The 56,838-nt window shown below is 49.5% G+C and carries 60 protein-coding genes and 2 pseudogenes (1 of these 62 only partly in view); 17 read left to right on the top strand and 45 right to left on the bottom strand.

The window, feature by feature from the left end:
• From AB4Z33_RS15830 to AB4Z33_RS15770, 13 genes are all read right to left on the bottom strand, one after another.
• Positions 1-405 carry the 5' portion of a hypothetical protein gene (locus AB4Z33_RS15830; RefSeq protein WP_442050819.1) on the bottom strand. 21 nt of this gene lie to the left of the window's left edge, so the window shows 405 of its 426 coding nt (coding positions 1-405); its start codon is at positions 403-405; its stop codon lies beyond the left edge, outside the window.
• Positions 402-548: a hypothetical protein gene (locus AB4Z33_RS15825; protein WP_442050818.1), complete on the bottom strand. Its 147-nt coding sequence runs from the start codon at positions 546-548 to the stop codon at positions 402-404. Before AB4Z33_RS15825 ends, AB4Z33_RS15830 begins: the two co-directional genes overlap by 4 nt.
• 49 nt (positions 549-597) lie before the next feature.
• Complete coding sequence (locus AB4Z33_RS15820; protein WP_307207455.1) at positions 598-747, bottom strand: hypothetical protein; 150 nt, start codon at positions 745-747, stop codon at positions 598-600.
• 48 nt (positions 748-795) lie between these two features.
• A complete protein-coding gene (locus tag AB4Z33_RS15815; protein WP_442050817.1) occupies positions 796-1,689 on the bottom strand; it encodes a hypothetical protein in 894 nt (297 codons plus the stop codon).
• A gap of 19 nt (positions 1,690-1,708) precedes the next feature.
• Positions 1,709-2,644: a hypothetical protein gene (locus tag AB4Z33_RS15810; protein WP_442050816.1), complete on the bottom strand. Its 936-nt coding sequence runs from the start codon at positions 2,642-2,644 to the stop codon at positions 1,709-1,711.
• Positions 2,637-4,052, bottom strand: a complete 1,416-nt coding sequence (locus tag AB4Z33_RS15805) for an ATPase, T2SS/T4P/T4SS family (RefSeq protein ID WP_442050815.1) — start codon at positions 4,050-4,052, stop codon at positions 2,637-2,639. Before AB4Z33_RS15805 ends, AB4Z33_RS15810 begins: the two co-directional genes overlap by 8 nt.
• Positions 4,007-4,855, bottom strand: coding sequence for a hypothetical protein (locus tag AB4Z33_RS15800; RefSeq protein ID WP_442050814.1), 849 nt, complete (start codon positions 4,853-4,855; stop codon positions 4,007-4,009). Before AB4Z33_RS15800 ends, AB4Z33_RS15805 begins: the two co-directional genes overlap by 46 nt.
• Positions 4,852-5,580 carry an SAF domain-containing protein gene (locus tag AB4Z33_RS15795; RefSeq protein WP_442050813.1) on the bottom strand — a complete coding sequence of 243 codons (729 nt, stop codon included), beginning with the start codon at positions 5,578-5,580 and terminating at the stop codon, positions 4,852-4,854. The genes AB4Z33_RS15800 and AB4Z33_RS15795 overlap by 4 nt, the downstream gene beginning before the upstream one ends.
• Before the next feature lie 258 nt (positions 5,581-5,838).
• Positions 5,839-6,189, bottom strand: coding sequence for a type II toxin-antitoxin system PemK/MazF family toxin (locus tag AB4Z33_RS15790; protein WP_337100886.1), 351 nt, complete (start codon positions 6,187-6,189; stop codon positions 5,839-5,841).
• Positions 6,190-6,192: 3 nt separating this feature from the next.
• A complete protein-coding gene (locus AB4Z33_RS15785; RefSeq protein WP_028609437.1) occupies positions 6,193-6,474 on the bottom strand; it encodes a CopG family ribbon-helix-helix protein in 282 nt (93 codons plus the stop codon).
• Between the two features lie 220 nt (positions 6,475-6,694).
• Positions 6,695-7,882, bottom strand: a complete 1,188-nt coding sequence (alr, locus tag AB4Z33_RS15780) for an alanine racemase (RefSeq protein ID WP_442050812.1) — start codon at positions 7,880-7,882, stop codon at positions 6,695-6,697.
• 148 nt (positions 7,883-8,030) lie between these two features.
• A complete protein-coding gene (locus AB4Z33_RS15775) occupies positions 8,031-9,275 on the bottom strand; it encodes a DUF4367 domain-containing protein (protein WP_442050811.1) in 1,245 nt (414 codons plus the stop codon).
• 151 nt (positions 9,276-9,426) lie between these two features.
• Positions 9,427-10,233, bottom strand: a complete 807-nt coding sequence (locus tag AB4Z33_RS15770; RefSeq protein WP_442050810.1) for a helix-turn-helix domain-containing protein — start codon at positions 10,231-10,233, stop codon at positions 9,427-9,429.
• Positions 10,234-10,357: 124 nt separating this feature from the next.
• Between AB4Z33_RS15770 and AB4Z33_RS15765 the strand changes: the two genes are divergently transcribed.
• The 4 genes from AB4Z33_RS15765 (at position 10,358) to AB4Z33_RS15750 (ending at position 13,264) form a co-directional block, all read left to right on the top strand.
• Positions 10,358-11,569 carry an MFS transporter gene (locus AB4Z33_RS15765; RefSeq protein WP_442050809.1) on the top strand — a complete coding sequence of 404 codons (1,212 nt, stop codon included), beginning with the start codon at positions 10,358-10,360 and terminating at the stop codon, positions 11,567-11,569.
• 138 nt (positions 11,570-11,707) lie between these two features.
• A complete protein-coding gene (locus AB4Z33_RS15760; protein WP_442050808.1) occupies positions 11,708-11,920 on the top strand; it encodes a PspC domain-containing protein in 213 nt (70 codons plus the stop codon).
• Positions 11,921-11,953: 33 nt separating this feature from the next.
• Entirely contained in the window at positions 11,954-12,634 is a 681-nt protein-coding gene (locus tag AB4Z33_RS15755) for a PspA/IM30 family protein (protein WP_442050807.1), read from the top strand.
• 114 nt (positions 12,635-12,748) lie between these two features.
• Entirely contained in the window at positions 12,749-13,264 is a 516-nt protein-coding gene (locus AB4Z33_RS15750) for a DinB family protein (RefSeq protein ID WP_442050806.1), read from the top strand.
• 74 nt (positions 13,265-13,338) lie between these two features.
• Here AB4Z33_RS15750 and AB4Z33_RS15745 read toward each other — a convergent pair whose 3' ends face one another.
• The 3 genes from AB4Z33_RS15745 to AB4Z33_RS15735 form a co-directional block, all read right to left on the bottom strand.
• Positions 13,339-15,351, bottom strand: a complete 2,013-nt coding sequence (locus AB4Z33_RS15745; protein ID WP_442050805.1) for an S-layer homology domain-containing protein — start codon at positions 15,349-15,351, stop codon at positions 13,339-13,341.
• A 136-nt stretch (positions 15,352-15,487) separates the two neighbouring features.
• A complete protein-coding gene (locus tag AB4Z33_RS15740; protein ID WP_442050804.1) occupies positions 15,488-17,317 on the bottom strand; it encodes an S-layer homology domain-containing protein in 1,830 nt (609 codons plus the stop codon).
• A 145-nt stretch (positions 17,318-17,462) separates the two neighbouring features.
• The gene (locus AB4Z33_RS15735; protein WP_442050803.1) at positions 17,463-18,056 is read right to left on the bottom strand and encodes a YitT family protein; all 594 of its coding nucleotides are present in this window, start codon (positions 18,054-18,056) and stop codon (positions 17,463-17,465) included.
• Between the two features lie 193 nt (positions 18,057-18,249).
• On the opposite strand from AB4Z33_RS15735, the gene AB4Z33_RS15730 reads away from it, so the two are divergent.
• The 6 genes from AB4Z33_RS15730 to AB4Z33_RS15705 all read left to right on the top strand — a co-directional run bounded on the left by AB4Z33_RS15730 (position 18,250) and on the right by AB4Z33_RS15705 (position 22,556).
• Positions 18,250-19,572 carry an SPFH domain-containing protein gene (locus AB4Z33_RS15730; protein ID WP_442050802.1) on the top strand — a complete coding sequence of 441 codons (1,323 nt, stop codon included), beginning with the start codon at positions 18,250-18,252 and terminating at the stop codon, positions 19,570-19,572.
• Between the two features lie 15 nt (positions 19,573-19,587).
• Positions 19,588-20,025: a hypothetical protein gene (locus AB4Z33_RS15725; protein ID WP_442050801.1), complete on the top strand. Its 438-nt coding sequence runs from the start codon at positions 19,588-19,590 to the stop codon at positions 20,023-20,025.
• 19 nt (positions 20,026-20,044) lie between these two features.
• Positions 20,045-20,467 (top strand): hypothetical protein, encoded by a 423-nt coding sequence (locus tag AB4Z33_RS15720; protein ID WP_442050800.1) that lies wholly within the window; start codon positions 20,045-20,047, stop codon positions 20,465-20,467.
• Positions 20,468-20,498: 31 nt separating this feature from the next.
• Positions 20,499-20,912 carry a hypothetical protein gene (locus AB4Z33_RS15715; protein WP_442050799.1) on the top strand — a complete coding sequence of 138 codons (414 nt, stop codon included), beginning with the start codon at positions 20,499-20,501 and terminating at the stop codon, positions 20,910-20,912.
• 80 nt (positions 20,913-20,992) lie between these two features.
• The gene (locus AB4Z33_RS15710; RefSeq protein ID WP_337100900.1) at positions 20,993-21,670 is read left to right on the top strand and encodes a TIGR00266 family protein; all 678 of its coding nucleotides are present in this window, start codon (positions 20,993-20,995) and stop codon (positions 21,668-21,670) included.
• A gap of 154 nt (positions 21,671-21,824) precedes the next feature.
• A complete protein-coding gene (locus AB4Z33_RS15705; RefSeq protein WP_442050798.1) occupies positions 21,825-22,556 on the top strand; it encodes an MOSC domain-containing protein in 732 nt (243 codons plus the stop codon).
• 45 nt (positions 22,557-22,601) lie between these two features.
• Here the strand turns inward: AB4Z33_RS15705 and AB4Z33_RS15700 are convergent, their stop codons facing one another.
• Positions 22,602-24,380, bottom strand: a complete 1,779-nt coding sequence (locus AB4Z33_RS15700) for an ABC transporter ATP-binding protein (RefSeq protein ID WP_442050797.1) — start codon at positions 24,378-24,380, stop codon at positions 22,602-22,604.
• A 7-nt stretch (positions 24,381-24,387) separates the two neighbouring features.
• A complete protein-coding gene (locus tag AB4Z33_RS15695; RefSeq protein WP_442050796.1) occupies positions 24,388-25,209 on the bottom strand; it encodes a MerR family transcriptional regulator in 822 nt (273 codons plus the stop codon).
• A gap of 270 nt (positions 25,210-25,479) precedes the next feature.
• Here AB4Z33_RS15695 and AB4Z33_RS15690 point away from each other — a divergent pair, with 270 nt between their 5' ends.
• Both AB4Z33_RS15690 and AB4Z33_RS15685 read left to right on the top strand, forming a co-directional pair.
• A complete protein-coding gene (locus AB4Z33_RS15690; RefSeq protein WP_442050795.1) occupies positions 25,480-25,767 on the top strand; it encodes a hypothetical protein in 288 nt (95 codons plus the stop codon).
• 130 nt (positions 25,768-25,897) lie between these two features.
• Positions 25,898-26,419 carry an SRPBCC family protein gene (locus AB4Z33_RS15685; protein WP_442050794.1) on the top strand — a complete coding sequence of 174 codons (522 nt, stop codon included), beginning with the start codon at positions 25,898-25,900 and terminating at the stop codon, positions 26,417-26,419.
• 337 nt (positions 26,420-26,756) lie between these two features.
• Here the strand turns inward: AB4Z33_RS15685 and AB4Z33_RS15680 are convergent, their stop codons facing one another.
• Positions 26,757-28,946: an alpha-galactosidase gene (locus AB4Z33_RS15680; protein ID WP_442050793.1), complete on the bottom strand. Its 2,190-nt coding sequence runs from the start codon at positions 28,944-28,946 to the stop codon at positions 26,757-26,759.
• 19 nt (positions 28,947-28,965) lie between these two features.
• Positions 28,966-30,012 carry a LacI family DNA-binding transcriptional regulator gene (locus tag AB4Z33_RS15675; protein ID WP_442050792.1) on the bottom strand — a complete coding sequence of 349 codons (1,047 nt, stop codon included), beginning with the start codon at positions 30,010-30,012 and terminating at the stop codon, positions 28,966-28,968.
• Between the two features lie 157 nt (positions 30,013-30,169).
• On the opposite strand from AB4Z33_RS15675, the gene AB4Z33_RS15670 reads away from it, so the two are divergent.
• A complete protein-coding gene (locus AB4Z33_RS15670) occupies positions 30,170-30,823 on the top strand; it encodes a hypothetical protein (protein WP_442050791.1) in 654 nt (217 codons plus the stop codon).
• Positions 30,824-30,883: 60 nt separating this feature from the next.
• Here AB4Z33_RS15670 and AB4Z33_RS15665 read toward each other — a convergent pair whose 3' ends face one another.
• Positions 30,884-31,567 (bottom strand): hypothetical protein, encoded by a 684-nt coding sequence (locus tag AB4Z33_RS15665; RefSeq protein ID WP_442050790.1) that lies wholly within the window; start codon positions 31,565-31,567, stop codon positions 30,884-30,886.
• Positions 31,568-31,621: 54 nt separating this feature from the next.
• Positions 31,622-32,434 carry an alpha/beta fold hydrolase gene (locus AB4Z33_RS15660; protein WP_442050789.1) on the bottom strand — a complete coding sequence of 271 codons (813 nt, stop codon included), beginning with the start codon at positions 32,432-32,434 and terminating at the stop codon, positions 31,622-31,624.
• Positions 32,435-32,591: 157 nt separating this feature from the next.
• Between AB4Z33_RS15660 and AB4Z33_RS15655 the strand changes: the two genes are divergently transcribed.
• Positions 32,592-33,263 carry an AlkZ-related protein gene (locus AB4Z33_RS15655; protein WP_442050788.1) on the top strand — a complete coding sequence of 224 codons (672 nt, stop codon included), beginning with the start codon at positions 32,592-32,594 and terminating at the stop codon, positions 33,261-33,263.
• Here the strand turns inward: AB4Z33_RS15655 and AB4Z33_RS15650 are convergent.
• From AB4Z33_RS15650 to AB4Z33_RS15625, 6 genes are all read right to left on the bottom strand, one after another.
• Positions 33,260-33,649 carry a DUF2809 domain-containing protein gene (locus AB4Z33_RS15650; RefSeq protein ID WP_442050787.1) on the bottom strand — a complete coding sequence of 130 codons (390 nt, stop codon included), beginning with the start codon at positions 33,647-33,649 and terminating at the stop codon, positions 33,260-33,262. The genes AB4Z33_RS15655 and AB4Z33_RS15650 overlap by 4 nt on opposite strands.
• Positions 33,639-34,202, bottom strand: coding sequence for a TlpA family protein disulfide reductase (locus AB4Z33_RS15645; RefSeq protein ID WP_442050786.1), 564 nt, complete (start codon positions 34,200-34,202; stop codon positions 33,639-33,641). The genes AB4Z33_RS15650 and AB4Z33_RS15645 overlap by 11 nt, the downstream gene beginning before the upstream one ends.
• Before the next feature lie 18 nt (positions 34,203-34,220).
• The gene (locus AB4Z33_RS15640) at positions 34,221-34,925 is read right to left on the bottom strand and encodes an IMP cyclohydrolase (RefSeq protein ID WP_442050785.1); all 705 of its coding nucleotides are present in this window, start codon (positions 34,923-34,925) and stop codon (positions 34,221-34,223) included.
• Positions 34,926-35,025: 100 nt separating this feature from the next.
• Complete coding sequence (locus AB4Z33_RS15635) at positions 35,026-37,509, bottom strand: EAL domain-containing protein (RefSeq protein ID WP_442050784.1); 2,484 nt, start codon at positions 37,507-37,509, stop codon at positions 35,026-35,028.
• A 255-nt stretch (positions 37,510-37,764) separates the two neighbouring features.
• Complete coding sequence (locus AB4Z33_RS15630; RefSeq protein WP_442050783.1) at positions 37,765-38,298, bottom strand: hypothetical protein; 534 nt, start codon at positions 38,296-38,298, stop codon at positions 37,765-37,767.
• Positions 38,299-38,437: 139 nt separating this feature from the next.
• Positions 38,438-39,478, bottom strand: coding sequence for a CobW family GTP-binding protein (locus AB4Z33_RS15625; protein ID WP_442050782.1), 1,041 nt, complete (start codon positions 39,476-39,478; stop codon positions 38,438-38,440).
• A gap of 198 nt (positions 39,479-39,676) precedes the next feature.
• Here AB4Z33_RS15625 and AB4Z33_RS15620 point away from each other — a divergent pair, with 198 nt between their 5' ends.
• Genes AB4Z33_RS15620 through AB4Z33_RS15610 form a run of 3 tightly spaced genes read left to right on the top strand, consistent with a single transcriptional unit; the run spans position 39,677 to position 41,989 of the window.
• Positions 39,677-40,333, top strand: coding sequence for a helix-turn-helix transcriptional regulator (locus AB4Z33_RS15620; protein ID WP_442050781.1), 657 nt, complete (start codon positions 39,677-39,679; stop codon positions 40,331-40,333).
• Complete coding sequence (locus tag AB4Z33_RS15615) at positions 40,334-41,473, top strand: alanine racemase (RefSeq protein ID WP_442050780.1); 1,140 nt, start codon at positions 40,334-40,336, stop codon at positions 41,471-41,473. It abuts the gene before it with no gap.
• A 51-nt stretch (positions 41,474-41,524) separates the two neighbouring features.
• Positions 41,525-41,989 carry a RidA family protein gene (locus AB4Z33_RS15610; RefSeq protein ID WP_442050779.1) on the top strand — a complete coding sequence of 155 codons (465 nt, stop codon included), beginning with the start codon at positions 41,525-41,527 and terminating at the stop codon, positions 41,987-41,989.
• A gap of 474 nt (positions 41,990-42,463) precedes the next feature.
• Here AB4Z33_RS15610 and AB4Z33_RS15605 read toward each other — a convergent pair whose 3' ends face one another.
• The 17 genes and pseudogenes from AB4Z33_RS15605 to AB4Z33_RS15525 all read right to left on the bottom strand — a co-directional run.
• Positions 42,464-43,591: a GerAB/ArcD/ProY family transporter gene (locus AB4Z33_RS15605; RefSeq protein WP_442050778.1), complete on the bottom strand. Its 1,128-nt coding sequence runs from the start codon at positions 43,589-43,591 to the stop codon at positions 42,464-42,466.
• A 45-nt stretch (positions 43,592-43,636) separates the two neighbouring features.
• Positions 43,637-43,846, bottom strand: coding sequence for a hypothetical protein (locus AB4Z33_RS15600; protein ID WP_442050777.1), 210 nt, complete (start codon positions 43,844-43,846; stop codon positions 43,637-43,639).
• A 35-nt stretch (positions 43,847-43,881) separates the two neighbouring features.
• Complete coding sequence (locus tag AB4Z33_RS15595) at positions 43,882-45,081, bottom strand: Ger(x)C family spore germination protein (protein ID WP_442050776.1); 1,200 nt, start codon at positions 45,079-45,081, stop codon at positions 43,882-43,884.
• Positions 45,082-45,095: 14 nt separating this feature from the next.
• Complete coding sequence (locus tag AB4Z33_RS15590; protein WP_442050775.1) at positions 45,096-46,697, bottom strand: spore germination protein; 1,602 nt, start codon at positions 46,695-46,697, stop codon at positions 45,096-45,098.
• Between the two features lie 424 nt (positions 46,698-47,121).
• Entirely contained in the window at positions 47,122-47,874 is a 753-nt protein-coding gene (locus tag AB4Z33_RS15585; RefSeq protein WP_442050774.1) for a peptidoglycan recognition protein family protein, read from the bottom strand.
• Positions 47,861-48,331 carry a phage holin family protein gene (locus AB4Z33_RS15580; RefSeq protein ID WP_442050837.1) on the bottom strand — a complete coding sequence of 157 codons (471 nt, stop codon included), beginning with the start codon at positions 48,329-48,331 and terminating at the stop codon, positions 47,861-47,863. The genes AB4Z33_RS15585 and AB4Z33_RS15580 overlap by 14 nt, the downstream gene beginning before the upstream one ends.
• 75 nt (positions 48,332-48,406) lie before the next feature.
• Positions 48,407-48,565: pseudogene (locus tag AB4Z33_RS15575) on the bottom strand (group II intron maturase-specific domain-containing protein); the annotation flags it as partial.
• 1,258 nt (positions 48,566-49,823) lie between these two features.
• The gene (locus tag AB4Z33_RS15570; RefSeq protein WP_442050773.1) at positions 49,824-50,225 is read right to left on the bottom strand and encodes a hypothetical protein; all 402 of its coding nucleotides are present in this window, start codon (positions 50,223-50,225) and stop codon (positions 49,824-49,826) included.
• Positions 50,226-50,243: 18 nt separating this feature from the next.
• Positions 50,244-51,203, bottom strand: coding sequence for a hypothetical protein (locus AB4Z33_RS15565; protein WP_442050772.1), 960 nt, complete (start codon positions 51,201-51,203; stop codon positions 50,244-50,246).
• A gap of 9 nt (positions 51,204-51,212) precedes the next feature.
• Positions 51,213-51,875 carry a hypothetical protein gene (locus AB4Z33_RS15560; protein ID WP_442050771.1) on the bottom strand — a complete coding sequence of 221 codons (663 nt, stop codon included), beginning with the start codon at positions 51,873-51,875 and terminating at the stop codon, positions 51,213-51,215.
• Position 51,876: 1 nt separating this feature from the next.
• Positions 51,877-52,446, bottom strand: a complete 570-nt coding sequence (locus AB4Z33_RS15555) for a putative phage tail protein (RefSeq protein ID WP_442050770.1) — start codon at positions 52,444-52,446, stop codon at positions 51,877-51,879.
• Positions 52,439-53,500, bottom strand: a complete 1,062-nt coding sequence (locus AB4Z33_RS15550) for a baseplate J/gp47 family protein (protein ID WP_442050769.1) — start codon at positions 53,498-53,500, stop codon at positions 52,439-52,441. The genes AB4Z33_RS15555 and AB4Z33_RS15550 overlap by 8 nt, the downstream gene beginning before the upstream one ends.
• Positions 53,493-53,879 (bottom strand): DUF2634 domain-containing protein, encoded by a 387-nt coding sequence (locus tag AB4Z33_RS15545; protein WP_442050768.1) that lies wholly within the window; start codon positions 53,877-53,879, stop codon positions 53,493-53,495. Before AB4Z33_RS15545 ends, AB4Z33_RS15550 begins: the two co-directional genes overlap by 8 nt.
• An 11-nt stretch (positions 53,880-53,890) precedes the next feature.
• Entirely contained in the window at positions 53,891-54,202 is a 312-nt protein-coding gene (locus AB4Z33_RS15540; RefSeq protein WP_442050767.1) for a DUF2577 domain-containing protein, read from the bottom strand.
• The gene (locus AB4Z33_RS15535; protein ID WP_442050766.1) at positions 54,202-55,170 is read right to left on the bottom strand and encodes an XkdQ/YqbQ family protein; all 969 of its coding nucleotides are present in this window, start codon (positions 55,168-55,170) and stop codon (positions 54,202-54,204) included. The genes AB4Z33_RS15540 and AB4Z33_RS15535 overlap by 1 nt, the downstream gene beginning before the upstream one ends.
• Before the next feature lie 4 nt (positions 55,171-55,174).
• The gene (locus AB4Z33_RS15530; RefSeq protein ID WP_442050765.1) at positions 55,175-55,846 is read right to left on the bottom strand and encodes a LysM peptidoglycan-binding domain-containing protein; all 672 of its coding nucleotides are present in this window, start codon (positions 55,844-55,846) and stop codon (positions 55,175-55,177) included.
• Positions 55,846-56,838 (bottom strand): annotated as a pseudogene (locus AB4Z33_RS15525) (phage tail tape measure protein); the annotation flags it as partial. The gene AB4Z33_RS15530 and the pseudogene AB4Z33_RS15525, both read right to left, overlap by 1 nt.

Genomic DNA, 56,838 nt, shown 5'->3' with positions numbered 1-56,838 from the left:
CTTCATGCCGAACGCCTTCATTCTCCCGTTCGCGGGCGGCGGCGATATACCGATCAGTCTGTCGATTTGAAATAAATTTTCATACGGATAGCTGGCAGTCAGCGACAGCCCCGTTCCTCTCGGCAAGGGAGCGCTGGGATTCGTTGCATTAACCCCGCTCTCCGACTTCACTTCGAATAGGATCGACTCCCGCTTCAGGCCGAATGCCTCCATCCGGGACTTCGCCTGCTCAAGCATCACAGGGCCAATATAACCGTAGCTTCCACTTGCTCCTACCTCCAGCAAATAGTCGACTTCCTGTTGCAGCACTGCTTGCCTTACGATAAGCACATGCTTGTAGATTGGAGAGAACATCATCCAACATATAAGCCCCGCGAACAGAACGAACAATAAGATTTGCTTCATGGGCTCATCTGCCTTATATGATCGCTAATCGCTTCTCCCGCCCCGTTCACTTGGCTCTTCATTCCGCTGTCTCCTTCGGCAATTGCAGTGTATAAGAGCACAGCCGTAATGAGCAGCAAAGTTGATATCAGAATAGCCCTCATACTCCGTCACCTCCGACATGTTCCAACTCCTGAACGACGACAACATTCATTAAGGAACAAGCGCGCCAATCTTCGTATTTGCGGCATTGCCTTGGGATTCGATCTGGCTGCTCGTTCCTGTTGTATCCTTAGCGATGATCGTGTTAAACAATACGATAACAACGACAAGCAGCATGACAGTCATTAGAATATTACGCATGTGCATACACCTCCCTTCTATGAACACACGGTACAGTTTACTTCTTCATTAGCTCAGCGATTGAAATAGTTTCTGCCCTTCACGCACCCACGGATAAATAAATACCTGGAACGTATATAAGATGGGAATGCCCGCTATGACGAACAGTACATACGACGTCGATTCCTTCTTACTCTCCTTGGCAAGCTCCAGCTTCTCCTTATAATCCTCAATCCTCGCTCGCAAAATATCGTAATACTGGCTGCTCTCATGCTGGCGCAGCGCGTCGATTGTCTCGACAAAACTTAATCCTTCATCCGTGCCTAGCCGCCGCTTAAATCGCTGAAGCGCCTCGCCAGCATCGTGATACCATTCAGCGAGCAACCGCTCCAGTTCTGGACGCAAAGCTCTTGTAAAAGGAATGCATCGCAGCAGCTTGGCGTGGATATGAAGCGCCGAGTCTGACAAATACAACAGTTGATTGCTTACTGCATAGATCTCCTTGGTCATTCGAAGCACCCGCACTTTGCGTATCGATGAGAGCCATGTCTTGTCAACCATAAGCAGCATCCCTGCAACTAACAGAGCACCGACGAAATAACTGGTCGAGGCAGTCACTATATGCAAAGTAGCGACGATCAGGAGGATGATAGCCGCAGCAATTACCGTTGCAGCAATCCCGATTCTACGAGCTAATACGTACCAAGCAACATCGAGCGTATAGCCGCAGCCGCCAAGCAGCAGCTCGCGTTCCGTGAATGCCGCGCTTTTCCTAACTACTCCGAACAACCGCAGCCAGCTTGCCGGTGCCTCCTTCGTCCGCCAGCTCAGCAGCGATAGATGCTTCCAACGCATCTGTCGTCTCGGCAGCAGCTGCAGCAATACTCCTAGAGCGATTGCTGCGAATAGAAACTGTCCGACCGTTGCCGCAATCGAAATGAACGATGCCGTAAAGTGGTGCATAGAACATTCCCCTCCTCCTTCACATCTTCTTGCGCGATAACCAAAGCCCCATTAGGAACGATGCAAAGATAAGCACCATTGCGTTCAGCAGCATGTCTCTTCCGCCGGGATCGATCATGTAATAATAGTAGGAATTATCTCGGTTATACCGAATATTGATGCCGATGAAGAGGGCAAGGAAGAGCAGCGGAGAGAAGTTTGCAATCCGAATTTCCAGCAGACGATTCCGCTCCTGCTCGTTCGCCCGCCTTGCTTTGCGCATATCGGTAATGAGCTCCTTCAAGCTTTCCGTAATGGTGACACCCTCCGTTATCGCAACTCGCAGGATGTTCGCGAAATAATCAGCCCATATGTGGCCTAGCGACGCCGACAATAATCGTAAGCTCGCTTCATCGTCGCCTCGCACCGACAGGTTGCGATACAATTGTTCGAATACCGCTTGCATTGGACCGAGCAACCGCCGCTCTTCAATAGCCCGCTGCAATGCGATTCTGACTTGCCGCTCGCCCGTGACGAGATAACATTGATAGAACAGCTCAACCGCTGGCAAGAAATCGATCTGCGTCTTCATTCGCAGATTTGCGAGCATCGCTCGCAGCACCGTATAAGGCAACAAGCCAAGGAGCAGTCCGAACAGAACAGTTCCCTTCGCGCTTTGAAAAAACAAGCCGCCTACAGCTAATCCGACTAACAGCATTAATACCGAGCTAAAGGCGAGCGCTACTGGCTTCATCCCCAGCTGAAGTGCTTCAAGCAATTCGGAGAGATGACGGTACAACCGTTCATTGCCCTTGAAGGCTTCGGTTAGTCGATAGCGAATGCCCGAGTGATTCTTATAGTGGAGCCGATGTTGCAAATGACGATTATTCATCCATAACTGAAGCAGGCTGTATAGTGCTGCGTATAGGATAGCTCCCAGCAGCAGAAGCATCGCTAGTGAAGACCAACTAGCCATAAGCAGCACCTGATCTCGCAAGCCTCGCTGCAGCTCTTAACGATGGGAGACTAGGGAATCGCCAGTCATCCGCCTCCTCGTCGAACAGAGCCCACTCCCTTACGATCGTCCTTCCGTCCTCCCAATACAACTCTCCAATTCGGCTTACAATCCGCCGCCCTCGCCACAGCCTCATCTCAATACCAATCTCCGTCACATATTCCGTGATCCGCTTCGTAAGCCGATCGGGATTCATCCCGCGTCCATCCAGCATGCACATATCTGTAATCGCCTCCGGGACATCCTCAAGACAACCTGCGTGGACCGTCGTCATACTGCCGGAGTGTCCCCTCGTACATGCGCGCACATAAATGTTCGCATCCAAATCACGAATTTCCGCATGGATGATTCGCCTTGGCGACTGCCTAAGCGCTAGCTTGAACGCTTGATCCGACCGATGCTGCGGGTCGTCCTCTTCCGTCTCGTACTCGACGATATTTTTGTCCGGGAAATCTCGGCCAAGCATCATTTCATGCCTGCCCTCGATTGTAATAATCCGTTCATCGGCTGGAAGCTCGGCAATGAGCGCCTTCATCAGATTCGTCTTCCCCGAGTTCGTCGCACCGATGATGACGACATTGAAGCTCGCAGACAGTACGGAGAGCAGCATGTTCCGTATTCTCCCGTTGATCGTTCGCAGCGCGGGGGCGCATAGCGCTTCCAGACTGAAGCTTCGCACCGTGTAGAAACGAATCGTCAGCGTTGGCGATGAGGTGAAGCCGAAGCCTGTCATCGTCACCCTAGAACCGTCCCGCAGCATGACCTCCGCCCATCGCTTGCGCGGATTAATTCGGTCGTTGTTATACAGCACTAAGTTTTGCTGAATTCGCTCGACGTCTCTTACGCTCTCAAAGGAATAAGCGGAAGCCGCCGTCAGGCCGCCCCTCACCTCGAAGATCCGCTTGCCCACGACTTGAATTTCTTCCAGCCCCTCCTTATCGGCAAGCACCAGCTCAAGCACATTAAGTCCGATTACTTCAGCGAACAGCGCTTCTGCCAATGTCTGATACGGCTGCTGCACATCCTCTAGCGTATGAATGCGAAGCCGAATGAGACGATCCGTTATAACCGCGAGCACCTGCTCCCGCTCTTTAACGAAGCCAAGTACCGCCCGATTAAGCGTCTCCGTGTATTGCTTGCGCTCGAACTCGGTCAATCCTTGCGGGGCGCTCAAGTACGACCGTATATCTTCCGCCAGCCGCTGAAACTCGGTTGGCTCATTGTCCGCATGATGACTAATCCCCTCTGGTTTGTCCGCCATCATACGGGCGGGTCTGACCTGCGCAGCGAATTCGGTTGGCGAGAACTTCCCTTGCCCGGCCGTCATGAACTGCTTCCTCTGCGATGCGTCATTAATTTGCGATGCCATGGCTGCGTCCTGCCCGGCTTGAAAACGGGGTGTATTCCATGCCGATGCATCAACTGTTTGGCAGGCTCGTCCATCGCTTGCTTGCCTTGTGCGTCACTGCGCAGCCATTCCTCATAGCGCCCGCTATCGAGTTGACTGAACAATGACTCGCCAAGCTTGAACTGACCGAGCGATGTTGTACCGAGCTCTTTGCAGATTTCTTTCATTCGATAACCTCCGCTTCCATGCGAATTGTGTATAATAACTGTTTCATATTGATCGGGTGTAACGCCGAACAACGGCGATACTTGATTAATCCAGCGCTTGCCGTCCTCTTGGAAATGCGAAAGCGCTGGCGTCGTCACAAGAATCCGCACATCTGCCATCCGCAGCGCACAGACCGTAGCAGCATTGTCCCAATAAGCGCTGACATCCAAAATCACGTACGCGAATGTCTCGCGCGCAACGTCCAACAAGTGATTCACTTCCTCCGGCGAGAAAAACTCCGCTTGATCCCTAACCATGTTGCCGAATAAGACATGTAGATTGGGCAGCTTCGTAATCGGACTGGCCGCTCTTCGCAGCTTGTCCGGAGTCAGCGTTTGCGCGATGAGCTCCGGCCTGAGCTTGTCGAGCGACACATCGGGTTCATCCTCCCCTAGGAAACGATGAAGCTTTGCGCTCTTCAGGTTCAAGCAGAAATAGGCAATCGAATCACTGCTTGCACCCGCCATGCGATAGGCGGTCGCGAAGGAGGCTGCAGTCGTACCGATATTCGGCGTTGTCCCGACGAAAGCGGCCAGCGAGCCATCTTGCCGGCTCACGATCCAGCCCCCTCGCCGCCGACCGCATCGACATTCAACGACTCCGGACTATACGCAACAACAACCTTCAGCTTCCCGTCCTTGCACAGCCCGTCGAGCTCCAGCCACTGTTCCTCAGTCATGTTGAGATTCAAATACTCGATCATCCCGTTCGCTTCCCGCCGGGAAGCGTACATCTTCTCCTTATCGCCATCCGCCATCGACATAAGATTCGGGTTGTCCATATTGTCGATTTCGACATTGCCAGACGACTTCACGGAGGCCACGACTATACTCTCGCCGAACAGCCTTCGTGATGGTGTTCCTTCACCGGATGCATAGAGCAGCACCTTATCTCCCGCGCGTATGCCGTTCGAGATTGAACGGACATATTCCTTCGGAATTTGGAAGGTCGATTCCGTTGGCTTCGGCAGCAAGTAATAGCTGCCGACCTTCCAATCGAGAATCGGCTCTCCCGCCCCTAGCGGTATGACCGTCTCCTTGCCTTGCGCCGCTTCCGCGTCAACCATCATATTCGGCTCCCATGCTGATTCCGGAATATGCTTATAGGTCAGCATATCAGTCGTCAGTCTCTCGCCTGCGCTTATGAAGCGACTCGGCACAACGACCGCAATCGTTCCTTCCCTCTCCATTTGGATTCGCTGCAGTTGATACAGCCCCGCTACGAGCGATGCCGATAAAAGCGCCGCAATCAAGCTAATCCATATATTCCTTCGTCTGTTCATCGCCTCTCCTCCCCCGAGCGCATAAAAAAAGAACGCAGCGGCAGCCCTTCGGCTATACCACATGCGTTCTTCGCAAAACTTGCTCTCATATATGAATTCAACAACCAACTACGCTCATAATAGCAAATGACTGAATATTTTGTCTATCATTATTTTTCCATTTGTTTCTATAAAGATTTGCGACATAACAAAAACAAGCCATAAACCATGGGGAATGTCGCCATTCCGTACCATATTTATGACTTGCTCCTATACTTTTCAAAAATCGATTAAGCCTACACTAATCAACAGTGCATCGTCTACTTTACGCATCGTTTCGTCGTCCAAATGCGTTATTTTGTCAGTCAGACGCTGCTTATCGATCGTTCGAATCTGCTCAAGCAGAACAACGGAATCACGATCAAAGCCATGCGTTGCCGCCTCCATCTCGACGTGAGTGGGCAGCTTCGCCTTTTGGATTTGAGCCGTAATAGCCGCGACGATAACGGTCGGGCTGAATCGGTTGCCGATGTCATTCTGAATAACGAGCACCGGTCGTACACCGCCTTGCTCCGATCCGACTACGGGTGATAAATCCGCAAAAAAAACATCTCCGCGTTTTACGATCAAGCTCTACACCCCGCTTACGAGACGGCCAAGCGTATGATCGGCTTCTTCCTCCGCTTGAAAAGCTTCCGAGGCCATGTTCAGGTTAATTTTCGCCATCTCCATGTATCCGCGCTGCATCGACTCACGGATTTGACGTTTTTTGCGCTCCACGAGATACAGCTTCATGGCCTGCCGAATAAATTCGCTGCGGTTAGAATTTTCTTTGGCGACAATTCCGTCAACCTCCTCCAGCAAATGATCGGGCAGGCTAATCATGATTCTTTTCGTATTTTGCACATTGGCCACCGAACTCGCACCCCCAAAACTTTTCCAAAACCTTAATACTCATTATTGCAATATATTGCCGACACTATACTCAAACATATCTATGTCGGCCGTATATCAAATATGCTGTATGTCTTCATGCATCATCCCGGTAGATCAACTGTCATACTACATTCGCTTTAAAGTGCGAAAATCCTTTTGCACAACCACAAATAACCACATGTAATTTTTGGAAAATGATTTAAGCGAGCGCGTTCGTAATAGCCGTGACCTGTCCGTCCTTAACATAAATTCGTGGAACTCGTGCCGCAATCATGCAGATCAGCTCGTAATTAATGGTCCCTAACTGGTCTGCAACTTCTCCGACCGTGATAACCGACGTGCCTTGACGACCGATCAGTACAACCTCTTCGCCAGCTTGAACGGGCGCAGGTTGACCTTCCGTTTGTGCCCCGTCAAGCGCTATCATGCATTGATCCATGCAGATCGTACCGCGAATCGGCAGACGCACCCCGCGTACGAGACCGTGCGCCTTGCCTGTCAGCATGCGGCTGAAGCCGTCGGCATAACCGATCGGCAGCGTGCCGATAAGCTCCTCGCCCGAGGTGAAATATCGGGTGCCATAGCTAATGCCCCAGCCTTCAGGCGCCTTCTTCACCATCGAAACTCCGGTCTTCAGCGACAGGACTGGCTCAAGTGCAATTCGCTGGTTATTCACCTCTGCAGAAGGATATAAGCCATACATGCTAATGCCGAGCCTTAGCATCCCGCCCGCCCATTCAGGCGTGTCGATGCCAGCAGCGCTATTCGCTGCATGAATAATAGAGATAGGCAGCTTCTCGCGGCGGACGAACTCCGCAACCTCACTGAAACGATCATGCTGCAGCTTCGTGTAGCTTTTGTCAGCTTCGTCAGCGCGGGCAAAGTGAGTGAACATCCCTTCCACCTCTAGCTGCTCCACGTTAAGCGCCTTCCTGATAAAAGCTTCCGCAGCCTGAGCGCCTACGATGCCGAGTCTTCCCATGCCTGAGTCGATTTTAATATGAACCTTCAGCTTGCGGCCTTCGCGATCTCCTGGAAGCTTGGCTGCCGCTTCAATGATATCGTCTCTGAACAAGCTAATCGTCACATCATTATCTCTAGCTGCCTGCAGCCCATCCGCAGGAACAAAGCCGAGCACCAGAATTGGCGTTCGAATACCGGCATTACGCAATTGTAGCGCTTCGTCAAGGAAGGCGACGCCCAAGTAATCAACCCCGGCGCGCTCCGCTTCCCTTGCAATTTCAACGGCACCATGTCCATATGCATTGGCTTTCACCGATGCCATAAGCCGGCAATCCGCCGGCATCGCTTGCCTGAACGCCTGCAAATTATGATTCAACGCATCTAAATTTATTTCTACCCTCGTCGGGCGATAAAACGATTCCAAGTCGTCACCTTCTCCTCATCTGACAGCCACAACAGTCCGAGCAGCAAACATCAATAGAAATAATGTTAAACGTTGCTGCTAAGACTGTCAATGAAATGGCATCCAGATTCCACTAGAACGTCTTGGAAATTAAGGTAAGCTGCTTCTATTACTTATCGATCTCGCCTTGCACGGATTGAGCAATCTTAATCATCTCGGTTTGCGGCAGATTCGCGCTTGTAAGACGGAATTGACTGCCCTCGTACGTCCACGTAAGTGTCTTCTGATCATTATCCGCGGCGTTTGTCAATTCACCGATCGTGAAGCCTAGATCAACCATATCGCCGGCGACAAGCGAGGTTGCCATATCCTTCGGCTGCGTCTGAATTAGCGTGTAGCTGTATTCGCCAGAGTAACGGTTCATGACGCCAGGGTTGCCGCCGAACACGATATCAATCATGTCTTGCCAGGTCGCGCCTTCAGGCGTGTAAGACGGTCCCATTGCAACGAATGGCGCGTTCGCATCAACTTCCGTTCCAGCCGATGTTTCTTCATCGTCCTCATTCACCGCACCCGGATCGCTGTTATTGCCCGATCCTTCTTGCTCGCCGCCAACGGCGCTATTGTCCGGCGACTTGTCGCCTTCCGTTGCTTGGTCGCCTTCAGCGGATGCATCATCCTCTTGAACCGCCGCATCATCGCCGCTATTCTCAGCCGATGCGTTATCGTCATCCTGCTCAGGGATCGCGACTGTCGGTTCATCGCTGCTTTGGCTCGATGGTGCTGCGTTCATGTTGGCTTCCGTCTCGAACACGCTCTTATCGAACTTCTGTCCGAACTCGAAGGAATCGAACTTCACTTCGACCATGACAGCTGCATTCGTGTCGCTGACTTCTACTTTCGATGGACGATAGTTCGTTTTGTTCAGCCAAATTTTTTGGCGGGCAAGTGAGCCGTTATTATAGTTGGCCATCACATCGAACACATAATCATTTTCTTCGACCGCGAATTCACGCTGGCCGTCCACGAGAATGCTTTGAACGAGCGTTTGATATAAGTACACTTGGCCTTGATTTTGCGGCCAATCGCTTTGGAAGCGGAATACTTTATTGAGCTTAGGCGTTAATACGAATACGCCGTCATCGTTTCGAAGCACAATCTGGGTAATATCCTTTTCCTCATTCGTCAGCTTAATCCGGTAATAGCTTGGCTTCTGATAAGATACCTCCACCTTGTACGTGAGCGGCTGTTGACTCGTATTCAGCGTCATCGTCCCGCTTCCTTGATAGCTCTCCATACTGTTGACTACTTTGTCGAGATCCTTAATCACGGACTCGGCGTCCTTCGTACCGCAAGCGGCTGCTATTAATGAGAAACATAACAAGATTGCCGCGGTCCATGCAATGCGACGCATGAAATCATCCCCTCTGCACAATGTTTTATAACTGATACCAATCATATGAGGGGACTTGACCAATTATGCGGACTGGCATGTGCTTGACCCATAGAAATTAAATCACATGCAAATAAGAGAAAGGCGCCGAAACCGATTCGGCGCCTTTCTCTTATTTTCCGTTGCGATATTGCTCCGGCGTTGCAAGGACAGACTTCTCAAATACGCGGTAGAACTGGCTTGGCGTTGAGAAGCCGAGTATGAAGCTTATTTCCGTGACCGTATGCGACGTACGCAGAAGGAGCCGCTTCGCTTCCTCTACCCGAAGATGAAGCACGTATTGATAGGGCGAATAACCGGTAGCCGCTTTAAAGGATCGTATAAAATGAAATCTGCTCTGAAGCGCTATGGCTGCTGCGTCGTCGATCTTAATAGACTCTGTGTAATGTGCTCGAAGATACTCCATTGCCTCCATCAAGTGTCTGTCTGAGGGGCTGAACCGGCGTTTCTGCTCTGTATCCAACTGCCGCCTTCCTTCGCCCCCCCACATAAGCTGCTGCAAATCGTCCAAAATACGCGTTTCCGATTCTTGCGCCGCTAACAGCTCTACGTTTGGATGCTCAAAGGCTAAATCCATCCATCTTCGAAAATAAGCTTTGACGATACCGGGTTCGATCCACTTGCGCAGTGCGGCCTCGTCCCGCTCACCAGGGGGAGCGACATGAAATCGATCGCCTCGCGCAATTGCGATAATGACACCCGCGTCATCTCCCATGTGAAAGCAGTGGCGATCACTAGGATTTAGCAGCAGCGCTTCCCCTGGCGTTAGCGCTATCTGCTTGTTCTCATGCGTAAAATAGCAGGTTCCGTGCGTCGGAATCGTCATTTGAAAATGTCCTTCATGAGAATGAAGAATATTTTCGAACCGGTTCACGATTTGAACGATCTCAACCTGCGGCAGCGTTAATTGGATCTGCATCGTCTATCACCTATTTCTATCGATATAGCAAATCGTGCTCAAAGTCCAGCAACTATCGCAACGACGCGAAAGCACGCTTGGCTGTAGTATTAGAGAATCATTTGTTTAGAGAGGATGTTCTTAAATGTCACAACGAGTTGCTGTAGCCGCAAGCACAAACACAGCATTCACGATTCTACTCGGCGTAAGCGCTGCGCATCTGTTAAACGATGTGATGCAATCTGTTGTTCCTGCCGTATTCCCATTGTTTCAGCAAAAGCTTCATCTCAGCTTCGCCGAGATTGGCTGGGTCGCGTTCGCGCTGAATATTTCGGCCTCGGTGCTGCAGCCTCTAATCGGATATTACACCGATCGGAGACCCATGCCAAGTCTATTGCCGCTGGGCATGGTATTTACGCTGCTGGGCATGATCGGATTCGCTCTCGCCCCTTCGCTTGCTTACCTGCTGCTTGCATCCGTATTTATCGGAATCGGCTCCTCTGTTCTCCATCCCGAATCGTCGCGCGTTGCTCATCTTGCTGCGGGCAAAGGCAAGGGCATTGCACAATCGATCTTCCAGGTGGGAGGAAATACAGGGCAAGCGCTAGCGCCTCTTATGGTAGCTTATATCATTAGCCCTCAAGGGCAATACGGATTTTTATGGTTTACCTTGCTTGCCGTCATTGGAATCGTACTGCAAGCGCGAATCAGCAAATGGTATCGGTTGCAGATCCGTTCCACCGCTCCGAAAGCCAAAGCGAAGGCTGCAGCCAAATCTACATTCAGCAAGCCGTTCATCCTGTATGTCATGTCGATTCTCGTTCTAATGTTGTTTTCCAAATTCGTCTATCTTGCAAGCATGAGCGGATACTATTCCTTTTATTATATGGAGAAATACGACCTAAGCTTAAAAAGCGCCCAAATGTGCTTGTTCGCCCTTCAATTCGCGGGCATGGCTGGCACCTTCCTAGGCGGTCCTTTGGCTGATCGGTTCGGCCGTCAGAAGGTGATTTGGTTCTCCATTCTTGGCACCGCGCCGTTCTCGCTTCTACTGCCCTATGCCAGTCCAACGGGCGCGGTCCTGCTGTGCCTCGCAATCGGGCTCATTCTCATGTCGGGCTTCTCCGTCATTATCGTGTATGCGCAAGAAATGCTGCCTGGGCATGTCGGGACGATTGCTGGCTTATTCTTCGGCGTATCGTTCGGACTAGGAGGACTAGGCTCCGTCGTTATGGGCTCCATGATCGACGCCTACGGCGTAGAGCAGATCATCAAAGCATGCGCCTTCCTCCCTCTGCTTGGGCTGCTGGCGCTGCTCCTGCCTAAGGATTCTGTCCTTATGCAGAGAAGCTCGTAAACAAGCTTCCCCCGTCAGACGTCGCATCTCCTCCCCGCCTTAAGCCCAGTTCCCAAAACCGACCGTGGACTGTTACGAAAGCTTCCTCGGCTCTTTACAATAAAGGTATAGCTGAGAGGCAGAAAGGAATGGTTAACCATGAAAAAACTGTTTCGTTCAACAACGGACAGCAAACTATCGGGACTTTGCGGAGGAATTGGCGAGTGGATGGGCATTGACCCTACAATTGTACGACTATTAGTCGTGATCGCATCGTTCTTCAGCTTTGGAGCAGTGGCTGTCATCTACTTAATCGCCACGCTGGTTGTTCCAAAAGCAAACCAAGATTTCAGATTCGTAGATCACTACTAAAATTAACGGATAATAAAAGGAGAGCTGATGAAGATGGGAATTTTGCAACGCGTAGTTAGCATGACGAAGGCTGCGGCCAATGAGATGTTGGACAAGATGGAAAATCCGGTTATGATGCTGAATCATTATTTGCGGGATTTGGACGAGGAGATTATGGGAGCTGAGCGCGCTTTGCCGCAGCAGCAAGCACAAGCCCGCATGCTTCAAGCGAAGCTGACAGAGCTGAATGAGCAGGTTGCTTATTACGAGAGCAAAGCGATACAAGCGGCTTCGGAACAACGCGAAGCGGATGCAAGACTTGCTCTCGAAGCGAAGCTGCTGTACATGGAGCAAGTGGAAGAGAAACTGCGCTTGCTGGAGATTGCAACGAATGCCGCTGCCGAGCTCGCACAACGCATCGAGACTTTGAAAGAAGAGAAAACACGCCTGCAAAGCAAGCGTACCGAGCTGATAGCCCGCGTTAGACAAAGCGGCGGAGTTGCCGGTCAAGTGTCACCGCAGTCGCTCCAAGGCAGCGAAGCTTCGAGAGGGTTCGATCGAATCGAGCAAAAGGTAATGGAGTGGGAAGCTCAGCGAGATCTGTCCAAAAGCAATTACCCATCGTCGTCAATAACGCAAAACCATGCATTTGAACAACAGAACGAGCTGCGCAACGCGAAGGTCGATGAAGAACTGAAGCGTCTGCTAGAGAAGAAATCCGTTACTGCCGGCTAAGTTCGTTCCGCATAACCGTTACGGCTTTACCTCCAAGAAACCGTCTTGCTTTCGGCAAGGCGGTTTATCTATTATACTAGCTTATAATCCCAAACCCGAAAGGATGGTTTCATCATGTTCACGCGTCCCGCAAGCGACGAATATATTCCTTACCAGAATCAATACATAAGTCTTGTACCCGAGGGTAACATTATTGAGCTGCTAGAACGTCAACAGACCGATACGGTCAACTACTTTTCTTCACTGAACGAGCAGCAAGCCTTATACCGCTATGCTGCGGACAAGTGGAGCTTGAAGGAAGTGCTCGGGCATATCGCCGACACGGAAGCCATTATGAGCTATCGACTGCTTCGCATTGCCAGAGGCGACCGGACGGCACTGCCCGGTTTCGAACAGGATGATTATATAGAGCCCGCGTCCTTCGACACCCTATCGAACGAAGAACTCCTCGAGCGTTATACAAGCATTCGCCGTTCAACCTTGTCTCTGCTTCGCACATTGCCGATTACCGCACCTGCAAGACGCGGTATCGTCAATAACCATGAGATGTCTGTCAATGCGCTTGCGTATGTTATTGCCGGCCATGAGCTGCATCATATGAATATTATCCGCGACAGATACAACGCCTAGCTCCTCCACTATAACAAAGCAAGCCCCAGTCGCGATCAAGCGACTGGGGCTTGCTTTGTTAAGTTAAGCTCAATTTATTCGATTAATTGGAGCATCTTCACGATCGAGGAGACAGCCTCTGCTCTCGTCGTCAACGCCTTCGGCATAAATACTTGGCTATCCTCACCGCCTACGACGAGGATCCCATGCGCTTTGCCGGCAGCAACCGCCTTTTTGGCCCACTGAGGTATTGCGGCATCATCCGTATAACCTGTCGTTGCGACTTCTGGCGTTGCAAGGCCGGATGCCCTTACGATCATCGCCGCCATTTMCGTATGCGATATATTTTTGGCCGGTTGGAATGTGCCGTCGGTATAACCGCTTATAATTCCGAGCTGTACAGCCTGCGATACCGCCTTGACTGCCCATGATCCGATGGCGGCCTTATCCTTGAAGCCAAGAGCAGACCCTTGGACATCCGGCTTTAGTCCGTTCATCAGCATGACCGCAAATTCAGCCCTCGTAATATTACCGTTTGGCCTGAACGTTCCATTCGGGTATCCCTTCGTGATGCCTTTCTTTACAGCCTCTTCAATATACGAGCTGGCCCAATGTCCACTCGTATCCGTGAAGGCTTCAGGTGCTGCTCCAGCCGCAACGACGACCGCCGCCGTATCCGAGCGGCCGCGTTCAACGGTGCGAACAGTGATGATTGCCGTTCCTTCCGCTATTCCCGTTACTTTGCCCTGCGCGTTAACAGTGGCGATCGCAGGATTGCTCGACTCCCATACAACGTTCTTGTTCACGGCATTGTCCGGAGCAACTGTAGCGAGCAAAACATCGCTGCTGCCCGCTTCAAGCGTCAGAGAAGCTTTGTTCAAAAGGACATTATCGACGCCAACCTTGCCTAATGCATACAACTTATTCGAACTAAGCACGTAAACCGTTCCATCTTTGCCGAACACAGGGGAATAATCGAACCCATATCCATCAGGTATATCGTATTTCCAAATCGCACTGCCATTCTTATCGTAAGCTCTTACTTGCCTACTCCCTGTCGTCAGCCATAGATTTCCGTCCGGTCCGATCCGAATCGGATTGACATAGCTCAGCTTCAAATCCTTCATCCACAACTGCAAGCCATTCGGTTTTAGTGCAATCAGCTTGCCTGAATTGGACAGCGCATAGATGATTCCATCCTTATCAACGGCCGCGGATACTTGCTCCGCACCGCTAATGGTAAGAATCCATTTGAGAACTCCATCTGCAGTGAAGCCATACAAATTGCCATCTGAAGCAGGAACCAGGATTAATCCGTCTTTGTTAATAACGAGCGTGTTGGATTTACCTTTAATGGATGCATTGGCCGTAAGCGCCTTGCTCCACTGCAATACGCCCTTGGACGATAGCTTATAGAGGTTGCCTAAGGAGGAAACGAAATAGATCGACCCCTCCGATGCAACAGCCGGAGCAAACGACGCTGCTTCGCCTGCCGGTAGGAGGAACTTCCATTTGATCGCGCCGCTATTCTTATTCAGTGCTAGAAGTGCTCCTCCTGAACCCATATAAATCGTTCCGTCTGCCGCAAACGCAGGCTTCGAACTCATTGGCGCATCAATAGCCCACTTGACTGACTTGTTTGGCAGAAACGCCATCGTAAGATCCATGTAGCCTGCATATACCGTTCCATCCGGCCCTACGCCTGCCGTTTTCGTGAGCGGATTATAATTGGCAGAGTCGTCTGCATCCCAGAACCACTTTCTCTCCCCAGCCGGAGAGATCGCAGCCAATCCGTCTTCGAACGTGTACTTATCGCTCTGCTCGATATAGAGGGTACCGTCTGGCGAAACGATCGGATCACCCGTCATCTCGAACCMGTCCAGATGCCACCTCAATGGAAGAACTGCAGGTTCTTTCGTTACTAGAATTGGCGGTAAATCAATAGGCAGCTCAATAATCGGCACATCGATATCAATATCTATAACCGGCAGAGCATATGGCTCCAGCTTCGGCTTGACCGAGGCAGCGTTCGCCCCCATAGCGGGCACTACCATCATACAGGCCAATAAAACAGCCAATACTCTCGTTATTGAATTGAACTTTATCATTCCATCCCGACCTCCCAGCACATGGCTGAAACATGATAATGACCCTTAATTTTCATCACGTATCGTACCATATGCTGATTGCGAAATATCGCGAATAAACACGAAATCCAAAATAGTGCTTGCTCTCACCGCCTAGTTAATAGATCCGCGTGAGAACAATCGCCGCCTCGGCACGGCTTAACGAATTTTGCGGTTCGAATCTGCCGTTACTGTAGCCCGATATAAGTCTGCCCGCGACGGCTGCGCCTACCAATCCCCTATTCTCTGCCTTAATCATGTCCTTGTCCTTTATCCAGTCTAAACCACTCTCGTTGTCCTCCAGCTTTAACGCCCTGGCCGTCCAAACGGCCATCTCTTCTCTCGTCACTAGCTGTTGCGGCACGAAGCTGCCGCCGAACTCCTCTGCCAGTATCCATCGGTGAAATAAGGCTGCATCAATAGCAGGCTTAGACCAGCGAGTCGTTGCAACATCGTTGAATACGACGGAACTGTCCTTAGCGCCTTCCGAAATATGAAGTTTCTTAGCCAACATCGCAACGAATTGTTCCCTCGTCACTTTCGTATCCGGTCTGTAGGTACCGTCAAGGAATCCTTCCACGATTCCGGCTTGGGCGAGCTTCATAATGGCGTCTTTGGCCCAATGATTGTCTAAGTCAGTGAAGTCAGGGACTCTTGTCTTTGTCACATTTAGATCATAATAGCTAAGTACACCGAATCCGTCTTTCTTAAGCACAGCTACTTTATTATCGTTCGACACAGTGCTAACAAGCATTCCTTGGCCTACGACAGGCGTCTGCCAAAGTTCATTGCCAGCATGGTCGAAGGAAACAAAGTGAATGTCATTGTTAGCGTTTTCGCCGCCGACCGATTTCGTACTCTTAACCGAATACAACATATCTTCAGGTCGAATCATTACATTCGAAGAAACCGTATTCGATTCTATATAGCGGATAAGTCCGCCTTGACTTTCGAGCGGTTCGACGTTCTGGAAAACGACCAGTTGAATTTGTCCATTCCGCATATACGGCGCAGCGTTAATTATCGTTCTAGTATCTATGCTCCAGATCAGCTTGCCATTCGAGTCAAGCGCTTCGACCATTCCATCCCAGCTAGCCGCGATTATTGTTCCGTCATCCAGCACTAACGGTTTGTAGTAAGCCGTTTTTTCACCTGCCAGCTTGTAGTTCCAGCGCACCTTTCCATTTGTAGCATCAATCGCAAATATAGTGCCTGTCGAACTGAAGCTCTCCGTTCTTGGAAGGCCTACCACGGAGCTTTCTACTCCTAATAGGATAGACTGGGTAGAAACGACATACAACGTATCCTCGCTTTTATTGAACACGGCATCGGGATGAGCAACTTTACCCTCAATCGTAATTGACCACAACGGCCCGGAGGCCGAATTTACGGCTTCAATTCGCGAGCTTTGAGATAGAGAACCTCTGATATAATGGCGGGAGGCCGAGTATCTGACACCCTTGCTGTCCATATCCAACATATAAAGGCTCTCTAGGGTCGAAGTCGTCGTGGTTTCCAAGCGCCTGCCGTCGATGGGATCGTAAGCAACCGTACGCCCCATAATGCCGCTTATATAGATACGACCGTCTGCTCCGGCAATAGGATCGTATAAAATGCGCTGATTCAAATTGTCTCGCCATCTGAGGGTTCCGTCGGTATTATAGACGAGCACATCCCCGATCCCCCGTGTTACATAAATCGAACCGTCAGGAGCTTGCCAGAGCCTGGTGTAAAATGCGTCCTCCCCTTCTGCAGTGTCGGATAGCCTTGTTTCCCACTCTTTCACAGGATCGGCATGATACGCATAAACAGCGTTCTCAACGCCTGGCTCCCCCGTTTCGGTACCGGCAGCCCCGTCTACTGCATTAGGAATCGAAATCCCGGATAGAGCTACTATTAAAGCGAGCCAAGCTCCTGCTATTTTGAATCGATAACGGCCACTCTTCATGCCTATTTGCTCCTCTTTTATATGATTTTTAGTCTATTTTTCATATCTACCACATTAATGGATAAGCTCGCTTTTGTAAATGTATGGAAGATTAAAGATTGGAATAGAAAAAGCCTCCGATTTAGAAGGCCTTTGGATGTTTGGTTTAACTAATTTCGGAGCGCCTCAACGTGCATATGCTTGTCGCAAGTCCCCCCGCGGTAATCGTCATGAGCGAGAGAAAGAAGCTGTCGCCAGGGAGTATCCATTCACCGATGCTGATGATGAGCAAGTCGATAATTAACACGATGATGCCAACATTAATCTTGATATACTCGGATAAGTATTCCGCGATCAAATCCATTCCGCCCGTCGATACATGCTGCCTGAGCATAACGCCGATGCCCGTTCCGATCGCCAAGCCTCCAACTACGGCTCTCGTGAACGGCGTCCATTCGATATAGTAGCTGAAATAATATTGATACGGCTCCATGAAATCGATCACATAACTAGAAAGCAATAATCCGCTTACGCTAATATAGAGAAGCTCGCGATTGTAGAACCATGCAAGTACGAAGATCGGTATGCTGCATATCAGCATAATCAACCCAATCTTGATATCGAAGACGTAATTGATGATGAGCGCAACGCCAATGATGCCGCCATCCAGTATACCGAGCGGCACAACGAAAAAATTGATCCCGATAGCGATGAGTATGCTGCCGATAACGATGGCCCCGATCTTTTTCAAAGAAAACATATTCACCAGTCCCCTATAATAGCCTGTCTGATATATATGTTCCTCTGGGGCTTGTCATGATTGATTAATTGGAATGGATTGGATATTCACTTCCAACGAAACGAATTTAGTGCTGCAGTCGTACATAAGGAGTGCCAAACTATATGCAATATTATACAATTGGCATAGGTGTTTATTTATCAGCATATAAGAGGTGAATCATTTGGCAGTAGTAGAGGTTGTCAAATATGATGGAAGTCCCGACGTGTTCGCGTGGAAATATCCGAATGAAGAGATGGGTACATGGACTCAGCTTATCGTCAATCAATCGCAGGAGGCTCTCCTGTTCAAGGGAGGCCGGGCGCTCGATTTATTCGGACCTGGGCGGCATACGCTTAGCACGTACAACATTCCTTTCCTGAAAGATCTCATTAATATTCCGTTTGGCGGCAAGTCGCCGTTCACTGCGGAGGTATGGTACGTGAACCGTGCAACCGTGCTTGATGTGAAATGGGGCACAGCCTCCCCCGTCAAGCTTCAGGATCCGAAATACAATGTCATCGTTCCCGTGAGAGCGTTCGGCCAGTTCGGCATTACGATCGAAGACTCGCGCAAGTTTCTCGTCAAGCTCGTCGGTACAGTCAGCGAGTTCACGCAAAGCAGCCTGTCCAAATATATTCGCGGCGTGCTTATGATGAATATTAATGAAATTTTATCCTCCTATCTCGTTCTAAAAAAAATAAGCATATTGGAGATTAACGCCTACATTAGCGAGATTTCCGCTCATGTCGAGGCTAAAGTGAAGACGATGCTGGAGCCGTTCGGCATTCTGCTGCACAACTTCTACATTGACTCAATCAGCTCGCCGGAGGATGACCCGTCCATCGTCAAGCTTCGCGACGCGCTGGCGCGCAAAGCCGAAATGGATATTATCGGATACAACTATCAGCAAGAGAGAACGTTCGATACGCTTGAAGGAGCAGCCAAAAACGAAGGAAGCGCTCAGGCCTCCCTGCTTGGCGCGGGCCTTGGTTTCGGAATGGGCACTAATCTAGGCGGAGCCTTCGGTAACCAGATGGGCCAGCTTGGCGGCATATTGAATACGGGGCCCAGCGTATCTAATAGAACCTGTCTTTCCTGCAACAGCGTAAATGATATCAACTCCCGCTTCTGCAACGGCTGCGGCAAGCCTTTCACGGGCACTGTCGGTTCAGGCGGCGGTCCCGCTCCAAAGCTACACTCCTGCAACAAATGCGGCGAGCCTATGGCTAACCATTCAAAGTTCTGCTCCAATTGCGGAGATCCGTACAATCCGTGCCCGAAGTGCGGAGCTGATTGTGAACAAGGAAGCACGCATTGCGACAAATGCGGAGCTGATTTTCCAAAGCCATGCAAGGGCTGCGGGGAGAAAATCGACTCGGACGTCAAGTTCTGCCCGCATTGCGGCACCAATAACTTGCTGCAATGCTCGAATTGCGGGAGCAACGTAGAGCCTAATCAACGTTTCTGCAGGGATTGCGGCCATAATCTCACTTAAAGGAGCGTGCGTTGAATGCTAATCCTTATTGGAATTGTCTTACTTATTCTCGTTCTCATACCGGCAAGTCCCTTTATCTATCGATATGCGCGGTCATTCGTCGAGCGGGAGCGGCAAACTGCAGCCTCCGCTAAAACTTGGAGTTACCTGCAAGTCGTTATGCAGGAAGCGCTCCTTGCAGTTAAGCAGTTGGAGAAAGAGCAGCAACAAGAATTCGAGAGCCGTCTGCTTTCACTAAAAGAGCTCATTCAATACAGCGATCCCGTCATTCACCCGTCTCTCGTATCCGAGGAGCAGCATCTCATTGCGGATATCAATCAACTGCCTTCCCAGATTGGCGCAGTTAACGGACATGAAGATCGCGAATCCGCACTACATATGCTTCGAGATAAAATTGTAACGATAAGCGAACAGATTAAGCTTCGGAACAAACAGCTGCTGACAGTCAAATAAGGGAGAAGAGGATTTACAAATGAAACCGGGAAAAGCGAAGCAAGTGATTGGCATTATTTTATTGCTCATAGGAGTGGGCGCAAGCGTTAATTACTCCTTTTTTATGGGAAATGAATTAAATGATATTCTATCAGGCGTTGCCGTATACATTGCTATTATGATCATTCCGGGTATCTGTCTAATTATTGTTGGTAGAAAAAATTATAAGAGCTACATCCAATCGATACAAGAGGCTGAACGTCATGCACGGGAAAACCCGATTATTGTCACGCCTCCTCCACCGCATCCGCCACCGTCGAATGCTAACGGCAGCAGTCGTCCCAACATCAATTCCGGTTCTCCGAAAATGATTGACTGTCCAAGCTGCGGAGCGAAGAAGGAGCTGCAGCCGAACCAAACCGGCAATTGCGATTATTGCGGCTCGACACTTGCCTACCGTTAGTTGTCATGATACAAGATAGGAGGCTTCAACCATGTTTTGGGGAATACTTATGATAATTATAGGAGTCCCTGTACTGCTGTTTGGCATGATGTTCATGCTTGCTTTAATTGGGCTTCCTTCTGGAGAAGATGCTGCACTTATCATTTCCACTGGTTTATTGCTCTTTATTGCTCCAGGTACTTTACTAACCGTATTTGGCGTAAAGTTCATTGCTCGCAGCGACAAAAAGAAACGAGCGCAGCGGCAGGCTGCGTACGATGCCATCAACGCCGCTTCGCCTCTTCCCGTTCCTCCTGAGCCATTGAATCCAGTCCCATCGCCGCCACAAAGCGTCAATCCGACGTTTAAATGGATTGATTGCCCGGGCTGCGGGGCGAAGAAGCAACTGCAATCAAACCAAACAGGCAATTGCGATTATTGCGATACGCTTCTTGTAAATGGTTAACCTAACGCTCCAAGGTAGAAATGGATTATACTTAACCTATGTGAACGACGACAACATTTCAACTGATGGGAGGAATACATATGAAATACGAGGTGCTGTACCAAGGAGCGTTCGCGCTTCTGAGGGTAGGACTTAATCGGGGCGAGAAAGTGAAAGCCGAGTCCGGCGCAATGGTATCGATGTCGCCAACGATCGATCTGACTGGCACGGTCGACGGCGGACTAATGAGAGGTTTCGGAAGAATGCTTAGCGGGGAAAAGTTCTTCTTCCAAGAAATGACCGCTGCAAGGGGAAATGGAGAGGTGCTGCTCGCCCCTACCGCAATGGGCGATATTCAATCCATCGAGCTTGACGGAAGCTACACGCTCAATGTGCAGAAGGACGGCTTCCTAGCCGGCTCGGACAGTATTCAGGTCAATACGAAAATGCAAAATCTCGCGAAAGGCTTGTTTTCCGGCGAAGGCTTCTTCATCGTCGAGATCAGCGGCAGAGGCACTGTATTCCTCTCCTCGTACGGCGCCATACATGCAATTAATCTTGCTCCAGGCGAAGAGGTCATTGTCGATAACGGGCATTTGGTCGCATGGCCGAGCTATATGCAGTACACGATTGAGAAGGCATCGAAGGGCTGGTTCTCCAGCATAACGAGCGGCGAAGCACTCGTATGCAGATTCCGCGGCGAAGGCGTAATCCTTGTCCAAAGCCGTAATCCGGCAGGCTTCGGCAACTGGGTGAAACAATTCATACCGGCAAGGTAGAACGGTTATCGCCGTCCTTGCAGCGGTGTAGCGCGTTTCATTCGCGGCATTTTCGATTATACTAATGCTGAATACGGCAGAGGAGCTTGGGCGAACCGGCTTCTCTGCCCTTTTTTTATCGAAATAGGCTGTAGGGAAAGGGTGCTTACTTACGATGTCGATCAAACCTATCGGAACCATCGTTCAATTGAACAGATATCCTGTCAAATCTCTCGCAGGCGAGAGCTTGTCTTCGAGTCAAGTCGATACTCACGGCCTGTATGGCGACCGTGCGCGCGCCTTCATAGATGAGACGAAGGAAGGCTGGGATCGTTATTACACCGCCCGCAATTATGCGGGGATGCTTGAATATAAAGCAAAGCTTGTTGGCGAAGGCACAGCGCACGCTTTCCCTGAGGTCCAGATCACAGGCCCAGACGGCCGCATTCGTGAATGGAACGATGAGCTGTTAGCTGAGATTGAATCCCATTCGAAAAACAAGCTCACCATGCTGGAGTATGCACCTGACCGTGATGGCGTGCTGGCTGTAGATAGCGACGGCATACTTATTATTACGGATCGGTCGCTGCGTTTGCTTGAGGACGCTTGGGGCAAGTCGTTGGACTACCGACGCTTTAGAGCCAATATTGTGATAGCCGTCAACCATGATGCGGGTCATGAACGCGAGTGGATCGGTAAACAACTGCATATCGGAGATATAAGACTGCAAGTGAAATCCGAATGCGACCGCTGCTCCATGATTACGATCGATCCTGATCGGCTGGAGAAGGATAGCTCGTTGCTGCGAACCGTGAATGAGAAATTCGGTCTGAACTTTGGCGTCTATGCTAATGTAGAGCAGACCGGCACACTGTCAATTGGCGACGCTGTATTTGTAACGAATTAACCGTCCGACAGGACATACGCGAAGCGGACGACTACTGGCGATGGATTAGCTGTCCCCAACGATTTGCTGCTGTACAAGCTTATAATATAGCGCATGCGATTCCATAAGCTCCGTATGCGTTCCTTGGCCTGTCACTTCCCCCTTCTCCAGAATAACAATCCGATCGGCGCCGCGTGTCGTCGACAGCCGATGAGCGATCACGAGTGTCGTCCTGCCTTGCATCAGCGCTTGCAGCGCTTCCTGCACCAGTTGCTCCGATTCACTGTCCAGATGTGCCGTCGCTTCGTCAAGCAGCAAGATATCGGGATCGCGTAAGATCGCTCTGGCTATGGCTAAGCGCTGGCGTTGCCCGCCGGACAGCTTTATGCCCCGCTCGCCTACTTCCGTATCAAACCCGTCCGGAAGCGAAGCTAAGAACGAGGTCAAGTTCGCCTGTTCAATCGCCTCCCTCAGCTTGTCTTCGGCTTCGAGATCCAGCCCGTAGGTCAAGTTATGCCGAATCGTTCCGGCCATCATCGGACTATCCTGCGAGACATAGGCGATTCGTCCGCGCCATTCGTCCAACGGCATGTCGGCAATCGGCTGCTCGCCATACGTAATGAAGCCCGAGCTTGGCTCATAAAACCGCTCGATCAACGAGAACAACGTTGTTTTTCCCGTGCCGCTTGGCCCAACGATGGCCGTCGTCTTTCCTGGCTCCACTCGCAGCGAAAGCGATTGAAGCAAGGGGCGGTCATGCGTATAACCGAAGCCCACATTTATAAACTCGATTGGCTGTTTATTTGCCGATAAAGTCGCAGCTGCTACGTGTTTGTTGATGCTTTCCAATACCGCTTCCGATTGTTCCGGCTGTTCATCCAGCAGCTCTTGCAATCGCTCCGATGCGCCCATCGCTTTCTGAAACTGCGTGAAAAACGAGGCCATCTGCGTGAAAGGCATCACGATTTGGAACATGTACAAAATGATAGCTACCAATTCTCCGCCGCTTAGCGACCCTTGCGCAACCCGTACGCCTCCGTAACCGATCAGCACTACAAGAATTAGCAGCATGACCGACATCATAAGCGGAGATACAATCGCTACGATTTTCGCTTCTTGCAGACCGAATTGCAGCAGCCTATTAATACGGAAGCTGCCTTGCCGCTTCTCCAATGGCTCGGCTAGCGATGCCTTTACGAGCCGAATATCGGACAACACGCGTCCTAGATCGCCTTGGAACAACGCCGTCTCGTCTTGCATCGACTTGGAAACCTTGAACATCTTCGATCCAAGCGGCCACAAGATAACCAGGGCAGCCGGAACTGCTACAAGCATGAGCAGCGTCATACGCCAATCGATAGTCAGCAGTAGAATAACGCCTCCGATAACCGAGATGATGCCTCCCAAAAACGATATAACATGCCCAATGATAAAGTCTTTAATGACGTTCGTATCGTTCGTAACGCGGCTCATCGTCTCTCCCGAGCTGTTCCGGTCAAAGAACGGAACAGGCAGCTTCAATACCCGTTGCCACACCTCCCGCCGCAAGCCGCTTATGATGTATTGGCCGATATAGGACATCGTATAGACCGAGAAACCTGACATCGCCGTTTGCGTCAGAAATACCGTTCCCAGCACGGCAATCGTTACCGCCCGCAAGCTAGAGGCTGACAGTTCTTCGACCATATCCATCGTAAGCAGCGGAATCGTAAGCGATAGAGCCGTTTCTCCAATTCCCAGCAGCATGGCGGCTGCAATCAGCCATGTTGCTGGCTTATGCTTCGCAATGAGCAGAACAAATTGTCTGACGTTCATACCGGCTGCTCCCGTACTCTCAGTTTCCATCTTTCCCCTACTCTTCACTGCGCTCACCTCCGGTAATCGACTTAAGCGCCTCGATGTGCTCGAACACTTTGGCGAAATAAAGTTCTTCTTCCTGCGTAAAAGCGTTCGGGAATAAGAACGGATCGATCATCCCATCCATCTCGCCCAACTCTTCAAGCTGAGCGCGTTCTTGCTCCGTAAGCTCGCCCATTATCGGAGCTAGCAGCCCTTCCAGCATAGCAACCAGCTCGACCCCCTTCTCCATGACCTCCGTCTCTGTCGGGTCCTTGCCTTGTTGATGCAGCTCCTTCAACTGCAGCAATATGGCAATCATCCTCTTCTCCTGCTCCAGACGAGCTTCCTTGGACATGCCTTTCATAAAGATAGCTTCGACGACGGAGGCCGGCATTTGCTGCGACAGCCACTCCTTCTGCACTTCCTCATTCTGAATGCTGTGAATGAATACAAGCAGCATGTTGCTGTCAACCTTGCCCGCTCCATCCAATAGCTTCTGCATACGCGAGATCGTCTCCATCACCCGTTCAAGCTGCCTCTGCTTCTGCTGCAGCATTTCATACTGCGAAGCCAACGAGTGCTGCAGATCGACCTCCGGCTTCTCCAGATAGCTTCGAATCTCCTCCAATGAAAAATCCAAATATTTAAGCGTTAATATTTTTTGCAATTGGAACAGGTCTTGTTCGGTATAAAAACGGTGGCCGTGCTCGTTGCGGCTAGACGGCGCGAGCAGCCCTTTGCGATCGTAATATCGAAGCGCCCTTTCTGTTACTCCTGTCAGCTTCGCGAAAGCGCCTATACCGTACTTCTGATTAGACTTCATACTTTGTTCCATTTCCGCACCTCCTGCCTTAAGTGTAAGACTTGACGTAACGTCAAGAGCAATAGATAATACGTAAAAGATATCGACAAATTTTTCTAAATGGATGTTGAACAGATGTCTATTAATCTACTATTCTAGCGAAAAATAGGACAAGTATCGTAGTATTTTTAATAAATTAGGGGGATTTTAGCAAAAAAGGGATTGTAATAAAGTTTGTTCCCGCTATAATAAGCATGTGAACGTTGTGTGACAACGTTAATCAAACTTAAGGGAGCGAATCAATTGGATTACAACAATCAGCCGCAAGTCAATCCTTACAACGGAGGGTACAATCCGAATCAGCAAGTATCGCCGGTAATCAGCGTTAAGGACTGGATGCTGCAAATGCTTATTCTCATCATCCCTATCGTCAACATCATCATGATGTTCGTGTGGGCATTCGGAGAAGGCAATCCTACTAAACAGAACTACTACAAAGCTGCTCTCCTGTGGGCATTGATTGTGACTATTCTTTATTTCTTGGTTTTTGTGTTGATCGTGGGCATTTTCTCTGCTTCACTCGGAGCCTAGTTGACCTTCTCTCTACATACCAATCCATTATAGCAACAGCGACAGGAAGGTGCAGTCCGTACCTTCCTGTTGCTATTTTGGCACAATACATGTACTCTTTAGGAGCTTATGAAAGCTCTGATTCATCTAAATGAAGGAGATCGGTATGTTCAAGAAAAAGGAAACAACTAAACTAAAATCAAAAGCTAAAGGCAACATCCTCATGCTCGAACGGAGCTTCGACGCGCCGCGGGAGCTTGTGTTTCAAGCGTATACGGAAGCGGCCCAGCTCGTACTCTGGTGGGGGCCAAGGGACTGGAATCTTACGTTATGCAATGTCGACCTCCAGCCAGGTGGGGCTTGGCAATATTGCCTGGAATTCAAGGATGGTCAGACGAAATCATGGGGCAAAGCGATCTATCGCGAAATCGCAGCGCCGGACAAGCTCGTCTATGAGGATTATATATCCGACGAGAACGGAGTCATCGAAGCTAACGACGGTTTGCTCGTAACCGTCACGTTCGAAGACGTTCAAGGCAAGACCAAGCTGACTAACCGTGTTGAATTCGTTTCGTCGGGCGCGCTGAAGCGAACCGTGGAGATGGGACTCATTCCGAGCATGGATCAGACTTGGTCTCGGCTAGCCGAGCACCTGCGCGGTCTTCAAGCGTAAGGATTGTGTTCGTACGCTTGGAGGGAAAGAAAGCATACAAAAAACCGTTCCTTGCTCAGATGGCGGATATTCTCGCCACTTGTCAAAGAACGGTTTTTTTACGTAACTGCGCGCTCGAACGAAATAACTGGAAATTGTACCGTTATTATTGCTGTTCAAGCCTGTTTTTATCAAATAGCTGGAATTACTCCCGTTAATCTTCCCGTATTCTTAATAGCAGGCAGATAGGATTGAAATTAACATGAGGATTTCCCGTTATTCACTAATTGTTTGGTCATTCCCTAAAAAATAACGGGAGAAAATCCTCATAAATGACTAACCCGCAGGCTGGCTGCTGCTACACCGTACGGAAACGATAGACACGGCTAGCGTAATCACCGTGGAACTGCGGCAACTTAAGGCCGGCATGCATCAGCTCATCGCCGCCGTATGCGCCTTCCTCGCCAACCAGCTCATAATCGCGGTTCGAATCAAGGCCCTTCAGACGGAAGCGGTTCAGCTTCGGATACGGCTCTTGAAGAACGGCAGCTAACACAACGAATGCCTCGCTCTTATCCTTCGCTACGAACATCCATGCCGTCTCGTTCCCCTCGAACGGGCTAAGCAAGCGGTAGAAGTCGCCGAACTGTACCAGATGACGCACTTCCTTATACAGCGCCACTTGCTCTTTAACGGTTTCCTTTTCTTGTTCCGTAAATTTCGTCAAATCCAGCTCGTAGCCGAAGTTGCCCGAGAGTGCGACATTGCCGCGCGTCTCAAGCGACGTGATTCGGCCTACCTGATGGTTCGGTACTGCCGACACATGCGCGCCCATTGCGCTTACCGGATACACAATGCTTGTACCGTATTGAATTTTCAGACGGGAAACGGCATCGGTATTGTCGCTCGTCCATGTTTGCGGCATGTAATACAGCATCCCCGGATCGAAACGTCCGCCTCCGCCCGAGCAGCTCTCGAACAAAATATGTGGGAATGCGCTTGTGATCTTCTCAAGCACTTCGTACAAACCAAGCATGTAACGGTGTGCCGTCTCGCGTTGGCGTTCCGCCGGCAGAAGCGCCGAGCCGATCTCGGTCATATTGCGGTTCATATCCCACTTCACGTAGGTGATCGGCGCGCTGGAGAGAATATCCGAAATGACGCGTACGATGTACTCGCGAACGTCAGCACGGCTTAGGTCAAGAATAAGCTGCTGGCGGGCTTGCGTCCGTCTGCGCCCATCAATATGCAGACACCAGTCCGGATGATCGCGGTAGAGCTCGCTCTCCGGCGAGATCATCTCCGGTTCGAACCAAAGTCCGAACTGCATATCAAGCTTCTTCACGCGGCTAACGAGATCCTCAAGACCGTTAGGAAGCTTGTTGCGGTCAACGAACCAATCGCCCAGCGATGTCGTGTCATTGTCACGTTTGCCGAACCAACCGTCATCTAGTACGAATAGTTCGATACCCAGCTCTTGTCCGACCTTTGCAATCGATTCAATCTTGTCTGCGGTGAAGTTAAAGTACGTTGCTTCCCAGTTGTTGACGAGAATTGGACGTGTCTGATCGCGGAATTGGCCGCGAATCAGCCTAGAGCGATACAAATCATGGAAGCTGCGCGACATGCCGCCAAGCCCCTGATCAGAGTGCACGAGAACGACCTCCGGTGTCTGGAACTGCTCACCCGCTTCCAACTGCCAGTTGAAGTCGAATGGATTGAGGCCCATGAACAGCCTAGCCGAATGGAATTGATCGACTTCGACGCCGGCAATGAAGTTGCCGCTGTATACGAAGCTTGCTCCATACACATCACCATGATCCTCGTCGGCTCCTTCAGCTAGCAGCGCGATGAACGGATTTTGCACATGGCTGCTTGAGCCTCTGCGGCTCTCTACAGATTGCATGCCAGGCTCGAGCTTGCGCTTGTGCACGTAACGCTCGCGTGTCCATGCACCCGATAATTGCAGCATTTCAAACCGATCATGCGCGAAATCAAGACTCATGCTAAGCGCCCGTTGCAACTGCAGTGTTGAACTGCCATTGTTCGTAATCGTTGCCGAGCGAGTAATCGCGTCGAAGTTCTCAAAGACGGTATAGGAAAGAACGACAGTGAGACCCGATAGCTCGTCCTTCAATGTTATTTCCAAAGTTTGAGCCTCGTCGTCTTGCTCCGTGTATACAGAAGGCAATCCAGTTAGCGCCGGCTTGCCGCTGAGAATCGTATGGGATTCGTAGCTTAGCTCCGTAACAGTCGAACCATTCGGCAGCGCAACTTGAATAGCAGGTGTCCGGAAGTCGGAGCTTCCGTAAGTCGGAAATTCCTGCGGCAGCGTATCGAGCGACAACGAAAGCTGGCTTAGATCCGTGCTTGGACTGAACGATGCGCGCTCTTTAAGCTCAAGCAATCGGTCCAGTTGCAGGCCGCGAACCTTCTTGCCCCAATACAAGTGCGCAGGGAAACCTTGCTTCGTTAATTGAATGACATAGCTCGTATCCTTGGATTGCAAATGGAATAATGCTTTCTGTTCATCATAATGAATAGACATCGTAATATCCCCTAACCTATTAATGTAATTTCGTTAAATCGTGACCGCAGCTTTCCCTTACCATCAATGTCGTATTGACCCTTACATGAACGGCTGCCTCGCGACCTTCAATACGCTCCAGCAGCAGCTGCGCTGCTGTTCTGCCCATCTGTTCGGTATGGGCGCGAACGGTCGTAAGCGGCGGATTCAAGTAGGCGGACAGCTCTATATCGTCGAATCCGATGACCGCCATCTCCTCCGGGACCGATACTCCTCGCTCATGCAGAGCGCGCAAGGCGCCGACTGCCATCGGATCGCTTGCAACGAAGCAAGCTGTTGGAAGCTCCGCTTGATCCAGCAACCGGTTCATTGCGTCATAGCCGCCGCCGGTTGACCAATCTGCAGTAATCGCAAATTCAGGACGATACAAGTCTCGCTCTTGCATGAGCAGCTCGAAATGATAGCTGCGGGGATCGAGAATTACCTGAACTTGCTGCGTTTGCTGCCCTAGCGAATGGACACGTTCTTCCCCGCCGATTAAAGCGATCCTCGTATGGCCAAGCGTGAATAAATGGCCAAGCACGTCCTTCATCGCTTGTTCGAAATGGAGATTGACCGAATCGCAATCATGAGGAGGCGTGCTATGGTTCAGAAACACAATCCGGTCGCGATGCGCATAGAGCGAATTGACATCCTGATCGTTAATCGAACCGACGACAATGAGACCGTCCAACTCGTGCAAGGACTGCCACTCAGCACGAGCATTACCGCGAAGCACCTTTACAATCGAGAGGCCAAGCTCTTCGCATCGCGTCTCAATTCCTTTGCGTATGGAAGAGAAATAGGGATCGTTATGTTCATCCTCAATCGATGACCACATAAGCAAACCTACTTGCTGCCTCGACAGCAGCTCTTCTTTCTTCATTCGACGCAATCGGGACGGCTTATATTGGAGCTGTTCGGCAATGCTAAAGATGCGTGATCTCGTCTCTTCACCGACGGATAAAGTCATATCGTTATTAAGTACCCGAGATACGGTGGCAGCGGAAACACCGGCTTCTTGCGCAATCTGTTTGATCGTTGCCATGTTCCACCTTCTATTTAGTTAATAAATTTACTAAACGTAACAATGCCTATTTTAGCAAATGAGCGCTTTCATGACAAGTCCGCCTGCAACATTCGCATGCCGATTACGTCAGACATCATACAATAACATTCATGAATAACCAGTTGAGGTGATTATAATGATAAAGAAACTATTGTTTGCCTTCGCGCTAACCGCACTCTTAATAGGGTGTGCAGCTAATGGCGGCAATATCAATTCCAATGAGAACGAGCCGACAACAAGCCCAACAACTAGCCCGGCAGTCAGCGAGACCGAAGCTCCGCCCCCAACAACCTATGCGACAACCCATGAGGCCGCAGATGCTATTGTTCAAGCGCTTAAAGACAAAGATCTAACGATGCTTGCTTCGCTCGTTCATCCGGTCAAAGGGCTGCTATTCTCTCCTTATGCCCATATTGATCAAGCATCCGCGCTCACCTTTCAGGCAGATGCTCTGCCTGCACTGACCGATGCGACCATTCATACTTGGGGTGCTTATGACGGCTCCGGCGAACCGATCGCCCTMACCTTCGCGCAATATTACGATAAGTTTGTCTATGACAAACCGTTTATCRAAGCAGAGACCGTTGGCGAAGACGAGATTATCGGCCACGGCAATACGCTCGTCAATATAAAGGATGTATTCCCTGATAGCTACACGGTTGATTATCATTTCAGCGGCTTCGATGCCCAGTACGAAGGCATGGATTGGGAGAGCCTTATCCTTGTGCTCGAGCAATATGAAGGCGCTTGGTATGTGAGCGCAATCGTTCATTCACAGTGGACGATCTAAGGTAAAAAGAAACGGCTGGCTTAAAGGGGCACTCCTCCCTCTAAGCCAGCCGTTCTTCTTTTATTTCGATTGCAGAAATTTCTCCAATTCGTCTGTCTTATATGTCTTGTAAACCAGTTTCTCATTATCAAATACTAGAAACGCCGGGAACGCCTTAAGCGCGAACTCGTCCTTTACATCGACAAGCTCATTTGCTTTCGGATCATATTCCATCAACGAAAGCCCCCCTTGCAGGGCGTTATGGAGTTCTTGCTCCATGTTGCTGTCAACATATCGCTCGCTGGCATCTTGCCCGCTTATGACAACGGTGTAAAGCCGGTCATTGCCTGGGGCAAGCAGTCCCATACGCTTATATTTCTCTTGAACTGTCATCTCCAAGACAACAAGCTCATCTATCTTATCATTGCTTGGATCTGGCGGATAAATCCGCAATTTCTGGCCGCGTTTTATGGCTGCAAGCTCGACTTTCTCTCCTGTTTCATTGCGAACGACAGTACTGTTCGTCAGTTGGCCGTGATATTCCATTCCCCAATCATTCCGAACCGGACCTTTATCGTTCCGATGCGCCCACTCCGAAATGTCGACGATGACCTTTCCTTGTTCGTGATCCACTCTTGAAAAGTGGCCAATTAAAACATTATCCTTATATCCGCCTTGTCCTCCGCCGCAGCCTGCCGCAAGCAAGATAAGCACGATCAATAACATGACGGTAACAGCATATCGGCCTCCGATTAATCGCTTCATGGCAATCCCCCTCTATTTTCCATATTAGACGGGGCGCAATCTCTATAGGTTGCTTCATCGATCAATAAACTTGCTTATCTCGTCGTTGACCTCATTCCGCTGCTCCCACATCAATCCATGACCGCTGTTATACAGCCAGATTAAGCGTGAATTGGCAATCCCCTCATGCAGCGCTTCCGCCAGCGGCGGCTTGCTAATCTCGTCATGAATGCCTTGYAGGATCAAAGTAGGCACTTTAATCCAAGGCAAGTCGCCGAACAATACCTCGTCCCTTAACGACTCCAGCACCGCTGCTGTCGAGTAACCTGCTGCCTGGAGATTCATCTGAAAAAACCAATCTGCTAGCGGTTCGCCGACATTCTGGTAAAAGAACATATAAGTGAGATCCTGCAGCATTCGCGGTCGATTATTATACGTCGCATCGATAAGCTTATTCACATCAGCCTTCTCCAGCCCATACGGGAAATTCGGACGACGCGTGAAGCTAGGCGCGGCGGCGGCGAGCAGTACGAGCTTCTTCACGCCGTACCCTTGGTAACGCGCCATATAACGGATCGCAATCGCCCCGCCGACCGAATGTGCGACCAGCACGAAGCTCCGCAGTCCGAGCGCTTCGACGACACAGCGAATATCGTCCGCCAGCCGATCGTAGCTATACCCGTCCCACGGTTTGTCGGATTGACCGAAGCCGCGAAGGTCGATACCGATACAACGATAACCCATTGCCGGCAGCACGTTGAACTGATACTCGAACAGCTTATGGCTCGCCGGCCAGCCATGAATGAAGAAGATCACTTTGCTGCTGGACGGATTCACGTCCTCCACATAGATCTTCACATCCGTCTCCACTTCCACAAAATATCCCATCCCGATTCCTCCCTAGGCTCAATCCTCAATACAATCAGAATACGCATCTTGCCGGCAATGGGTGATGGCCTAATCGTCTATAGCAAACCAAACTTACAATGGATATAATTAACAGTAGGTTTCAACATAACCATTGCGGGGAGGCTTTTGAAAAAAAATGAGTAAGACAACCTATGATCAGTTTGTCGAGCAAGTTATCCGCTATCGCATATTTCCATTCTCCGATCTCGTAGCTGGATATCCTTCACTTACCGCTGCAACAGCCGATAATGAATGGCATTCGGGCACAGAGCTCGATCCTTGGCTTTGGCGCACTCGCATCGTGAAGGATGGTTATGCAGCGTACGGGAAATTTTTCGGTACGAAGGCCTCCTTCATTCATGTCGATGCCTTTCCGCTTGTTCGGTTGTTACTATCGGGTGGAACATCGGTAGAAGAGAGGTATCGGGACGGGCTATTATCGACACATGCCTATAGGCTGTACGAGCTTATCCGTGAGGCAGGCAACATAGATACAAGGCAATTGCGGAAAGCAGCTAGGCTTGATGCGAAGGAGCAGAAGAAGGATTACGAGTCCGCGCTCGTTCAACTCCAGAACTTCGGAGACATTGTCATTACCGGAGCGAAAGAAAGCGATCATGACGGAGGCTGGAGCAGCATGTGCTACGAAACGTCAGACTATTGGCTCGAGCAGCTTCAGGACAAGCTTCCGCTAGCGGATCCATCAATCGAGCAGGCCAAGGAGCAGATTCAAGCAAGTCTTCACGAGTTATGTACGACGGACAAGTCGTATAGCTATTTTGCCAAAAAACTTAAACTAAACGCCTAAGTCCGCGGACTTAGGCGTTTCATTATTCCATCTACGATCACCGCCAGCATAATGCCAATGCTATATCTGACTAAATCAACAAACAGAAATCCGTGGCCAAGGACCAAAGCGCCAAGGGTCGTATCTCTGATCTCATTGATCCAATTCGCTTGATAGAGCTGACTGAACTCAATGCCGAAACAAATGGCCGTGCTTATGACGACCGCCCATCCTACCATCTTGTTCACCCACAAGCATCGAACGCCGCAATAGATCATGCACGCCCACAGCCCGTCTCCAAAATGGTCCGATACGAATGGAGGAAAAGCAGCCGAATAACGTCTGACGCCAAGGCCCGCAGCAATTAGAAAGAGAATAGCTGCTCCATAATAGAGTCTAGCTTTCATCGTTCTCGTTATCGACTAACAGCTCTTTAATGAACGCCTCAGCGCCAGCCTCCGTAATCTCGAACGTGATTTTATGGATTGTGCCATCCCTCTTGACGAAAAAATTAGTTGGGATAGCCGATATCATGTACTGTGCGGACACCGTACCATCCTCATCAAGCAAAGCCGGCATTTGGATGTCGTACGCATCCAAAAACGCTTGTGCCTCCTCTACCATATCTTCCGTCGTGACGTTCACGGATATGATCTCGACCTCATCCTTATACTTCGCATAGATGCGGTTCAATGACTCTGCCTCGTCATGGCAGCCCGGACACCATGAAGCCCAGAAGTTAATCAGTTTCGGCTTTCCCGACGATGCGGATACCGGGATCATATTGCCGTTCATATCCGTCAATTCAAAGTCGATCATGCGATTGCCGTACTGTTCCGACATGACGGTCTCAAGCGGCGCAGATTGCAACACGAACCGAAGTACCAGAAACACGCCAACGACAATCCCCGTCGTTACGAGCAAGCCCGCGATCGCCGCGAGCAGCTTTTTCTTCGTCACCTTTAGCGGCCCCGCTTCTTATCGATTTTTGTTCAGTATGACATATTGTACGGAATGATCCTGCACGCTAATAAACTTGACTACCAATGAAATTTTGTTGTCTTCGTTAAGGTTGCGCCAATAAAATTCAGCCGTTTCTTCTATTGAATCAAAAATCGGCACCTCCATAGGCTCACCAAGGAACGGCCGCAGTACGCCTTGCTCCTCCGCTCTATAGGTATGTATACAATGCCCTATTCCCGGCGTAAAGGAACTATAGTGATAGAAATTGCGGATACAGACGGACGGATCATTGTTATTTGACTTTAAGATCGATATGCTGTAACGGCGCTCATGAGTGTCGATCACACCTGAAATCCGAGGCGTGTAATGCGGCGGGTCGGGCTCGTACTGTCTCTTTTTTAACGCGTCCTCGAATGAAATCCCTTGCGTAAATCCGTCATATAACGTGTCTGTCTGATCACCATTCGATACGATATGCTGCTCCCCGCACACCCGAATCGGGTAATAGATAATCAAGGAGGGGTCCTCGAGCTTCGCCGGATCGTAAGCCGCGTTCCTCACGCTCTGCCCGTTGAGCTCGAACACACGATTACGGCTATTGTCGCTTCTTCCCATGATCCAATAGATTTGCGCGTAATATTGTTCTGAAGGCGTCATTCCAATTGCTAGCGTTCTTCCGGGATATGGATTTGCAAAAAGCTGCTGTTCGAACAAAGTCATTCTGACCTTCCACCTTTATATGTTTTTATGATTTATTTATCATAGCTTTACTTTGTACTAAAAGAAATACCGTCTTCTAGTAGACGGTATCTCCTGTTCGCTATTGGTTATGCTGCAAATAAATTTCTACAAAACGCGCCGCTGGCACAGGAGGGCTGTAAATGTAGCCTTGTACGGCATCGCAATTATGCTCGCGAATAATGCTGAGTTCCTCTTGCGTCTCGACGCCTTCGGTTACAACCTTCAGGTTCAAGTTATGGGCAATGACGATCAACGACTTGAATATCATCTGCTTCTTGAAGTCGGATACGATGTCGCTGATGAACGATTTGTCGAGCTTCAGCGTATGCAATGGTATATTTTGAAGATAGCTTAGCGATGAATAACCGGTGCCGAAATCGTCCAGCGACAGCTTCACGCCAAGGTTCTGAAGCTCATGCAGCACTTTGAGCGTATGCTCCGCATTGTCCATGAAGATCGATTCGGTTATTTCCAATTCGATCTGCCCCGGCCTGATGCCGGCGTTGGAAATAATGTGTTCGATCGTATGGACGATATGCTTCTGCTGGAACTGCAGCATCGACATATTTACGCTGACGGACATGTCCGCCATCCCCATCCGCTCCCATTCGCGGATTTGCTGGCAAGCTGTATGCAGCACCCATTCCCCAAGCGGAATGATGAAGCCTGTTTTCTCCGCAATCGGGATAAAGTCCAGCGGCGACACCATGCCGTATTCCGGGTGCTTCCACCTGATGAGCGCTTCCGCGCCGTAAATCCGGCCCGTCGTCATATCAATTTTCGGTTGATAGAAGAGGGTGAATTGGCCTTTCTCAAGCGCTTTGTACAGGCTGTTCTCGAGCATAAGCTCTTTCTTCGGAACATCGTTCATGGACGGCGAGTACATTTTCGAAGTGTTTCGTTCCTTCTTCGCCACGTACATGGCAATATCCGCTTCTTTCACAAGCTGATCGCCCGTTTCCATCCCCAGCTCGCTCTTAATACTTATTCCAATACTCGCCGTAATGTAGAACATCCGCTCATTAATGACGAGTTGTTCGGCAATTGCCGACAGAACGTCGTCGGCCAGCATCAGCGTCCGATGCAGATGATTGACATCCTCCAGCAGAGCAATGAACTCGTCGCCGCCGAAGCGGAACACTTTGCCTTGCGTCCCAACCGCTTGGACGATCCGATCGGCAATCTGCTTCAACAGCTTATCGCCGCTTCCATAATCGAGTGTATCGTTAATGACCTTGAAACGGTCCAAATCGATGAACAGCAGCACAAGATGTCCTTGGCGAGGTATGCCGGATAATAGTAGATTTTCAATATATCGATGATAGGCGTTGCGATTCGGCAGGCTGGTCAGCAGATCATGTGTCGCCTGGTATTCGATCAACTGCTCCGCCTCAATGCGGTGATCAATCATTTTGTTGAACTGGTGCGCCATATATTCGAACTCGTCATTCGATTGGATGTCAAGCTTATGGTCCATAATGCCCGCCGCAACAGCGCTCGTTACATGAATGACCTTGCGGATGTTTTCCAATATAATAATACGGACCAAAAAAATAATAATAATAGACACCAGGAATAGCGCAACAATGGAAATAAGGATCGAATCGGCTAAGCTTTTTTTGAAATCCGCCAGCATATTATCTTTTGGAATAATCGTTTCGAAATGCCATAGCTGATCCTTGATCGGAATGGGATAAAACAATCTGAATACTTTCCCTGTCTGCTCAGAATCATCCGTATATGACAACTCCGGCTTATCGCTTCTTAGCAGCTCGTTCCCTTCTTCGCCTGGCCACGTTATGTAAGGCTTCATTACAAGCTCGGAATTGCGTCCGTTAGCTAGATATCGATTGCCGGATGTAATAATATTCACATAGCCGCCAAGCGGATGGATCTTCTCGATCTGCGCTTGAACTTCCTCAAGCGAATAATCGGCGCCAACCATTCCCAGGAATTCGCCTTGATCGTCCAAAATCGGCAGTACTAGTGAAGTCATTGGCAGTTGCCTGCCTTCTACTTCATACATAAAAGGCTCAATAACTGAAAACCGCTTCGTTTGTTTCGGAATTTGATAAAATGCGCCTTCGACCTCGTCCTCGTAGTTCTGAACAGGCAGTACTGTAATTTCATCTCCCATGCGAACGGCATAAGGGATGAACCTCCCGGTCTCGTCGTCATAGCTTAGCCGGTTTCGATGCAGCGCGTCCTGACCATCGAATGCATCGGCTTCCCATAATGTATATATGCCGAGCACATCCGGATGCTCTTCCAGCACCTTTTGGAGCACTTGGACAATACTTTCACGATTTTGCGTTTGATCCTGTCGCATCTGCGTCATCGTTGTTCTTAACGTTTCGAGCATCGCAATCGTCTCATCAATTTCCTTCRAGAATTGATGGGAGTATGCCATGGACTCGGTCTGTGCGAGCAGTTCGCTCTCTTTCAGATTCGTATCGTACAGCTTGCCAAGATGGACCGAAACCAATGTTCCGAAAGATAGGAGTATAAGCATCCCTAAGGATATGACAAGCTTCTGGGCGATGCTTAAGCGAAACTTCCTCATTACTCTATCCGTCCTCCCATGTTGGACAAGCATAAATCGACGTAATATGTCAAAATATGATATGGGTCTAGTATACTTGACAAAATATAGTCATTACAATGCTATTTGCATAAGTTTACATGTAAAATAATCGACAAAAAGCGCCACTGCGAGAGTGTCACATGTTTATACATCATTCCATGCAAAAAGAACCGTTAAGCAAGCAAATCGCCTGCCTAACGGTTCTTCATTATTAGCCAGCAGCAATTATGGCTACTACTTGGCTTCTTCGACCTGCTGCTGCTTCTGTTCCAGCTCTTGCTCCCCATCCTGCTCATGAATATGCCAGCCGCCGGAAGGTTGCTCGCCATGGCCTCTGCTTCTGCCGCCGTGGAGCTTGTACAATTCTTCGCGCAGTTGCTCTTCGCTCTTGCCGTCCGTCTTAATGCCGTGCTTGGCGGCAATATCGCGTAGATGTTCCAGCCTTCTCGCTTTATGCTCAGCCTTATAGGCTTCCCATTTGTCCTTATTGGACGTCTTCGCAACCTCAAGCTCCTGCTTAAGCTGCTGCGCCGTCTTGCCCGATGTGTCAATGCCGAAGTATTGCGCCATCTCTTTCAGGCGCTCAAGGCGGTGCGCTTCGAAATCTTTGCGCGTCATATGCCCATGATGATGCTCCTGCTTCGCGTCTCCCGGGGTTTGCGCTTGCTGCTCGGAGACGTTAGCCTCCGGAATTGCTGCTGCCCAGACAGGGGATGCGAACAATAGAGCAGATAAAGCTAGCGCCGGTATGAACCATTTTGCTGACATGTATGCCACTCCTTCATCCTATAGAATCGTGATGCTCAAGAGGAAGCCGTCCTCTATTGGATTATTTTGCCCATGCACGACGTCCTATAGACATGAAAATGGCATTATTCGACAAAATCAGCTGAGTATTTACTCGCAGCTAATGCTCCGATTGCTGATCTCGCCCCTGTTCCTCCAACTTCTTCAGCTGGCGCAGCAGCCAGTCCTTCTCGAAGTGTTCGCCAATGAATACGGCAACATCATTCACCTTGCCCTGCGGCTCGATTCGCATGAAATCCGATTCCCGATACGCGTATTGGAACAAAAAGCGGCTTGGGGCGTCTGTGAACGTGACGATACCTTTTGCCCGGTAAATATTGTCCGGGAGCTGCTGAAGAAGTTCTTCGAACGCCTCGCTGCTAATCGGACTTTGCCAATAATGGGTCACGACCATGACATGATCATGCGAATGGTGATGGGCATGTTCGTGGCGGTATTCATCGTTATGTTCGTGGAGATGTCCGCGTTCGTTGGCTTCGTTATTCGGCTTGGATGGACGGATTGTTTCTGCTCCAGACGTGCTCATCGCCCGCTCCAGCCAGCTCCAATCGTCGATTGCGCAGCGAACGGTCGCCGTTGCAGGCACATGCGGATTCAAATCACCCAGCAGTTGCTGGGCTTCGACTAGCTGCTCCGGATCAAGCTTGTCCGACTTGTTGAGCAGCAGAACGGTAGCGCACCGAATCTGCTCCTGCATCAGCTTGAACGTGCGCCCCTTGCCGCTGCGCGAGCGTGCAAGCAGCTCCGGTCCGTCTACGACCGTTATGACGGATCGCAGATCGATCGGCTTGTAAAGCGCAGCTTCCGTTACGCCGTCGAGCGTCTCCATCGGATTCGCCGCCCCCGTCGATTCGATGAATATTACGTCAGGCCGATGCTCGTCAATGAGCATGCTGATCTCCATGCCAAGATCGCCGCGGATTGAGCAACAAATACAGCCGCTCAGCATCTCCGCCATCGGCACTTCCTCGCCCAGCAGTTGGCCGTCCAGATTCGTGTCGCCAAGCTCATTCATAATAACGGCAGGCTTCAATCCCTGCTCTTTATAATAATCAAGCATTCTAGTTAGCAACGTTGTCTTGCCGCTGCCAAGAAATCCAGACAGCAAATGTACTGGAATAAGACGTTCATGATGTTCCATATAGGCATACTCCCGTTTCCGTTATGTAATCGGTAATTCGATCTTGTACGTCATCTATTATATCGTAATTATTACGTTTGTTCATCCTCAGGAACGAGCTGATCTTACTTTTTTTTAGCTAAGCTAACTTTTTGTTTGATTTCTAAGTGCGGCGGTAGTACCATATGATCGAAGGCAGGCATGAAAGGCAGGAACCGAATGGAATCCATATCGCAGGAGCTACTATTTCTAACGGAATTGGCGCAAGGCATAACTGCCCAATTCGGAGACAATTGCGAGGTCGTTGTCCATGATTGGTCGAAGCCGGTCGACAGTACGATCGTCGTTATCGAGAACGGTCATGTTACAAGCCGCAAGGTCGGCGATCCCGGCACGAATCTTGGACTTGAGATTATGCGCGGCACGGCAGCCGGCGATAACCGCCATAACTATGTTACGCAGACGAAGGACGGGCGATTGCTCCGCTCCACCTCGATGTACATTAAAAATAATGAAGGAACGATTATAGGCGCTCTGTGCATCAACTTCGATATTACCGATCTCATGGTTGCCGAGAAGACGTTGCAGTCGCTTACCGCCAGCGGTCTCGCGCCTGTTCGCGAATCGTTCGTCAGCAACGTCGGCGATCTGCTTGATACGCTCATTCAGGAGACGCAAGAAACGATCGGAAGACCGGCAGCGGTAATGAGCAAGGAGGATAAGATCAGATTTATTCAACTGTTGGATCAGAAGGGCGCATTCCTCATTAAGAAGTCGGGCGAGAAAGTATGCAGTTACTTGGGCATATCCAAATATACGTTATACAGCTACTTGGATGAATCCAAGCAAAACGATTCCGAAGGAGAGCTGACGTAGATGAGCGAGATAGAGGCAAAAGGCAAGCTTGGCGGCGGCATTGATGAACTCGAGACGCCATGCATCGTCATCGAGAACAGCCGAATTGACGCCAATATAGAAGCGATGGCGCAAGCAGCATCCCGCCGCGGCGTGGCGCTTCGGCCGCATGCGAAGACGCATAAGCTGCCGGAGCTGGCGCTGAGGCAGCTAGCGGCTGGTGCGACGGGCATCACCGTCGCCAAAGTTTCCGAAGCCGAAGTCATGGCCGCAGGCGGGATTCGTGATATATTCATCGCTTATTCGCTGGTCGGAGCGAGGAAGATCGATCGTGCGATACAGCTTAACCATGCTGGCGTGCGCATTATCGTGGCGGTTGACAGCCTGGATGGAGCAATGCGCCTATCCGAGGCTGCAGTCGCGAAGGGCATGGTGCTGGAGGTGCGGCTGGAAATCGACACCGGCTTGCACCGTACAGGCGTAAGCGCAGACGCCGCCGTAGCGCTGGCTAAGCAGATCGATGCGCTTGGCGGCATTCGCTTGAGCGGCATCTTCACGTACCGGGGCGCGATGCTTGGCGGCGCCTCGACGCTTGATCTGCAGGCGGCCGGATATGAGGAAGGCCGCCTCATGAGCGAAGCTGCGCAGTCGCTACGCGACGCAGGCATCGCAATCGTGGACGTCAGCGTCGGTTCGACGCCGACCGCGATCTATGCGGCCGAGATCGAGGGCGTGACCGAGATCCGTCCGGGCACTTATATTTATCAAGACCGAATGCAAGCCGCCTTCGGCGTATGCTCGCTTGAGGATTGCGCCGCGACCGTGCACGCTACGGTCGTTAGCCGTCCAGCCGACGATCTGATCATCATCGACGGCGGCAGCAAGACGTTCGCGACCGATGTGCAGCCCGGCAATACGCCGCTCTATCTCCAAGGGTTCGCTCATATTGTCAGCGATCCGGGCGCTGTCCTTGTTCGCATGAATGAGGAGCACGGCATGATATCCGTGCATCCAAGCAGCGCTTATCGCGTCGGCGATCGGCTAACCCTTATTCCTAACCATATTTGCAGCACCGTTAACCTGCACAATTCGGTATACATCGTGGATGCCGACGGCCAACCTCGCAAAGTTCCTGTGGCCGCCCGCGGCATGCTCGAATAACAAAAAACTTTATCTACCTACTATGAACTACATCAAAGGAGTTGTCCCCAAATGTCCATAATCGATCAAAAACTTGCCGAGCTCGGCATTACGCTGCCAGAAACAACGGCGCCCAAGTTCTCCTATATTCCGGTCAACCAAACCGGCAACCTCATCTATACGTCCGGCTTCGATTGCCGCATGGACGGCATTCTTATGTATGAAGGCAAGGTCGGCTCGGATCTAACGATCGAGCAAGGCCAAGAGGCGGCACGCCAAGTCGTTATCAATCTGCTTGCCGCTATGAAGGCTTATCTCGGCGATCTTGACCGCGTCGTGAAGATCGTTAAGATTCTCGGCTTCGTCAACAGCGCGCCGGGCTTTGGTGACCAGCCATACGTCATAAACGGCGCTTCCGATTTGCTTATTGAGGTGTTCGGCGAGAACGGCCGCCACGCCCGCTCCGCGATTGGGACGAGCGATCTTCCGTTCCATACGCCTGTCGAGATTGAGCTGATTGCCGAGATTCGCGATTAAGCCTACTAATCCGCACATCACGACGTGGCATGGCATGGCAAAACCCCCAGCCGACTGGGGGTTTTTATTTTCGGAATATCAAACTTATAAGTTTGATCCTGCCATTAAATAGCGGATACGCATTTATACTGATTAGCAAGCAAGCATTGGTTTACTAAAACAGGCAAGCACGGGATATAATGACAAGCAGAATGAAAAGTACAAGTATAATTCCTAAGCCCGAGAATGCGCCGCCGACTCCAGTTCCGCAAGGTCCAGTTCCAACACCTGCAACAGGGTAAGATGGTGCACAGTGTCCAGTGTTTGCACCTGCTACTCCATAGCTCATTTGTTCATCTCCTTTTTCTTAAGGTACAGTATCCTATGTATAAACGCACAATCGGTATAGGCGATTATATAAATTGTGCGTTTGCTCATTTTTGCCTGCAGCCCACACCTGGGGCCAATCAACCTCGCACCCGTCCACTTTCATTCTCATTCAGTTGGTCCAATGCCCTTATTCTCTTCCTTGGCGACCATTCCTTTCGCATAAATCCAACCAAGCAGCAGCAGCGGCAGCGCCACACAAAAGGTCATATCGAACCACGCCCAATAATGATCAATGATGTAGTAATAGATCGTCGTATTTGGCGTCACCATGGTTGAAAACACTAGTATGATCATCCCAAGCGGTATCGTCAGCATATTGCTTTCCTTTAGTCGCATCAGCTCGGCAATGCCTTGCACCAAAGCGTAGAAATATAGCAATGTTTTAAAAAAAACCGTAATAATCCAAATGAATGCCAATACGGCCTCCACTCGCTCCAAAAAATTACCGATCGTTAGCTTTTGCGAAAGCACGAAGGTCGGATAAAATTTGGTTACCATCAAATTAGGGCCGAGTACAAGCACGCATAGCAGCATCGTAATGAACAGCACTGCAGCGCTGATGGCAAATCCGGTCATAATGGGCTTCATCTTGTTGGCACCAATAACTCGGGGAGCGATCAACAATAAAACAATCATCTCTGGAAAAGCAACAGTATAGGACTGCCTCATGCCATTAAGCACCGGAAGAAAGCCTTTCGCCATCACTGGTTTCAGGTTGTCTGATTCAATCTGAGGCAGCAGGAACACCACGAGAAACAAGAAGAACAGCACGAAAATCGGGAAGAGCAGCTCTCCCATTCGTGCAAAAGCTTCCACCCCATACCGGTATGCAATGATAGCAACTGTCATAAACAAAATGATGACTGCGTTCGTAGGCGTTTCCGGAATCATTTGCGTAGTCATGAACTGGCTCATCTCGCTCGTTAACGTGACATGACAGAAAAAAAAGTAGAACAGAAACAACAAACCAACCACACTTCCGAGCCAAACGCCAAGCGACTTCTGCACGTAATGAATAAACCCGTCTCCTTGAAGCTTATTCGCAATCGCTACATAGAGAAGAGCCGTTGCGAAGCCCGGCACAAAACTTATCAGCATCGATATCCATGCGTCTTGCCCTGCAAGCTTGGCAGTAAGCGTCGGAATGATGAGGATGGAGTCGCCTATAGAACCGAACGCAATTAAAATCGCGAATTGGCGCATCGATATTTTCGCATTATTGTATTTACTCATCGCGACTACCCTCCCATCCTCAATCGTCTGCCACTTCTGTTTACGTTATTTAAATGGTTTATATACGATCTCCAAAATGGCATAAGGATTAGGAAGATTCACTTCCATTACCAGTGCGCTATAGAGAGCCGTTGCCGTCAAAAGCAGAACGATATATACGAACAGTTCCCGTTTCCTGCTCTTCCGCACAAGGGGAGGGATGTCGAGCAAAGCAACGCCTATTGCTAACGCAATTACTGCAATTAACGATGCCATGCTCCGAGCTCCCTCCCGTTTCAGCTTTCACTTCTTTAATACATCGTCGTGTTACTCGTCGTGCCCAGCTTACGAATATGAGATTCGATGTGGTATTGAACCTTCAGGCCCGGAAACCATTCTTCATTCCATTCTTTCATTATTGGCTTCCAAAACTTCGGATGCTCCTTGCCTAGCGTGCTGCCGAATCCAAAAATATCAGACTTTAGCTTTTTCGCTTTTTTAATAGAAGCTTCGGCATTATTCTGGATGACCACTTTAATCTCTTCGTTCAGCTGTTGAATGGTCGCGGGATTTTCCAAATCAATGTTTTTACACATACGGTCCACGATATTCGATTCGGCTCTAATATCGATATGCGCCTCCGGCTGCCCATTTTTTATTTTCATTTTAATTTTGGTGTCGGAAGACGTGACTTCAATCCCGATATAGCTATTCTCTCCGCAAGGCAGCTCGATTGAGGTGCTCTTCAATTTACCGCTAATATCCGTGAAGCCTTTACTCTCCTGCTCATTCAACCAACCGACTAGCTTATCCGTCTTAAACACGGCAATGCCGGTATATCGAAATCGGGTAGAAGGCAGATACGTCTCAACATTTTGTTTGCTCGTGGCTTTCTTCTTCGTACCTACAAGCTGAATGCCGGTTACAGCCAGCTCATCGCCATGCGTAGATAATTTATTTAATAGATCATCGAGGTTGACCGAGACGGTAGGCGCCCAGGACTTCTCCGACGTCTGCAGAGAATGAAGCATGTTCTGGGTCGGCAGCCTCTCCAGCGGCGTGAATAGCTTCAATAGATCCTGTGCCTTCATTCCTTTCGCAATGATGAGGTTGGAGTCCATTCGAAGCTCGTTATCCCGCAAAGAATTGTCTATGAACTTGCTGATTCCCATTCTCGCAAGCTCCTCGCCAATGACGTAGATTTGCAAATGCCCCATATATACTTTGCGCGGCGCTTCAGCAGTTAAGGAGCGCGCCGCTTCGAACAACGTCTTTCCCTTAGACTGGTAGAGTGTCATCGGGGGGCGCTCTCCGCCCTTGGGCATCATCGAAATTTCGCTAGGATTGACGACCTGGAAAGAAACAAGAAATTCGCCATCCTCCCAGTCCAATCCGATACCTAACACGATCATTAACTCATTCAGCTCGCGTCTGCTCCAGCAGCCGGACAGCATCAGCACGCAGAGCAAGAGCAGAAGCGCCTTCTGTATTCGTTCGCGTATGGTTGACATTGCATCATGCCTCCTCAGGATCGCCGCTTTAGTCTAACCCGGTTGCCAGACTGCGCGCTTCCAGGTCGATTATAAGTAAGCCAGCGAGGCATGCGAATCAGTGAATCCCGATTATCGGCGGTCGAATAAGGCGTGAATGGAGCCATGAACGGTTCGCCAAAAGAACGCWACGAGCACAAATGCAAGATTAAGACGAACAAACCCATAATTATACCAAACAATCCGAAGCTTGCGCCCACCCCCATAAATAGAAAACGCAGCATTCGAATAGGAATCGACATCGTATAAGCCGGCAGCGTAAAGGTCGAGATGGCCGTGACTGATACGACAATGACCATTGCCGCAGATACAATGCCAGCCTCCACTGCCGCTTGACCGATAACGAGCGTCCCGACGACAGAGACAGCTTGGCCGATCGCCCTTGGCATCCGAAGCCCTGCCTCCCGCAATATCTCGAATGTCAGCTCCATTGCAAGCGCCTCGATAAACGCCGGGAAAGGTACTCCCTCCCTCTGTGCCGCTAAGCTTATAAGCAGAGAGGTTGGCAGCATATCGCGATGAAACGTCGTAATAGCGATATACATGGATGGGAACAACAGCGAGATGAATACGCTGATGAAGCGCAGCAGCCTAAGCAAGCTGGCATAGCTCCAGCGCTGGTAGTAGTCCTCCGTCGATTGGAAGAACGTGACGAGCTGAGCCGGCACGACGAGCGCATTCGGCGTCCCGTCGACCATAATCGCTACTTTCCCTTCCAGCAATGCGCCCGCTACGCTATCCGGCAGCTCCGTATTGTACACCGTAGGAAACAACGAGAATTTGGCATCCTCAATAAGCTCCTCAATATATCCGCCCTCAAGAATGCCGTCAATGTCGATCGACCTTAGACGTCTGCGTGCTTCTTCAACGACCGCTGGCTTGGCGATCCCATTCAAATATAGAAGCGTCACATCCGTCTTCGTCACGCGCCCAATCGTAATCGTCTCCAGCCATAACCTCGGATCCTTGATCTTCCGGCGAACGAGCGACGTATTTGTGCGCAGTGTCTCCGTGAAGCTCTCCCTTGGTCCACGAATGGAAGTCTGGTTCGTCGATTCGGTTACGTCGCGTCCCTTCCATTGCCGAATGTCGGCGCGAAACGCTTCGGTGCTGCCATCGAGCAGGATGATCGCCTCTCCAGAGAGCAGGTTGCGATATAGATTCGCCATATCTGGAACGGAATGGATCGAACCGATTCCTTGGAGCAACGATTGAGCCAGATCTTTTTTGTCCGTAGCAACTTCTAGTTGGGGTTCGGGTTCGCTGTTACTGTCATTGGAGCTTTGATTGGACGATGTGCTGAACTTCAACACGTCAAAAATATAACTATTAATAATGGCGCTATCCGCCATTCCATCCATATAGACGACTGCAGCTGCGATCTTCTCGCTGCCTTCGTAACAAATTTCACGCAGTACGAGATCATCACTGCCGCCCAGCTCGCTCCAAACCCGCTCCATATTGACCTTAACATCGGGATCAATCGGCTTGCCGGTATGCTCGTGCGGCGGATATGGCTCGAAAGAGTTTTTTTCATTGTCAGAGCTCGTGGACGATTTTGCGCGAGAAGAAAACATGGGACGCATAGGGCGCTTTGGCATAATGTACCGACTCCGATTCTCATGATGGTCTTTTACCCATTATGACCATCAGGGCTCGCGGATAAACGGCTTCGAGGATGGATGTCGTTTATGGAGGGGTGATGGATGCGGCGTTAGTTCGATTTTGTCAAACTAAATATGTGGTTATGGGAGTAATCGGGGTTTAGCGGCATTTGGCCGAACTAAATTGACGATTTTGCTTAAAAGGCTCGACAAGTTCAATTTAGCTTTATGAAAGGACACTAAATCGCTTGAAGGAGTTGACACCTTGAAAATAACGTCCCAATAGGGCGCTATAGCAGTTCTCCTTTGTGAACTTCCCTACTCAATAGGTTCGTGATTGCTAGCGTAGGGAAGCAGCACGCGAAGATTGAATATCTCTCAAGGCGCTCATGTTCGGTTAGATTAGACCTTTGCGGTGAATAACGGTAAGGAGGCGGTAGAAATCCTCCGAGCCCTCTTCGGGCTTATGAATAAGACCAGCGCCTACTGCGGCATCGACCGCCGATTGCGCCCATGCCGGTATGTTCATTCTTTGTTTGGTTTCCAGATAGACGACTCGATCAGCCAAATGAGTGACTGTCGTCTTGAGACTATCCAACAGTGCTTTCTCTTCCTTCGTCATCGTCTCTCCCCCTGATGCTAATTGTGTCAGCTTGGAGGCTATCTGCTGCTTGAATTGCAACCAGCCTGTCCATTTTCCTTTGTCGTACATAAGCCTAGGGCATATTTTACCCGACCAGTCAAAATGCCTGCGAAGCCGGTCGATTCCCCAGCCTCGCTCGGCTAATAGCTTTGCGATGAGTTCAGCTGCATGGTCTAGCGTCTGTGCGTAGTTGCCGCTCTCGCATATTTCGATAGAGATCGAAGTCCGGTTCCCGCTCGCCGGCATGCTACCGTCACCTGCGTGCCAGCTATTCTCGGAGAGTGGGATGCACTCGATCGCTTGATGCTCGTCAATGACAATGTGATAGGACGCTGTTCGATTATTACTCGGATTCGTAAGCCAGTCTCGCTCATTTCTAGCAGTGCTAGTTGGATTGCCAGTATTGTGCACCGTAATCGTCGTTGGTTGCAGCATAGGATGCGCCGGTCTGCGATTACATGGCGTCGCAGGCGGAATATGATCGACAACGTAGTTACCCGTTCCCATTCTTCGTCTCTCCCTTGTCGCTCAGTTGGGCTAGGAACTGCTTGAGCTTGCCGGGAAGCGGCACACCGATCGTCCCAAGATTCTCGATGACTGAGAGTCCCTCTCTACCTGCGTAAAAATAGACAGCCGCCGTACGAAAGATAGGAACGCCCGGCTGCACCCAGTCGTCCATCAACGCGGCAAGCCCGATCACGAACAGCACCGTAATCTTACGGACGCCGCCCCAGAACATGACCTCGCTGTCGATCAGCTTCGTCTTAATCGCTCCAAGCACGCCAGTCACGTAGTCGACTAGCATGAGYAGCAGCAATACTTGCAGCGCTTTGTCCCATCCGCCTAGCCAACCGGAAACGACAACACCGGCGGCAGCGATGGAACTGCTGAGGGCAGTTTCTTTGCCGCCCGTTCCGATTGCGGCTATTAGTATGGTAGACAGTGCTTCTTTCAGTTGATTCATTACCTTCTCCCCCTCTTTAAAATCGAATGTAGGAAGGGGTAGCCCCCCCCCCTTCCTCTTACACCACCGACGTACCGTTCGGTATACGTTCGTCAGGGCGTAATGACCGCACCAACCCGTAAGATATTGATTTAGTTYCTTTATCCGCATCTCGATCGGGATTACTTTGTTGCGTGAAGTGATCGTTATGATCTGTTCTTTGACTCGCTCTAGCGATAGTTTTGCGATCTTCACTCGCGGATTCTTCTTACCCCAACTGAATGTGAAGCCTAGAAGCTTCCGTTTCCACGGGACGTCTACCGTCTTTTGTCTCGATTGACCATCAGTTTTAGTTTCTCTTCAATAATTGTCGTAATGGATTACATCACACCATGCCCTGCCTTCCACGTTTTCACGTAAATGTTACAGTCATCGGCAAAAGGTTGTTAATACTTGTATGATAAACTGTTGGATAAGGCGATCTGTCTCAGTTGGTATCCCTAATAACCTTGTTCCGCCGTTCGGTTTCAGGATTTCACTCCGACGGACTGGACTTAGTTTATAGGTTCTGTTTCTTTTGCTGTAGCGAATTGCTTGCCAGTTTTGTACGAATTGCCTGCGTAAGTTTTTTAGCGACATCCCATCTACGCCATGGCTTCCCTTATTCGCCTCGACCATTGTTAACGCCGACAGCATATTGTCTCGTGACAASACCTCCTCTATCATCCTTCGATACAAACCCTTAAGTGCACGTCTCTTCTCTTTGTAACAATGATGAACTCTGCCCTTCTTAGTACCCTCACGTATTCACTGCTACTATAAGTCCCTTAAATAAATAGGGTTTATCTGCTTCCATGACCATCCACGAACACAAAGTCATTCCATTCCTATTCCATGTTCAGCCCTTCGGAGGGCTATTGCAACAGCCCCAAGTACTATGGCTTCTGCTGACTCCTGTACGTTCAGCTTGCTTTCACAATCTGGGTTATATCCGCGCGTTTCGTACATATCTCCAAGGTAAGTACGCTATCTTCCTCTCCATCTATATACTTCATTTACTCTCGTACGCCTTTGGCAGTAAGGACCTTGGTTTGTTTAGCAGCCTCATCCAACGTACGCTTGCCTTGTATGATGTTCGTGTTTCTCAGACCGGAGATTTTCCGCCGGCTTCTTTCAGATTCCACCTTACGGGGACACCCTTGCCTTAAGCTATGGCTACTACTGCCTTCACAATTCGGGACTTGAACCCTAAAGATAGCGCCCATTCTGGGCGCAATAAAAAGAGCCCCACCTGAGTGGGGCTTAAGCGAACATAAGCAGCGTCTGCAATTTCTTAACCTATCGACTATTCGCTAAGTCATACGATACAATTACGTTTACCCTCGTAAAAATGCTACATACCATCGTTTAAATAAATTCCTACTGACCTATAAATACAATAGACATCGTTTCTTTTACATATTATATTTTCATGTTCTTCATCTCTCAATAAAAACGCCTTCCCAAGCAGAACTTAAGAAATCATTTGGATAAATATAATCTCACGTGCGAGTTCGTCAACCTTCTCCTCTACGAAACCATCGATAATTCCATTGCCAATTTCGGTAGCCAGCGCCTCGTCCATCGCCACGAAACCGGACTGCGACGGATCGTGCTTTTGTAGAATGTTCAGCTTACCGTCAATATAGATGAGAATGATCTCCCCACCGGCAGGCGCATCCGCGAGAATCTTTTCGGGCGTGATACCATTAATAACGGACACCTTATCGTACAAAGAAAGCGTGTATCGTCCACGTTCAGAAGCGCGGGCGCTTTCCCAATCGAAGTCCGAAATGTACGCTTGGCACTCCGTGAAAGGCTTCGTACTACCATACGTATTCTTTGCTTCTCCGTAAATTTGCAATGCGTTTAACATGGGTATTCCTCCTTAGTATTATCTAAAAATATATAACAATTGTTGCACTGTGGCTCCGGTCGATCTTCCGTTCGCCATAAACATTTTACTACCGTCAGGGCTAATTCCAAACGATGGATGGTGTCGCGCTGCTGGAGCAACCGTGAGTGCTGTCCATGTATTCGTTGATGGCGTATACCCAATATTGTTAATTGTTCCGCTTGCTGAATTGTTGGTGCTCGTCGTTCCACTTGCACATATAAACATACCATTAAGTACACCTGATGCACCTTGCGACTTACTGGTAGTCATGGCAAGTCCTGTACTCCATGTGTTTGAAGCAACATCATAGATTGAAGTTGCAGGAGTGCTGGAAGCGAGATACACCTTTCCGTCGATATAACCTCCGAAAGCGCCAGTTCTTACCGAAGAAAGTGTAGCAACCGTTGTCCATGTATTCGATACAACATCGTAAGTTTGAACTTCGGTAGACGAAGTGCCGTGGTGAAAAAACTTCGTATCAGAAATTTTCACAAGTGCATTAGATGTTGAGTTTGCTAGTGTGTAACTAAGTGTAGCCCACGAGTTAGTCGTGTTGCTATAACTACGGAAGCCGCCATTACTTCCAGCGTTAAGGTACAATTCTTCCCCTACGGCTACTGCTTGTCCACGGAAAAACCCTTGTGGGAATGCCGCTCCCGAATCCCAAGTTGTAGTTACAGGATTATAGCGTCTGTTAATCGTAGTAGAAGTACCGCTCCCACTCTCTCCGCCGATTGTGTGGATGTACGAAGTTGTCCATGCACCGCCACCACCAAATGTACCCGTTCCGGATTGGGTAAGTGTATCCCACGCGTTACTAAAGTACGTAATGAACGCTATCCACGCGCTACCGTTCCAATATTTCCCGATACGCTGCGTCCACGCTGATCCGTCCCATACACGTATCGCTTTCGGTTTCGCCTGCGCTGACCCGTTCCAATATTTAATCGTTGCCATTCCGTCACCTCACGTACTTAGATCGATCCAAATATCATTAACAGCGGGACTCGTCGGAGCCGTCGTAGCTACCGTAACCTTATTCGTAATCTTGTCCGCAACCGCCGCGTTAGCGAACGCTGTTGACGCAGCTTGCGTCGTATTCGTACCGACAGCCGCAGTAGGCACGGTCGGCGTACCCGTTAAGGCCGGAGAAGCTAACGGTGCTTTCGCAGCGAACTGCGTTTGAATTGCGTTAGTGACTCCATCGAGATAGCCGAGTTCTGTTGACGATACGTTACCGATACTGGTCGTACTCGGGAGCGAGACAGTCCCGGTAAATGTCGGCGACGCAATTGGTGCTTTTAATCCGAGTGCTGTGATTATCGCGGCAATCGTCATTGACGGAAGCGTGTACCAGTTGGTCGTTCCCATTACGCCTTTAATTACGTTTGCCAGCTTTGACCACAATCGCGTTGGCGTATCAGCACCGCTCGCTGCAGTAATTGTATCGTCAATCGTCCGTGTACCGATAACCGTGTCTGTTGCGCTATTTGCCGTGCCTGCACCGGTTGCTATACCGTCGAGTTTCGTTAATTTCGCGTCGAGTAAATCAACGTTTGCATTAAAGTTCGCAACCGTAGCGTTATCGATTGCTTCTAGTTTCTTTATTCCGCTTGGCAGCGTCTGCATATTATGGTCCCTCCCACGTTTCAAGTTGTCCGAAAGTAAGCTCGGCCAGTGCGCCGAAAGTAGTCCCGTATTTTTCGATCTCACCGAACGTTATATAGATAAACATATATTCAATTCGCAAATGAGCAGGTAACACACCACGTATTACTTGCTCCAAATCCACCAAATTCGGCGGCACGCCGAGTGTCGAAACAAAGGTTATCGTAACTTTATAACCGTCATAGTCCTCGGTAACTTCGACTTCCCCATTCGCATACGCCTCCGCCACCGACTTAATCAGCCGCGCAGTGACTGTCCCTGTCCCGCGAAGCTTAGAGCGAATGACCGCGCGGCGTTGATCATATGGTTGCCCGGCATACGGAGTTACTCCGAGTTCCCTCTCCCACCTGACCAACCCCCATGTGGCTGAATCAACAAATCGCTGATCGAAGCCAGCTTCGATTGCCTCAACTAGATCATCTAACTCTTCACCTTCAGCCTCGGCTAACAACCGAAACTCTTTATTGTCCTCATAAAAGCTAGGCAGGTGGCCTAGCCATTCGCGTCCCATAGGACTCGTCAAATCATTCATTCAAGGCCACCTCCCCGATAATAGCAACCCGCCCAGGCATTACGGACACATTTACCTCGCCGCTGTTCACCGTCAAGCTCGCAAAGTCATGAATGCCTGGTACGTCAAGCAGCATTGAGCCGATTCGAACGTACTTCGGGGACRGATCGCTAGAAAAAGCAATACCTCGCAAATATGCTTCCAAAGCTTGACTAAACGCAGTCCTCACCGTTTCCAAATTGGCTGTACCGTTGAGTACAACGTTAGCCGACACATTAATTGCTACTCCTTGTGCGGCAGTGACTGTGACGTTCGCTCCGATCGGCGCAACCCCTTCACCAGCTCCAGCTGCAGGACTAATATACTGCTGCACATCCTGCACAAGCTGGCTGCTCGCAGGCTGTTTGTTGCTGTCAATGACGACAACGCGAACCGTTCCCGGGCCGTTCCACAGCGGCTCTACCCTCACATCGCCAACACCCGCAATCGATAGCGCCCATTTCCTATAATCGGACTGATTGCCACTCGTACCTGGACTTTGTATCTCTTCAAAAAAGCGACTGCGCAGCTGCTCGTCCGATTCTTCATCCTCGCCTGGCACTAAAATGTCTTGCAGCACTGCCGATGCTAGCCCATTCACATAATCGATAGGGAGCATAGCGCCATATGGCTCATTGCCGCTGCGACCGACAGACTCGCATTCGAGCTCGTATTGACCATCAGCAATTCGTTCTAATACCTTGAAGTTCAATTGGCTAACCGAAAACCGGCTGCCAACCGGAATCTCGAATGGCGCATCTCCCTCTCCATAAAACCGTCCCAGCCGCTTCGCTTTCGTGGCTGATTGCCTTGTAATACCGAAATCCGCTGTACGTCTACTCAGATACTCACCACTGGCTGTATCCCCAAAGGTTAAGGCCATCTGGATATCCAACTGCGCGTACATTTCACCTAATTCTGCCGCCGCTGGGGCTAACGCGTCATAAATGATGCTGCCTTCACGCTTGTCCACATCATTAGGCACGCGATCCAGCATACGCTGCAGCAGTATATCGAATGTAACGTCCTCATACATTTTGCTTCACCTCCTCCCGAAAGCTCCCAAAGTCAGATACAACGGTAAAGGCCGCTTTTGCCCCATCGCCATCGATCTCGATTGAGAAATCATTCACTTCACTAATCCGTTCATCTTGAAGCAGAGCTTCACTTATCCTTCGCTTAAGCTCAGAACGTACAAACCCAGGATCAGCGCCAACCAAACCTTCCAATTCAACACCGTAGTCAGCGCTATAGCAAAAGAATCGATAACGTTCCGTTTGCAAAATCTTATATACCGATTGCCTCACGGCATCCAGCCCATCGGTTAAACCAATGATGCGATTAGCAGCCGTGTCCAGCCTATACGTCCTGCTGGTCTCGGTGTGCTCCAACAATTCCGACTCTGACAAACTCATCCCCTGCGGAATCATGGGCGCACCAACTTATCGAGTACAACGTATTGTTGTCCGCCCTGTACGCGAAGCATTAGCACGGCATCGCCAGCCTCTAGCCCCTTACGAATAACAACCTTGCCCCCGGTCGCCGCCTCTCCCAGGTCGACTTCAAACTTCGTTAAGCTTTCCGGTATAATCAAAAAATCCTCTGGCAGCGTGAAACGTGGATCCACGTTCACTTCCAGAGGATTTATGCTCGTTACTTTGCCGACAAGGACGGCCATCGGATTACCAGCCGCATAGGCCGCAGCACCGGCTTTTTTGATCGAATCTAGCAATGCCATTAAATCACCCTCAATTCCAGACTCATTGTATGCGCATCCGCATCAAACTTATGGGTACAGTCTTCCACGAGAAAATACTGACTAATAGCAAGCTCTTGAATCACGATAGGAATATAAAAGCCTGCCCGGACACGAAGATCGCCAATCGCTTCGATGCTGAGAGTCTTCTGCTCGCGGTTTTTTAAAGTCAGCAATTGATCGACAAGCGTCTTGATTTGCGCTTCATTCATTTTCTCATCCGCCTGCTGGTACAGTTGAAGCCTGCCCCACTTGGCGATATTCGCGCTGTCCTGACCCGTATGGATATCTCGCTTCCCCGTCTTCTTATTGTCTTGAAACACTTTAATATAGTTATACGTGTCACTGTCAATCGAACGTTTATAACCATAATCGTGCATCAAGCTCCAGTCGCCGACAACGAAATCCAGCTTCATCTCTTTAATATTACGAAGGGACAATTTACCGAAATCATCATATAGAAAGAAGTTTCCTTTCTCATTAATGACCGTAAGATCCAGTGCCTTGCAAATAATGTCCAGCAGCTTCTTATCTTTTTCGGCCATTGTCGGAATTTTGTAGCCTGTATCTGATACCGTTCCCAGCTGTAGTTTAAAATCTTTAGCAATTTTCTTCAAAATCTCCGATGCGGTGATATTTGAGAACACGTAGCTATCATTGGCGAGGAGATATCGAATTTGGTCGTATGCCGTAATAGATATACTTTCGTCCTTGCCCGAATCAATCTCGAACACATAGCCATAAAATACACCAGTCCCGTCCTTAATCACGCGAATAACGTCGCCTGAATTAACTGTAAATTGTTCGCTTTGGAATAAGCTTCCCTTAATAAGCGTTAAACTGAGACTGGATGCCGACCCAATACGCTTTGTCTTGTACGTCAGTGAAGGAACAATACTCGTAATATCCCATACCTTGCCGTTACGATTATCAATCAGTATCTCTAGCATCGCATCACCCCGGTAATCTCAAAAGCATACCGATAGGCAATTTTCTAAGCTGCCCCTCAGTAATACCATTCAACTTCTGTATTTCCCGCCAACGTTTCTCATTCCCTAACTGGAGCCTGGCTACTTTAATTAAAGTGTCACCTGCGACAAGCTTATAGGTCTTTGGAGGTTTCTTATCCGTAGGTCTTGCTTTAGTCTTGGAAGTAGATTTATTGCTTTTAATAATGACCTGACGTGCTCCATAGAATGCAAATTTTTTGAATGAGATGCTGTATTCAATGTCAGCTGAACCAGCTATCTCCTGCCATTCAAACTTTTCAATACTCACAGCCAGATTTAAATCAAAGGTTTCTCCCACGAATACCAAACGAATAGGGTGCTTCGTATTCATCCATTTCAATATCGAATTTACATAATAAGTTGGATCATATAATTCCTTACTTGATACGAAAGAATAGCTTTGCTTAGGAAATATACTTTTAAAGGAAACTTCTGCAAGCTTCGGACTTTGGATAACGTTAATCTCGCCTAAACCCGATACTTCAAACGTTTTCCCCCCTCCAGAATTAGAAATTTGAATATCAGGTGGATTGACCGGCAAAACGAATAGTTCCTTTAGATTGTTATAGCTAAGAATAATCGAATAATTATTTTTTACAGTCTCCTTCTCCTCCACTATGCATACACCCCTTCCGCGGAGGTCGCGATTTGCTCGTTGAGCGTCTTCTCGATGCGTCCGATAATGGTATCGATATCGTGGCCGTTATTGATATCCCCGGTCTGCACGCTGACGGTTGGCTGCAAGGATACAAAATTCTGAATGTTCTTCATCTCGGCCAGCTCCCTCATCGTCTTCAGATCCTCGCTGGATATATCAACCGTTTCGTTGATGCTTCCGACTTCGTTTACTCGGTTGATATCCTGCATATTACCACCAGGATTCCACTGATCAGAGACAGGTGTTGTTTTCTCATCAACGTTCGTTCCTGCTCCTTCTTCAGCTCTTTTATCAGCACGCGACTTAATAAAATCTTGCAATTTCTGATCGCGCTCTGCTACTTTCTCAGCAGCTCTAGCATATGCATCGTCCTTCTTCACATTTAAGAATTCAGTCATACTATCCGCAAGATTCTCTGCACTAAACTTAGCGGTAATTTCATACGATGAACCAGTAACCTTATTAATAGCACCAAGGACCCAATTAATTCCATCAATAATACCATTAAACACAGTGTCATACACGGAGGTTAAATTATTCAAAAGCCAGATCATAGGTGATAATATCCACTCTGCCAATTGCCAAAAATATGCTGGAATTGTATCAAAAAAGTTAAGAAGTCCATACCACGCTCTCATAAAACCAATAGCAAATGCATCATTTTTTTGCCATAGATTTGTTATACAGACGATTAATCCAATTACTAGAGAGATAATAAGAATTATTACATTCTGCCTCATTGCCCCATTTAACACGGACCATGCAAACCTGAGACCGTGTGTTAATACTGTAGCCCAAGCCAACACAAAAGTGTATGCTATCATATATAATCTTGATAATAGTATATAGCCATTGACTAAACCGAGTATTGCATAAAAGGAAGATATTGCTGTAACAATTCCCCATATAATTGGTTCAATAATCGTCCAATTATCGCTCACTATTCCTAC

Source organism: Paenibacillus sp. 2TAB19, assembly GCF_052115185.1.
In the GTDB taxonomy this organism is placed as follows: domain Bacteria; phylum Bacillota; class Bacilli; order Paenibacillales; family Paenibacillaceae; genus Pristimantibacillus.
The sequence above is the reverse complement of the archived record's forward strand: the minus strand, read 5'-3'. Positions and strand labels throughout refer to the sequence as shown.

Excerpts from the sequence above, each read along its gene's own strand:
- AB4Z33_RS15565 (WP_442050772.1), bottom strand. The coding sequence starts at position 51,203 with ATGGCAACGATTAAATATTGGAACGGGTCAGCGCAGGCGAAACCGAAA.
- AB4Z33_RS15615 (WP_442050780.1), top strand. The coding sequence starts at position 40,334 with ATGAGCGAGATAGAGGCAAAAGGCAAGCTTGGCGGCGGCATTGATGAA.
- AB4Z33_RS15775 (WP_442050811.1), bottom strand. The coding sequence starts at position 9,275 with ATGCGTCGCATTGCATGGACCGCGGCAATCTTGTTATGTTTCTCATTA.
- AB4Z33_RS15555 (WP_442050770.1), bottom strand. The coding sequence starts at position 52,446 with ATGAATGATTTGACGAGTCCTATGGGACGCGAATGGCTAGGCCACCTG.
- AB4Z33_RS15620 (WP_442050781.1), top strand. The coding sequence starts at position 39,677 with ATGGAATCCATATCGCAGGAGCTACTATTTCTAACGGAATTGGCGCAA.
- AB4Z33_RS15650 (WP_442050787.1), bottom strand. The coding sequence starts at position 33,649 with ATGAAAGCTAGACTCTATTATGGAGCAGCTATTCTCTTTCTAATTGCT.
- AB4Z33_RS15585 (WP_442050774.1), bottom strand. The coding sequence starts at position 47,874 with ATGGGAACGGGTAACTACGTTGTCGATCATATTCCGCCTGCGACGCCA.
- AB4Z33_RS15750 (WP_442050806.1), top strand. The coding sequence starts at position 12,749 with ATGTTCACGCGTCCCGCAAGCGACGAATATATTCCTTACCAGAATCAA.
- AB4Z33_RS15605 (WP_442050778.1), bottom strand. The coding sequence starts at position 43,591 with ATGAGTAAATACAATAATGCGAAAATATCGATGCGCCAATTCGCGATT.
- AB4Z33_RS15595 (WP_442050776.1), bottom strand. The coding sequence starts at position 45,081 with ATGTCAACCATACGCGAACGAATACAGAAGGCGCTTCTGCTCTTGCTC.
- AB4Z33_RS15815 (WP_442050817.1), bottom strand. The coding sequence starts at position 1,689 with ATGCACCACTTTACGGCATCGTTCATTTCGATTGCGGCAACGGTCGGA.
- AB4Z33_RS15545 (WP_442050768.1), bottom strand. The coding sequence starts at position 53,879 with ATGAGTTTGTCAGAGTCGGAATTGTTGGAGCACACCGAGACCAGCAGG.
- AB4Z33_RS15700 (WP_442050797.1), bottom strand. The coding sequence starts at position 24,380 with ATGGAAACTGAGAGTACGGGAGCAGCCGGTATGAACGTCAGACAATTT.
- AB4Z33_RS15540 (WP_442050767.1), bottom strand. The coding sequence starts at position 54,202 with ATGGCATTGCTAGATTCGATCAAAAAAGCCGGTGCTGCGGCCTATGCG.
- AB4Z33_RS15735 (WP_442050803.1), bottom strand. The coding sequence starts at position 18,056 with ATGTTTTCTTTGAAAAAGATCGGGGCCATCGTTATCGGCAGCATACTC.
- AB4Z33_RS15765 (WP_442050809.1), top strand. The coding sequence starts at position 10,358 with ATGTCACAACGAGTTGCTGTAGCCGCAAGCACAAACACAGCATTCACG.
- AB4Z33_RS15610 (WP_442050779.1), top strand. The coding sequence starts at position 41,525 with ATGTCCATAATCGATCAAAAACTTGCCGAGCTCGGCATTACGCTGCCA.
- AB4Z33_RS15640 (WP_442050785.1), bottom strand. The coding sequence starts at position 34,925 with ATGACTTTGTTCGAACAGCAGCTTTTTGCAAATCCATATCCCGGAAGA.
- AB4Z33_RS15795 (WP_442050813.1), bottom strand. The coding sequence starts at position 5,580 with ATGAACAGACGAAGGAATATATGGATTAGCTTGATTGCGGCGCTTTTA.
- AB4Z33_RS15805 (WP_442050815.1), bottom strand. The coding sequence starts at position 4,052 with ATGGCATCGCAAATTAATGACGCATCGCAGAGGAAGCAGTTCATGACG.
- AB4Z33_RS15630 (WP_442050783.1), bottom strand. The coding sequence starts at position 38,298 with ATGTCAGCAAAATGGTTCATACCGGCGCTAGCTTTATCTGCTCTATTG.
- AB4Z33_RS15695 (WP_442050796.1), bottom strand. The coding sequence starts at position 25,209 with ATGGAACAAAGTATGAAGTCTAATCAGAAGTACGGTATAGGCGCTTTC.
- AB4Z33_RS15760 (WP_442050808.1), top strand. The coding sequence starts at position 11,708 with ATGAAAAAACTGTTTCGTTCAACAACGGACAGCAAACTATCGGGACTT.
- AB4Z33_RS15570 (WP_442050773.1), bottom strand. The coding sequence starts at position 50,225 with ATGTTAAACGCATTGCAAATTTACGGAGAAGCAAAGAATACGTATGGT.
- AB4Z33_RS15665 (WP_442050790.1), bottom strand. The coding sequence starts at position 31,567 with ATGAAGCGATTAATCGGAGGCCGATATGCTGTTACCGTCATGTTATTG.
- AB4Z33_RS15600 (WP_442050777.1), bottom strand. The coding sequence starts at position 43,846 with ATGGCATCGTTAATTGCAGTAATTGCGTTAGCAATAGGCGTTGCTTTG.
- AB4Z33_RS15625 (WP_442050782.1), bottom strand. The coding sequence starts at position 39,478 with ATGGAACATCATGAACGTCTTATTCCAGTACATTTGCTGTCTGGATTT.
- AB4Z33_RS15810 (WP_442050816.1), bottom strand. The coding sequence starts at position 2,644 with ATGGCTAGTTGGTCTTCACTAGCGATGCTTCTGCTGCTGGGAGCTATC.
- AB4Z33_RS15710 (WP_337100900.1), top strand. The coding sequence starts at position 20,993 with ATGAAATACGAGGTGCTGTACCAAGGAGCGTTCGCGCTTCTGAGGGTA.
- AB4Z33_RS15705 (WP_442050798.1), top strand. The coding sequence starts at position 21,825 with ATGTCGATCAAACCTATCGGAACCATCGTTCAATTGAACAGATATCCT.
- AB4Z33_RS15755 (WP_442050807.1), top strand. The coding sequence starts at position 11,954 with ATGGGAATTTTGCAACGCGTAGTTAGCATGACGAAGGCTGCGGCCAAT.
- AB4Z33_RS15715 (WP_442050799.1), top strand. The coding sequence starts at position 20,499 with ATGTTTTGGGGAATACTTATGATAATTATAGGAGTCCCTGTACTGCTG.
- AB4Z33_RS15680 (WP_442050793.1), bottom strand. The coding sequence starts at position 28,946 with ATGTCTATTCATTATGATGAACAGAAAGCATTATTCCATTTGCAATCC.
- AB4Z33_RS15655 (WP_442050788.1), top strand. The coding sequence starts at position 32,592 with ATGAGTAAGACAACCTATGATCAGTTTGTCGAGCAAGTTATCCGCTAT.
- AB4Z33_RS15725 (WP_442050801.1), top strand. The coding sequence starts at position 19,588 with ATGCTAATCCTTATTGGAATTGTCTTACTTATTCTCGTTCTCATACCG.
- AB4Z33_RS15685 (WP_442050794.1), top strand. The coding sequence starts at position 25,898 with ATGAAGGAGATCGGTATGTTCAAGAAAAAGGAAACAACTAAACTAAAA.
- AB4Z33_RS15770 (WP_442050810.1), bottom strand. The coding sequence starts at position 10,233 with ATGCAGATCCAATTAACGCTGCCGCAGGTTGAGATCGTTCAAATCGTG.
- AB4Z33_RS15820 (WP_307207455.1), bottom strand. The coding sequence starts at position 747 with ATGCGTAATATTCTAATGACTGTCATGCTGCTTGTCGTTGTTATCGTA.
- AB4Z33_RS15720 (WP_442050800.1), top strand. The coding sequence starts at position 20,045 with ATGAAACCGGGAAAAGCGAAGCAAGTGATTGGCATTATTTTATTGCTC.
- AB4Z33_RS15740 (WP_442050804.1), bottom strand. The coding sequence starts at position 17,317 with ATGAAGAGTGGCCGTTATCGATTCAAAATAGCAGGAGCTTGGCTCGCT.
- AB4Z33_RS15560 (WP_442050771.1), bottom strand. The coding sequence starts at position 51,875 with ATGCAGACGCTGCCAAGCGGAATAAAGAAACTAGAAGCAATCGATAAC.
- AB4Z33_RS15825 (WP_442050818.1), bottom strand. The coding sequence starts at position 548 with ATGAGGGCTATTCTGATATCAACTTTGCTGCTCATTACGGCTGTGCTC.
- AB4Z33_RS15535 (WP_442050766.1), bottom strand. The coding sequence starts at position 55,170 with ATGCTAGAGATACTGATTGATAATCGTAACGGCAAGGTATGGGATATT.
- AB4Z33_RS15675 (WP_442050792.1), bottom strand. The coding sequence starts at position 30,012 with ATGGCAACGATCAAACAGATTGCGCAAGAAGCCGGTGTTTCCGCTGCC.